Source organism: Opitutaceae bacterium TAV5, from assembly GCA_000242935.3.
Classification (GTDB): Bacteria; Verrucomicrobiota; Verrucomicrobiia; order Opitutales; family Opitutaceae; genus Geminisphaera.
Genome location: CP007053.1, coordinates 6,879,650 through 6,935,888, shown reverse-complemented (window position 1 = coordinate 6,935,888; position 56,239 = coordinate 6,879,650). Strand labels below are relative to the sequence as shown.

General features: G+C 64.3%; 50 protein-coding genes (1 of these 50 only partly in view). 15 read left to right on the top strand and 35 right to left on the bottom strand.

Features of this window, described 5'->3' with window-relative positions:
- From OPIT5_29215 to OPIT5_29205, 3 genes are all read right to left on the bottom strand, one after another.
- On the bottom strand, positions 1-893 hold the 5' portion of the coding sequence (locus tag OPIT5_29215) for a CRISPR-associated protein (protein AHF93673.1). It extends 706 nt beyond the left edge of the window; 893 of the gene's 1,599 nt are visible here — the first part of the coding sequence; its start codon is at positions 891-893; its stop codon lies off the left edge, out of view.
- Positions 894-896: 3 nt separating this feature from the next.
- Positions 897-2,186 carry a CRISPR-associated protein gene (locus OPIT5_29210; protein ID AHF93672.1) on the bottom strand — a complete coding sequence of 430 codons (1,290 nt, stop codon included), beginning with the start codon at positions 2,184-2,186 and terminating at the stop codon, positions 897-899.
- Between the two features lie 260 nt (positions 2,187-2,446).
- The gene (locus OPIT5_29205) at positions 2,447-3,541 is read right to left on the bottom strand and encodes a DNA-binding protein (GenBank protein ID AHF93671.1); all 1,095 of its coding nucleotides are present in this window, start codon (positions 3,539-3,541) and stop codon (positions 2,447-2,449) included.
- Positions 3,542-3,930: 389 nt separating this feature from the next.
- Between OPIT5_29205 and OPIT5_29200 the strand changes: the two genes are divergently transcribed.
- Positions 3,931-5,340: a peptidase M20 gene (locus tag OPIT5_29200; protein ID AHF93670.1), complete on the top strand. Its 1,410-nt coding sequence runs from the start codon at positions 3,931-3,933 to the stop codon at positions 5,338-5,340.
- Between the two features lie 238 nt (positions 5,341-5,578).
- Here the strand turns inward: OPIT5_29200 and OPIT5_29195 are convergent, their stop codons facing one another.
- From OPIT5_29195 to OPIT5_29170, 6 genes are all read right to left on the bottom strand, one after another.
- A complete protein-coding gene (locus OPIT5_29195) occupies positions 5,579-6,994 on the bottom strand; it encodes a biopolymer transporter Tol (protein AHF93669.1) in 1,416 nt (471 codons plus the stop codon).
- A 96-nt stretch (positions 6,995-7,090) separates the two neighbouring features.
- Complete coding sequence (locus OPIT5_29190) at positions 7,091-8,680, bottom strand: sodium solute transporter family protein (GenBank protein ID AHF93668.1); 1,590 nt, start codon at positions 8,678-8,680, stop codon at positions 7,091-7,093.
- Positions 8,677-8,895 (bottom strand): hypothetical protein, encoded by a 219-nt coding sequence (locus tag OPIT5_29185; GenBank protein AHF94873.1) that lies wholly within the window; start codon positions 8,893-8,895, stop codon positions 8,677-8,679. The genes OPIT5_29190 and OPIT5_29185 overlap by 4 nt, the downstream gene beginning before the upstream one ends.
- Positions 8,896-8,979: 84 nt before the next feature.
- Entirely contained in the window at positions 8,980-11,775 is a 2,796-nt protein-coding gene (locus tag OPIT5_29180; protein ID AHF94872.1) for a hypothetical protein, read from the bottom strand.
- Between the two features lie 67 nt (positions 11,776-11,842).
- On the bottom strand, positions 11,843-12,610 hold the full coding sequence (locus OPIT5_29175) for a hypothetical protein (protein AHF94871.1): 768 nt from the start codon (positions 12,608-12,610) through the stop codon (positions 11,843-11,845).
- Positions 12,611-12,689: 79 nt separating this feature from the next.
- A complete protein-coding gene (locus tag OPIT5_29170; protein AHF93667.1) occupies positions 12,690-13,994 on the bottom strand; it encodes a hypothetical protein in 1,305 nt (434 codons plus the stop codon).
- A gap of 127 nt (positions 13,995-14,121) precedes the next feature.
- On the opposite strand from OPIT5_29170, the gene OPIT5_29165 reads away from it, so the two are divergent.
- From OPIT5_29165 to OPIT5_29155, 3 genes are read left to right on the top strand one after another with little or no spacing between them, the layout of a single operon-like run.
- A complete protein-coding gene (locus OPIT5_29165; protein AHF93666.1) occupies positions 14,122-15,132 on the top strand; it encodes an AraC family transcriptional regulator in 1,011 nt (336 codons plus the stop codon).
- 30 nt (positions 15,133-15,162) lie between these two features.
- Positions 15,163-17,937 (top strand): DEAD/DEAH box helicase, encoded by a 2,775-nt coding sequence (locus OPIT5_29160; protein ID AHF93665.1) that lies wholly within the window; start codon positions 15,163-15,165, stop codon positions 17,935-17,937.
- A complete protein-coding gene (locus OPIT5_29155; protein AHF93664.1) occupies positions 17,934-19,094 on the top strand; it encodes a phosphofructokinase in 1,161 nt (386 codons plus the stop codon). Before OPIT5_29160 ends, OPIT5_29155 begins: the two co-directional genes overlap by 4 nt.
- A 74-nt stretch (positions 19,095-19,168) precedes the next feature.
- On the opposite strand, the gene OPIT5_29150 is transcribed toward OPIT5_29155, so the two are convergent.
- Both OPIT5_29150 and OPIT5_29145 read right to left on the bottom strand, forming a co-directional pair.
- A complete protein-coding gene (locus OPIT5_29150) occupies positions 19,169-20,164 on the bottom strand; it encodes an ABC transporter permease (protein ID AHF93663.1) in 996 nt (331 codons plus the stop codon).
- Positions 20,161-21,108 (bottom strand): ABC transporter permease, encoded by a 948-nt coding sequence (locus tag OPIT5_29145; protein AHF93662.1) that lies wholly within the window; start codon positions 21,106-21,108, stop codon positions 20,161-20,163. The genes OPIT5_29150 and OPIT5_29145 overlap by 4 nt, the downstream gene beginning before the upstream one ends.
- Positions 21,109-21,447: 339 nt before the next feature.
- Here OPIT5_29145 and OPIT5_29140 point away from each other — a divergent pair, with 339 nt between their 5' ends.
- Positions 21,448-22,167, top strand: coding sequence for a hypothetical protein (locus OPIT5_29140; GenBank protein ID AHF93661.1), 720 nt, complete (start codon positions 21,448-21,450; stop codon positions 22,165-22,167).
- A 281-nt stretch (positions 22,168-22,448) separates the two neighbouring features.
- Here OPIT5_29140 and OPIT5_29135 read toward each other — a convergent pair whose 3' ends face one another.
- A complete protein-coding gene (locus OPIT5_29135; protein ID AHF93660.1) occupies positions 22,449-24,263 on the bottom strand; it encodes a malate dehydrogenase in 1,815 nt (604 codons plus the stop codon).
- Positions 24,264-24,316: 53 nt separating this feature from the next.
- Positions 24,317-25,126: a 3-ketoacyl-ACP reductase gene (locus tag OPIT5_29130; protein AHF93659.1), complete on the bottom strand. Its 810-nt coding sequence runs from the start codon at positions 25,124-25,126 to the stop codon at positions 24,317-24,319.
- 74 nt (positions 25,127-25,200) lie between these two features.
- Between OPIT5_29130 and OPIT5_29125 the strand changes: the two genes are divergently transcribed.
- Positions 25,201-26,121: a LysR family transcriptional regulator gene (locus OPIT5_29125; protein ID AHF93658.1), complete on the top strand. Its 921-nt coding sequence runs from the start codon at positions 25,201-25,203 to the stop codon at positions 26,119-26,121.
- 177 nt (positions 26,122-26,298) lie between these two features.
- Here the strand turns inward: OPIT5_29125 and OPIT5_29120 are convergent, their stop codons facing one another.
- The 3 genes from OPIT5_29120 to OPIT5_29110 all read right to left on the bottom strand — a co-directional run bounded on the left by OPIT5_29120 (position 26,299) and on the right by OPIT5_29110 (position 28,568).
- Complete coding sequence (locus OPIT5_29120; protein ID AHF93657.1) at positions 26,299-26,682, bottom strand: RNHCP domain protein; 384 nt, start codon at positions 26,680-26,682, stop codon at positions 26,299-26,301.
- 324 nt (positions 26,683-27,006) lie between these two features.
- Complete coding sequence (locus OPIT5_29115; protein ID AHF93656.1) at positions 27,007-27,621, bottom strand: TetR family transcriptional regulator; 615 nt, start codon at positions 27,619-27,621, stop codon at positions 27,007-27,009.
- Positions 27,622-27,671: 50 nt separating this feature from the next.
- Positions 27,672-28,568, bottom strand: a complete 897-nt coding sequence (locus OPIT5_29110; GenBank protein ID AHF93655.1) for a short-chain dehydrogenase — start codon at positions 28,566-28,568, stop codon at positions 27,672-27,674.
- 281 nt (positions 28,569-28,849) lie between these two features.
- On the opposite strand from OPIT5_29110, the gene OPIT5_29105 reads away from it, so the two are divergent.
- Positions 28,850-30,034: a beta-lactamase gene (locus OPIT5_29105; protein AHF93654.1), complete on the top strand. Its 1,185-nt coding sequence runs from the start codon at positions 28,850-28,852 to the stop codon at positions 30,032-30,034.
- Between the two features lie 22 nt (positions 30,035-30,056).
- On the opposite strand, the gene OPIT5_29100 is transcribed toward OPIT5_29105, so the two are convergent.
- Complete coding sequence (locus OPIT5_29100) at positions 30,057-30,200, bottom strand: hypothetical protein (GenBank protein AHF94870.1); 144 nt, start codon at positions 30,198-30,200, stop codon at positions 30,057-30,059.
- 36 nt (positions 30,201-30,236) lie between these two features.
- On the opposite strand from OPIT5_29100, the gene OPIT5_29095 reads away from it, so the two are divergent.
- The 4 genes from OPIT5_29095 to OPIT5_29080 all read left to right on the top strand — a co-directional run bounded on the left by OPIT5_29095 (position 30,237) and on the right by OPIT5_29080 (position 33,345).
- Positions 30,237-30,638, top strand: a complete 402-nt coding sequence (locus tag OPIT5_29095) for a hypothetical protein (GenBank protein AHF93653.1) — start codon at positions 30,237-30,239, stop codon at positions 30,636-30,638.
- Positions 30,639-30,785: 147 nt separating this feature from the next.
- The gene (locus OPIT5_29090) at positions 30,786-31,166 is read left to right on the top strand and encodes a hypothetical protein (protein AHF93652.1); all 381 of its coding nucleotides are present in this window, start codon (positions 30,786-30,788) and stop codon (positions 31,164-31,166) included.
- Positions 31,167-31,441: 275 nt separating this feature from the next.
- On the top strand, positions 31,442-32,305 hold the full coding sequence (locus OPIT5_29085) for an oxidoreductase (GenBank protein ID AHF93651.1): 864 nt from the start codon (positions 31,442-31,444) through the stop codon (positions 32,303-32,305).
- Positions 32,306-32,337: 32 nt separating this feature from the next.
- The gene (locus OPIT5_29080) at positions 32,338-33,345 is read left to right on the top strand and encodes an AraC family transcriptional regulator (protein AHF93650.1); all 1,008 of its coding nucleotides are present in this window, start codon (positions 32,338-32,340) and stop codon (positions 33,343-33,345) included.
- A 52-nt stretch (positions 33,346-33,397) separates the two neighbouring features.
- Here OPIT5_29080 and OPIT5_29075 read toward each other — a convergent pair whose 3' ends face one another.
- On the bottom strand, positions 33,398-33,892 hold the full coding sequence (locus tag OPIT5_29075) for a carboxymuconolactone decarboxylase (GenBank protein AHF93649.1): 495 nt from the start codon (positions 33,890-33,892) through the stop codon (positions 33,398-33,400).
- 192 nt (positions 33,893-34,084) lie between these two features.
- Complete coding sequence (locus OPIT5_29070; GenBank protein AHF93648.1) at positions 34,085-35,044, bottom strand: AraC family transcriptional regulator; 960 nt, start codon at positions 35,042-35,044, stop codon at positions 34,085-34,087.
- A gap of 330 nt (positions 35,045-35,374) precedes the next feature.
- Between OPIT5_29070 and OPIT5_29065 the strand changes: the two genes are divergently transcribed.
- Complete coding sequence (locus OPIT5_29065; protein ID AHF93647.1) at positions 35,375-35,833, top strand: GCN5 family acetyltransferase; 459 nt, start codon at positions 35,375-35,377, stop codon at positions 35,831-35,833.
- Between the two features lie 90 nt (positions 35,834-35,923).
- Here the strand turns inward: OPIT5_29065 and OPIT5_29060 are convergent, their stop codons facing one another.
- The 7 genes from OPIT5_29060 to OPIT5_29030 form a co-directional block, all read right to left on the bottom strand.
- A complete protein-coding gene (locus tag OPIT5_29060) occupies positions 35,924-36,946 on the bottom strand; it encodes an aldo/keto reductase (GenBank protein AHF93646.1) in 1,023 nt (340 codons plus the stop codon).
- Positions 36,947-37,180: 234 nt separating this feature from the next.
- Positions 37,181-38,251: an alcohol dehydrogenase gene (locus OPIT5_29055; GenBank protein ID AHF93645.1), complete on the bottom strand. Its 1,071-nt coding sequence runs from the start codon at positions 38,249-38,251 to the stop codon at positions 37,181-37,183.
- A 175-nt stretch (positions 38,252-38,426) separates the two neighbouring features.
- Complete coding sequence (locus tag OPIT5_29050) at positions 38,427-40,454, bottom strand: TonB-denpendent receptor (protein ID AHF93644.1); 2,028 nt, start codon at positions 40,452-40,454, stop codon at positions 38,427-38,429.
- A gap of 92 nt (positions 40,455-40,546) precedes the next feature.
- Positions 40,547-42,265 carry a 4Fe-4S ferredoxin gene (locus OPIT5_29045; protein ID AHF93643.1) on the bottom strand — a complete coding sequence of 573 codons (1,719 nt, stop codon included), beginning with the start codon at positions 42,263-42,265 and terminating at the stop codon, positions 40,547-40,549.
- Positions 42,266-42,397: 132 nt separating this feature from the next.
- The gene (locus OPIT5_29040; GenBank protein AHF93642.1) at positions 42,398-43,360 is read right to left on the bottom strand and encodes a tat (twin-arginine translocation) pathway signal sequence; all 963 of its coding nucleotides are present in this window, start codon (positions 43,358-43,360) and stop codon (positions 42,398-42,400) included.
- Positions 43,361-43,388: 28 nt separating this feature from the next.
- The gene (locus OPIT5_29035; protein ID AHF93641.1) at positions 43,389-43,826 is read right to left on the bottom strand and encodes a phosphoribosyltransferase; all 438 of its coding nucleotides are present in this window, start codon (positions 43,824-43,826) and stop codon (positions 43,389-43,391) included.
- Positions 43,813-44,424 (bottom strand): hypothetical protein, encoded by a 612-nt coding sequence (locus OPIT5_29030; protein AHF93640.1) that lies wholly within the window; start codon positions 44,422-44,424, stop codon positions 43,813-43,815. Before OPIT5_29030 ends, OPIT5_29035 begins: the two co-directional genes overlap by 14 nt.
- A 188-nt stretch (positions 44,425-44,612) precedes the next feature.
- Between OPIT5_29030 and OPIT5_29025 the strand changes: the two genes are divergently transcribed.
- Entirely contained in the window at positions 44,613-45,536 is a 924-nt protein-coding gene (locus OPIT5_29025) for an AraC family transcriptional regulator (protein AHF93639.1), read from the top strand.
- A gap of 24 nt (positions 45,537-45,560) precedes the next feature.
- Here the strand turns inward: OPIT5_29025 and OPIT5_29020 are convergent, their stop codons facing one another.
- The 3 genes from OPIT5_29020 to OPIT5_29010 are packed head-to-tail and all read right to left on the bottom strand — an operon-like array spanning position 45,561 to position 48,686.
- On the bottom strand, positions 45,561-46,496 hold the full coding sequence (locus OPIT5_29020; protein AHF93638.1) for a hypothetical protein: 936 nt from the start codon (positions 46,494-46,496) through the stop codon (positions 45,561-45,563).
- 22 nt (positions 46,497-46,518) lie between these two features.
- The gene (locus OPIT5_29015; protein ID AHF93637.1) at positions 46,519-47,271 is read right to left on the bottom strand and encodes an N-terminal cleavage protein; all 753 of its coding nucleotides are present in this window, start codon (positions 47,269-47,271) and stop codon (positions 46,519-46,521) included.
- Positions 47,268-48,686, bottom strand: coding sequence for a hypothetical protein (locus OPIT5_29010; protein AHF93636.1), 1,419 nt, complete (start codon positions 48,684-48,686; stop codon positions 47,268-47,270). Before OPIT5_29010 ends, OPIT5_29015 begins: the two co-directional genes overlap by 4 nt.
- Positions 48,687-48,805: 119 nt before the next feature.
- On the opposite strand from OPIT5_29010, the gene OPIT5_29005 reads away from it, so the two are divergent.
- Positions 48,806-49,927, top strand: coding sequence for a LacI family transcriptional regulator (locus OPIT5_29005; protein ID AHF93635.1), 1,122 nt, complete (start codon positions 48,806-48,808; stop codon positions 49,925-49,927).
- Positions 49,928-49,945: 18 nt separating this feature from the next.
- Here the strand turns inward: OPIT5_29005 and OPIT5_29000 are convergent, their stop codons facing one another.
- From OPIT5_29000 to OPIT5_28980, 5 genes are all read right to left on the bottom strand, one after another.
- A complete protein-coding gene (locus OPIT5_29000) occupies positions 49,946-50,221 on the bottom strand; it encodes a cytotoxic translational repressor of toxin-antitoxin stability system (GenBank protein ID AHF93634.1) in 276 nt (91 codons plus the stop codon).
- Entirely contained in the window at positions 50,221-50,490 is a 270-nt protein-coding gene (locus tag OPIT5_28995; protein AHF93633.1) for an XRE family transcriptional regulator, read from the bottom strand. Before OPIT5_28995 ends, OPIT5_29000 begins: the two co-directional genes overlap by 1 nt.
- A gap of 155 nt (positions 50,491-50,645) precedes the next feature.
- The gene (locus OPIT5_28990) at positions 50,646-53,861 is read right to left on the bottom strand and encodes an ATPase AAA (protein AHF93632.1); all 3,216 of its coding nucleotides are present in this window, start codon (positions 53,859-53,861) and stop codon (positions 50,646-50,648) included.
- 56 nt (positions 53,862-53,917) lie between these two features.
- The gene (locus OPIT5_28985) at positions 53,918-54,553 is read right to left on the bottom strand and encodes an FMN-dependent NADH-azoreductase (protein ID AHF93631.1); all 636 of its coding nucleotides are present in this window, start codon (positions 54,551-54,553) and stop codon (positions 53,918-53,920) included.
- Between the two features lie 70 nt (positions 54,554-54,623).
- Entirely contained in the window at positions 54,624-55,058 is a 435-nt protein-coding gene (locus OPIT5_28980; protein AHF93630.1) for an Rrf2 family transcriptional regulator, read from the bottom strand.
- 252 nt (positions 55,059-55,310) lie between these two features.
- Here OPIT5_28980 and OPIT5_28975 point away from each other — a divergent pair, with 252 nt between their 5' ends.
- Complete coding sequence (locus OPIT5_28975; GenBank protein ID AHF93629.1) at positions 55,311-55,964, top strand: hypothetical protein; 654 nt, start codon at positions 55,311-55,313, stop codon at positions 55,962-55,964.
- Between the two features lie 84 nt (positions 55,965-56,048).
- Here the strand turns inward: OPIT5_28975 and OPIT5_28970 are convergent, their stop codons facing one another.
- Complete coding sequence (locus OPIT5_28970) at positions 56,049-56,225, bottom strand: hypothetical protein (GenBank protein ID AHF93628.1); 177 nt, start codon at positions 56,223-56,225, stop codon at positions 56,049-56,051.
- Positions 56,226-56,239: the final 14 nt, after the last annotated feature.

The following is a 56,239-nucleotide window of genomic DNA, read 5'->3' as shown; positions in this document are numbered from 1 at the left end:
CGGAGGGCGTCGGTCAGTGCCGCGGTGGATTCGAGCCCCAGATTGGGACCGTCTTGTTTGGCGAGAATCAGCAGATCGGAATCGAAGCAGCCGTGGCTGATCACGGCCGCGGCGGGACGCGACCGCACATAGGGACGGGTGATCGTGAGCATCGGACGCAGGCGCGTGGGCGGCGGGAGAGAGCGGGTCCACTTGGTGCCGAACTCGGCGGCGAATGTCGCCTCGGCTTCTCTTTTCGCCTTGCCCCTGGACGACGAAATACGGACGGAAAGATCGAAGAAACGGTCGATGGCGTCGCCGTTGAACTGTTGTTGCAGTTCGCGGAGGCAGCCGGCCGTGGGGATGCGCAGGTGGACGGCTTTGGAGCCGCGCGACGGAGTGGCGACCGGATGGAGGTCCGGGGCCGGCTCTTCACCTTCCGGCACTCGCCACATCTGAACAAGCGACGACGAATGCCCGATGCGAGTGACTTTGCCGCAAAGACGCTGGAGTGCGTTTTTGTGCGAATTGGAGGGCGTCGCGTCCGGCCAGACTAGGAACACATTCGGATCATGCGGGCGGACCTTGGGGAAGGTCCGGGGCTGCTTGTTCGCGGGGAGCGAGAGTTTGTCGTTTACCGGAACGTAGCTGGTGACGACGGCGCGTTTGTCGAAGTGTTCGCTGACTTTGAGCGATGGCGCCTCAAGCGCTTCGAGCCATTCCAAGGCGGTGTGTTCTTCCTGCCACAGGGACGCGGAATCGGTGTCGCCGGGATGCGGCTTGGTCTCGTAGAGGGCGGCGACAAGCGCCATGAAAACCCGTCCCGGATGAGGCGGCCACTCGGCCTCGTCGCGGCTTCCGACGCTCGTCGCCGTGGCGTAGCCAGTGAGGTAGTGAATGCCGAGAGCGAGCATGGATCACTCCTCGGTTTCGGCGGCTCCGGTAGCGGCGAGTTCCTGGCTGCGACGCAGGAGGGTGATGAGCTGCGGGGAGGGCGTGAGTTTGAGCGGCTCCTTGCGCCACTTGAGTCCGAGCGCTTCGGCGGCGGTGACCGCCTCAGCCAGCACCTTGATGGCGTTGTCGGCGTCAATGGTGAGCGGCGTCGGGGCGGCACCGGGTTTGTCGAGGAGTTCCCAGGTCAGGGAACCGGTGGGCCAGAGCAGGCAGCGCGAGCGCAGGTCAAAACCTGTTTCGGACGCGAGTGCGGCGGCGGTGAGAGCAAGTGCGGCAAGGACGGTCTGGCCGGCTGCGTCGATTTCTTGGCTGCGCGTGCCGTTGGCCAGCGGGAAATGCAGGCGGCGAAGCGCGGGGAGGGAAAGGACGGCGGTCTGCTCGGCGTAGTCGAGGGTGACGCCGCCTTCGGAGACGGATGGGACGATGTTTCCATGATTGGCAGCCGATGGCCTCCCTTCGTCGGGAAAGGTTGCGTCCTTCAGATTGTAGGTAACGTCCTTCCCTTTTCTTTTCCCAAAAAGGATGGGTTTGCCACTGGATTGGAGTGCCTGTGTCGCATCCAAGGTGATGGAGTGTTCTGGTGTCCGGAATACGGGACCGGCCTGTTTTTGAATTCCGAGTGGATCAATACGGCTGCTCGTCTTGGCTCCTTTAATCACATTAATGCCGACAACCTCGGAGACGAAGGCGCGCTGGAATTTTGCTCCGAGTCCGCCTTTCGGTCCGGTGGAATCCCAAATACCGAACACCAGTGCGGTCGGGCAAAGTTCGTAGAGCGCGGTCGCGTTTTGCAGGCTTACATGATCGAGCTTTTCGCCGGTCTCGGATTTACGAAATGGTTTATCGTCCAGCAGGCTGTCACGGAGGATGGCATCGGCGATGCGGTGGGGGGCTTGGAGGCTGGTGATTTTTCCGACGGCGTTGAGGAGGTTTTCGTTGGGAAAATCGACCTGAACCACGGGAATGGGCGAGGACGAGAAGCGGCCTGCGTCAATGGCTGCTTGGAGGGCGTCTTCCAATCGGTTGGCTTGGGCCTGCACGGAATCTAGGAGGACGCAGGGGATGGTCTTGATGGTGCCGTCGGGTTGCCGGACGCGGCGCTCTTCCGTGGCGTAAGCGGCTTTATCATAGGTTGGGGGAAAGACCTTCGTGCCGTCACCGGCGGCGGGTTGAAGGGTGCTGCGGGAGCGGAAGGCAGCGGCGGTGCCGCGAACGGCGGACTGGAGTGTGGCAAGGTCGAGTTTAGTGCTCATGATTTAGTCGGGTTGATGTTGAGATAAGTAAGTCGGACGATGATGGATACTTGCCGAGGCATCCGGCGTAGCGCGGGCAAGGCGGGCTTGATAATCGTAAGGGGGGTTGCCGGTGGCTGCCTGGAAAATGTCAGCGAAGGAGGGCATGAGGGCTATTGTTGCGAGCTGGTGAGTGGGATGAGCAAGGCTTTTGGATAAAAATCGACTGACAGAATATCAGCCGGGGAGGGACATAGGGTGGCACGGTCTCTGTTTTTTGATTATTTTTTAAGGAGTTCTTTTGTAGCGCCTTTGGCGGAGGGCGAAGCGGCATGGTTGGCAAGGAGCGCGGTGGCTTCGGTCTTTACGGCTCGGACAAGAGCGGCGGGAGCAAGGGCGCGGGCGTGGCGGCCCCAACCAAGGATGCGTCGGCGGACGTCGATCAGGTTGTTGAGGCGCAGCGTGGCCTCGATCGCGCCGTGCGGGGAGGCGAGTTCGGTGATCGTTTGCGAGGCGTGCCAGGGACGTTCGCGGATGTAGGGCGCTGCCGTCGCGTCGAATCGGATACGGACGGTGAAGAGTTTCTCCCCGGTAAAGAGACCCATGTTGCCGGTGAGGTGGGCGTGGGCGTCGAAGTTTTCGGGTGGAGTGAAGGTCGCGCCGGTCGGAGTGATCGTGCCGATGCGGGAGAGCAGGAAATTGCGCAGGGCGCGGCGTCGGGGGTCGTGGGCGACAAGCATCCAGCGGTGGTCGAGAATGGCGAGGTGGAGCGGATGAACGATACGCGGAGCGGGACGGCAGGCGCGGGGTTTTTTGTAGGTGAGGCGGAGTTCGCGGCGATGGCGGAGCGCATCGAGAAGCTCGACGAGGTGGCGTTGCTCGGCGGCCGTGGCGGCGTCGGTCTCGGGGTCGGAATCGGGTTCGTAGATGAGGCGGTTGAGTTCTTCGGGAGCCAGCGAGATGGCGGAGCCGAGGGCGGGGGCCATTTTTTCCAGAATGGCGGCGAGGGCACGGCCGAGGGCGGAACCGCGCCAGGCGGCGAAGGTGCGGCCGGCGAGGATCAGGGCGAGGGCTTCGTCGGCATCGATACGGGGGAGCGGAGTGAGTTGCAGCGACGTGTAGGGACCGGAGTAATGGTAGGTGCGCCGGGCGGGATCCCATTCCACGGGGGCGTTGTGGCGATCGCGGAGGTGATTGATGTCGCGTTTGATAGTGCGGGCGGAAATGCCTTCCCATTCGCTGGCGAAGGATTCGGCTGTGAAGCAGCGACCGGCGGAAAGGTATTCGTGAAGGCGACGAATGCGGGCAATGCAGGCAGGACCGCCGGAGTGCGCAGGGCGCGGGGAGAGGGACGGGAGGGAGCCGACAGGAGGCATGACACCATAATAAATGATTCCGCCAGATCGGCAGCAAGATCCGGTACGGACGTATCAGGAAGTTTTTTTGGGGAATTTTGATCACATGCACCCCTGTTGCTGGTGAATGGCGGGAACCGGAGGTTCACGGTTTGGGCACCGGTGGTTGGTTGCGCAACGTACACGCTCCCGTGAAACCCGATGTGCCTGTATTTCTGGTCGCCGCGGCCGTGGTTGCCGGTCGCGCAATGGTGTCGCATCCGCGGGAAGCCACGCCGCTCTTTCTGGCGTCGCCTTGACCGGGTGCGGAGTCGTTTCGGGATTACGTATCTTGTGAATGCCAATCGGGATAGTGGCGTTCACGGAAAAAGCGGCTGGAAGCGGCCCCGGGTTTCTTCACGGTAGGCGGCATGACTTTCGATCCTGTTGAAAAACTGAAGGAATTTGTCCGCCATGCCAGCATCTCCACCGACTCCACCGCGAAGGCGGGCATGCAGGGAGCGCAGGAGTTTCTGGCCGGGCTGCTCGGCTCGCTCGGATTTGCCGTCGAAGTCGTGCGGACCGACAAACATCCGCTCATCCTCGCCGAGCGCGAACCGGCGACCGGAGCGACCGCTGCCGGCGATGGCGGTCACGTGCCGCACGTCATCATCTACGGTCATTACGACGTGCAGCCGGCCGATCCGCTCGCTCTCTGGAAAACGCCGCCGTTCGACCCCGTCGTGAGCGACGGGCGCATCCGGGGGCGCGGCACCGCCGACAACAAGGGACCGCTCCTCACGCACATCGCAGGCGTGGCCCGGTTGCTGGCGCGCCGTCCGGACCTGCCGCTTCGCATCACTTTCATGATCGAAGGCGAGGAGGAGATGGGCAGCCCGAGCTTCCCGAAATTTCTCAACGACTATCGCGACCGGCTCAAAAAGGCCGACCTCGTGCTGTTGTCCGACACCGGCAGCCCGAGCGCGGAGCAGATCGTCATCACCTGCGGCCTGCGCGGACTCGTGCTGTGCGACGTCGAGGTGACGGGCCCGCAGACCGATCTGCACTCGGGCCTGCACGGCGGTGTCTTGCGCAATCCGATACAGGCCGTCGCCGAGCTCTGCGCCTCGCTGCACACGCCGGACGGGCGCGTCAACATTCCCGGGTTCTACGATGACGTGCTCGACGTGGAGCCCTGGGAGCGCGAGGAGCTGAAAAAACTCGGCGGCGACGAGGAGGCATACCGGAAGTTCCTCGGCATCCCGGCCTTTCATCCGACGGCCGGTTACACGCCGTTCGAATGCACGCGCTATCTGCCGACGCTGGAATTCAACGGCATCGGCGGCGGTTACCAGGGCGAGGGGACGAAGACGGTGATCCCGAGCAAGGCGTTCGTGAAAATCAGTTGCCGCCTCGTCGCCAACCAGCAGCCGGAACGCATCCGCGAGCTTTTGTACAAAACCATCCGCGAGCGCATGCCGGCCGATGTCACGTACCGGATCATCGACCAGCACGGCGGCACACCATATGTCGTGGTGCCGCCCGACCGCTCCAACACGCCGAAAAACCAGTCGCCGGTGCTGGCGCGCGCGTTCCGCTCGGCGGACAAGGCCATCGCCGAGGCCTTCGGCAAGCCGCCGCTCTACCTGCGCGAGGGCGGCAGCGTGCCGATCATCGCGGATATCAAGCGCGAACTCGGCCTCGACTCGGTGATGATGGGCCTGTTCCTCCCGCAGGACAACCTGCATGCGCCCAACGAGAGTTTCGACCTCGGTGTCATGGAAAAGGGAATACTCGCCTCCGAGCGCATCCTCGAAGGCATTGCCGATCAGGGCCGATAAGGCGGACTTCAGTGTCGTCGGAGCAGCGGAATGATGGCGTTGCTCGAAAATTCCTGCAGGGCCTTCCTTTGAGGAAGGCCGCGAAGGGCATTGGAGATTCGAATACCGATGCGACGCGCCGGCAAGCGGCAGACCTTACAATATCAATGGAGCGGCTGAATTTTTTCCAGAAGCATCCGTGTCACCCACAAAAATCGGGTGCGACTCGAAGTTGTGTCATGCGGAGCGGCGAGTGGAACTAGTCATGAGATTCCGTTTTCTCACCGGACAAAACCTGGGGCACCGTTACGAAGTAGACTTGTGGCCGGGAGGTGCCGCGGGGGCGCCGGCCAAAGGCGATCTTCGAGCCATCGGGGGAGATGACGCAGGCGCCGGGCATGGGGGCGTCGCTATCGGTTGTTTTGGCCGTCAATCGCCAGGCGTCGCCCGTTGCGGCTTCGGTGAGAAACACGCTCCCATCCATGACGTGCGCGATGAAGCGTCCGTCCCCGCTCCAGCTGAAGGCCGAGTCTATGTTCCAGGGATGCCGGCTGATTTGCCTCGGTAATCCCCCGTTGGGCGAAACTCCCCAAAGCTGAACGATGCCGCGCTCGTCCTTCATCAGGAAGGCAATCGTGGCGCCGTCCGGTGAACTCCGCAGCCAATGCCTGGGGCCCTGCAGGCCGGGAAAAGGGCGTTCGTCGGTGAACGTCAGCCGGCGCTGTGCGGTTCCTCTCGGCGGAGCCGGACGCCGCGTGGCCGTGCCTTCCAGCGGCGCATCGCCCGCCAGCGTGACATCCTCCGGGAGATCGACGATGAACACTTCCTGGTGCGTCCCACCCGGGCGGGACTTCACCGTCCCCTGGAAAGCGAGCGCCTTTTTCTGCCATTGCCCGTCTCCACGCCGATAGCCGGAGCGTCCGACCCAGCCCTCCTCGCAGGCCCGGCTGATCTCGTCGGAACCCGGAGCCGGGTCCGCCACCGTGCGGGTGACCAGCACGGAGAAAAAGTCGCCATCGTGGTTGCGCGGATGGTTGCGGTTCACGACGACCGGTCCTTGCGGGACGGCCACGCCGACGTTGCGCTGGTTGGCGTCGTGATCGATGCCGCTGCCTTCAAGGAGCCGAAGCACCTCGTCTTCATAAGTGAAGGACACCCAGCGCCCGTCGCCGCTGAAGACGTGCACGTGCGATCCGCCCCGCAACGCGCCGGGAACGAAGGGGGGCGCGTAGGCGTTCGCATCGAGAGGCCGGGACTCACCGGGGGAGGCGGCATGCACCCACACGCCCCGGCGGCGGGAAAATCCATACGACCACTCCGGGGTCGGATGGTCCGGTCCGGCGATGAACACCGCGCGGTCATCCACCGGGCTGTGCGTCACCACCCCGCAGGAACCGCCGCCGGCGGCTTCGTGGAGCGTTTCCGCGGCGCCTGTTTCAGCATGCACCCGCAAGATGCGGCGACTGGTCGTAAACTCGCTCGATTCGGTCCGCTCGTCGCAGACGATCCATTCGCCATCCGGGGACCAGACGCCGAAGTTGGTGATGTCATGCGAAAGCGGCCCGCTCGTGAGGCGCACTTCCCGGGTCCCGGATGAGAGATCCCGGATGGCGGCGGCCGGGCATTGCGGGAAAAAAACGGCTGCAAACGCGAGCGCGAGGATTCCCCGGTTCATCCCGCAGGCGAGAAACCCGGGCCGTCGGCGGACGCCGGGCGCCGCCGTCGGCCAAAGGGGTCTGCAAGCGAAAACGAAATCACCATTCATGGGACTTCAGGCCGATGAGGTTTCCCCGGCCGCCTCGTGCGTCTCCCTGGCTCCGGCGATGGTGAGGCCGGGACGGCGCTCGGGCCCGGTCCGCTGAAGCCATGCCAGCAGGAGGGCGAGGACGATCATCACCCAGATGACCAGCGTGGAAACCCAGTAGGGATGCACGTGGATGCGCAGGAAATTCGGGATGAATTTCCACTCCACCAGCGCGAGGTAGAGATTCAGCGAGATCGCCACCGTGAAGGATTGCCAGAGCACCTTGCGGTTCACTCGCGGGGCGAAAAAGCCGAGCATGAAGAAGCACACCGTCACCCCGCTGAGCAGGCCCGCCAGCTTGAGCGAGAGATCGAGGAAACTCTCCTTCTCCGCATACCAGAACCCGTAGCCGACGGCGAACATCACCAGCGTGCCCGCCACAGTCATGATGCGGCCGAGCCGGGCGTAAAACCGTTCGGAGCGGTCTTTGAATACGTGGGGCGCGAGGATGTCCACCGTCGAGACGGTGGCGAAAGCGTTGAGGCTGGAACTGAGCGACCCGACCGCCGCCGAGAGCACGCCGGCGATCACCAGTCCGCTCAACCCGGCGGGCAGGCGCGACATGATGAAGTGAGGGAACACCGAGTCGGGAGGCAGCGCCGCCACCTCCGCGCTGGGCAGCACCGTGTAGTAAACGAACAGGCAGGTGCCGAGGAAGAAGAAGAACAGCCACGTGGGCAGGCTCATCAGCGCGCAGAGCAGAGTGGCGCTGCGCGCCTCGCGCGTGCTCTTCGCGGCGAGGTAGCGCTGCACCACGTTCTGGTCGGCCACGAAGCCGCTCACCCAGGTCGTCAGGCCGATGATGAGCATGGTCCAGAACGTGCGCTCCGAGAGATCCCAGTTCATCGGCCCGAGGCTTAATTTCCCATGCTCTCCAGCGACGCGGAAGACGTCGGAGAAGCCTCCGGGCAAGTCGAAGATGATCACCGCCACCGTGACGGCGCCGCCGAGATAGAGGATGAAGGCCTGCACCACGTCGGTCCATACCGACGCCGACATGCCGCCCATGGTGGTGTAAATCGCCGCTCCGATGCCGGTGCTGAAAATGATCCAGAAGGGCGAGATGCCCGTGATCATGTGGATGGGGATGACGAGCAGGTAGAGGATGGACCCGAGCCGGAGCGACTGCATCACCAGGAACATGCCCGCGACGTAGAGCCGGGCGCCCTCGCCGTATCGCTTTTTCAAATACTCGAACGCCGTGGTCTTCGCAGTATTGCGGAAGAAGGGCACGAACAGCCAGATCGCCAGCGCCGCGAGAACCGGATTGGCGAGGTTCGGCACCACCTGCCGCCAGTCGAGCGCGAAGGCCGCCGCCGGGAAGGCGAGAAACGTCACCGAGCTGATCGAGGTCGACAGCATGGAGAGGCCGATGGCCCAGGCCGGCAGGTTGTTGCCGAGAAAGTAGGTCTTGCTGGTCCTGGTCTTGCGCGAGAAATGCGCTCCCATGAGGGCCATCGTGACGAAGAAGGCCGCCATGATGGCGAGGTCGAGCGGGTGGAGTGCGGCGGCAAAAAAAAGCATGGTGAAGAAGCGGATGAGCGAGGGGTCAGTCAATACACGAGGTCCCGGAAGTTTTTCACGCGATGGAACGTGACCAGGTTGCCGTCGTGGGCGGACCGGACGTTTTTGTCCCCGCTGCGGGAGAAGATCACTCCCTCCTGGCGCACCAGCGACGAGCCCGGAGAATAGTCGGGCGGCTTCCCGGCTACGATCCCGGCGGAGGAGGGCAGGGCCGCGCCGCAGACGGCTGCCCCAAGCAGGGCCGGCATCCGCCCTCGGCAGAGAAAGATCCGGAGGAAGGGCGGGCGCCTGATTGTTGTATTCACAATTTGGATACTCACGGGTTGCCGGGTTCAGGGCGAAAGCGGATGAAAGCGCAGTCCCTCGGCATCCTTGCTGGCGATGGTCCCCCACTTGTCTGCAAGCGATTCGAGCCGGATCGCCCGTACCGAGAAATCGGCCATCAGCAGGTTGACCGGCCCGCCGCCGTGGGCCTTTCCGGTAGTTGAAATCGCGACGTTGGACGCGAGCCCCTGAGGCCGGTCGGGGTAGGGTCCGGCGCGGTCGACATTGTAACCCTGCGTCTCCGCGGTGGCGCCGTCGCCCAGCACGCCGGCATAGCGCTCCCCCAGCAGGATTGTTTGTGTGGGATAGGCGATGTCGGCCGCCCGAATGCCCCAATCGCCCTTCAGCCCGCCGGGCGAGACTGCCCATGATTCGTTGGTGACGATGAGGCCGTTGGTGCCATAGGTGCCCATGGATTCATGCAGGGCGGAGCTCATGTCGTAAAGCTCCGGGGGCGTGAACGGGCTGTGGAACTCGGCGCGCCGGTAGGCCTCGCTCAAGAGCGACACGCTTTCCCCCCGCTGGAGCGTCCCGGTCGTCACCGGCTCCAGTCCCATGTAGGGTCCGATGCGGAACATCCAGCGTTTGGCCCGGCTGATGCCCGGCCCGGGATAGACGTCTTTGTTATCGGCCAGGAACAGCGCGAAGCCTACACCGATGCTTCGTAGCTGGGACTTGCAGACGACATGCTTCGCACTGATCCGCGCGCGGCCGATGCCGAAGACCGCCAGCGAGGCGAGGATGGTGAGGATCGCCATCGCCACCAGCAATTCGATCAGCGTAAATCCCCGCCGGGCGGACGGGCTGCGACGGGCGGGGCGTGAGCATGCTTCATGGCGGAAATCGGCCGGGGCAAGGCAGCCGTCTCTCTTCGGTGAATACCGGAAGCGCCGCCGCCTCAGCGCGGAGAACGCCAGCAGGAGGCCGCCCGCGACCGCCGCGCAGGCGGAGGGCTCGGGCACGGCGGCGGCGGTGAGGAAGCCCTGTTCGTCGATGCCCACCGACAAGCCGTTGACCGTGATCGCCGCCAGTTGCTCCGCGGTCAGGCCGCTCGTGTCGGTGCCGAAGCGGATCGACGATCCGCTCACGAAGCTGCCGGTGATCGACAGCGCGTAGTCGCCCCAGTCCAGCGCGCTGCTGTCGGCGAAGACGATCTGGTTGGTGCCGGCGGAGCCGAGCAGGATGAAGGAGCCGGAGGTCAGGCTCAGCGTGCCCAGCGTCTCGCTGAAGCCGTTGAAATCGAATGTGCCTCCTCCCAGCACCACGTTGCTCGCGTGGGTGAAGCGGTGGTTGGCCCCCAGGCGAAACGTGCCCTCGTTCACGGTGGTGCTGCCGGTGTAACCGGCCTCGCCCGTGAGGGTGAAGATGCCGCTGTTGGTTTTGACCAGGCTGCCTCCGCCCGTGATTTCCCCCTCCCACTCGAAGCTGGAGGAAAGGTTGAAGCTCACGTTGCCGCTGGTGAGCGTGAGCGTCCGGCCTGCGCCCGCGGTGAAGTCGTCCTGGATTCGGAACACGGTGCCGCTCGCGAAGGTCACGCTGTTGCCCGCCGCGCCGAAGGCTCCGTCCGCATACCGGACCCGCAGGATGCCGGCATTCACCTGGATGCCGCCCGAGTGGGTGCTGTTCACGTTGTTGAGCGACAGGGTGCTGCTGCCGGTCTTGGTCAGCCGCCCCGTTCCGGAGACGGCGCCGTACCAGTTGGTGAACCCGTCGGTCTGGACGGTGGCGTTGTTATTCAGGATCAGCGCGCGCGGGGAGGCGGGGGTGTTGAACTCCTCGGTGATGCGGAGGGTGCCGCCGTTCATGGTGACGCTCGTTCCCGCCGCGCCCAGATTCGCATCCACCCCCACGGAGAGGACGCCCGCGCTGACCACCGTGCCGCCCTCCCAGGTGTTGGCGCCGGCCAGCACCAGGGTGCCGGCGCCGGCTTTGGTCAGGGCTCCCTCGCCGTCGATGGTCCCCTGCCAAGTGATCGTGTGCCCGGAGTTCGGCTCGATCGTGCCGCCTCCGGCCAGCAGGGTGGTGGCACGATTCACGGTTCCATTCTCCGCGATAAAGGTGCCCGCAAAGTTCAGTTTGCCGCCGTTGAACGTGATCGCGCCGCCGGCCCCGCCCAGCGCCTTGTCGCCGATGCCGTTCGCGGTGGACACATTGCCATTGATGAACAGGCCGCCGGTAAACGTGTTTTCGCCGTAGAGGTTGACGGACTGGCTCGTCAGGTCGGGATTATACAGGTCCACCACCACCGCGACCTGTCCCGCCCCATCCTGGATGGAGCTGTAGACATTGATCCGCTTCGTGGACTCGTCGGTGAAGGTGATCGTCTTGAGCCCCGCCGTGGAAGACTGGATCACGAAGCTGCCGCCTTCACCGATGGAGAAGTAGCCGTTTGTGCCACTGGCCGTGTTGGCGTTGACGATTTCCAGGTCGGAGGCGAGGTGGATGTCCACCGTGAAGTTGGTATTCAGGGCGCCGCTGGTCGCCGCCAGGCGGGAGGCACCCGAGCCCCCGGTGTTGTCGAAGGTGATGGAACCGGACCCGCTGAACGTATACGAGTGGCTGTTGTTCGTATCGCCGATGAGGATACTCCCCACCGTGAAGTCATCGTCCACGGTCACGGTTCGGTTCGCGGTGATATTCACCTGGCTGAAGTCCGCGATGACGCCGGCGGCGTCGGGATAACCGCCGGGGGAGGCCCCCCAGTTGCTGGCGCTGCTCCAGCTGCCGGCGGCGTTGGGAATCCAGGTAAACGTCGTCTGGCCCAAAACCTGGGAGCCGGCAAGGACGACAGCGGCAAACGTCATGAGGCGGAGGGGGAATGTTATCGGTGTTGCAGTTTTCATGGGAGGTGGTGATCGGGTGGGGGCGCACTCAGAGGGGGCTTCCCGCTGCGTCGGCGGCGCGAAGGGCCTCCAGCGCCTGGAGGGAGAGCGGTCCGTCGTAGAACCGGACGTTGTCGAGCCATCCGTCCAGACCGCGGTTGGCCTGAATGTGGTTGCCCAGGATGGGCGATCCGGGGACATGGGTCAGCGGACCGGAGAAGCGGCCATGGCCGGCCTTCTTCACGCCGGAGTCCCGGTCTCCGGCATAAAACATCACATCGGAGCCATCCCAGGTGATGGCGGCAAAGGTCCAGGTGTCGGTCTGGTTGTAGCGGTGGGCCTCGGAAGTTGCCCGCACACTGGACGCCCCCGTCCCGAAAAACATCTCCAGGCCGCCCCGGAATGTCCGCAGAACCATCCCCCGCTGGGTGTGCGAGATCCCGCCGGTCGGGGAGATGCTCAGGCAAAAGAGACGCAGGCCGTCGTCGGTCGCCTGCTCCGTCTTGAACCAGAACGCCAGGGTGAACCCCTTCAGGTCCGACAAGTTGAAGCCACTCACGTCGACCTGCACCCGCGATGTATTGACCGGCACGCCCGCGCCCTGGGAGGTGTTCGCCGAAGCGTCCCACGCCCGGTCCCCCGTCAGGCCCGACACGCCCGATCCGGGTTTCCCGTGGCGCTGGTTCGGCCCCATCGGCCTCAGCACGGCGGGCAGGCTGCCCTTGCTGGCATAGTCGCCGCTGGCGGCGTTGAAATCCGACGAGAACAGGAGCACGGGAGCGTTCCCCTGCGCAACCAGACCCGCGGACAAAACCATCAGCGACCCCGCGAGGGCGACTGCGGACCGGAAAGAGAATATCGATTTAAGATACGTCATGACAGCATGTTGTTGAATCTCAATAAACGAGTTTCCTGAAGTCCTTGACCCGGTGGAAGGTGATGAGATTGCCATCGTGCGCGGTCCGGGCCTCGGCGTCGCCGCTGCGGGAAAGGATCACGAGATCATCCCCGTCGACGGCCATGCTCGCGTAGTGCCGGGACTCCTTGTTGCCTCCCCCTTTCGCCACCAACCCCGCGAAGCACCAATCCACCATGTTCTTCGAGAAATGCAGCACCAGACGGTTGCGCTCGTTGAGCGGCAGGTCGTAGCGATCCGCCGGCAGCTGCTCGATGCGCGTCATGGAGTCGGTCGCCTGGGAACCCACCATCCAGTAAAGCCGGGTTGGTTCGTCATGGAGCACGTGGAAACGCATATGCCCGCCAGGAAACGGCAGGAAGAGGGCCGTCTTGCCCGACGGCACTTTCTCCAGCGAAGTCGTCATGCTCCCGTCGGCGTTCTCGATCACCTTGGCCAAGGCCGCATAGCCGGTGCCTCCGGTGTGCGCACGCAGGAAGAGGTGAAACGTCCTCCCGTTCGGATCGTGCCAGTAGTGTTCCGGATCCAGAATCTGCACCACATTCGCCTCCAGCCAGCCCATGGGGGCCATGGAGCGCCTGTTGGCGAGGGAGTGCCGGCCCGGATAACTCTGCGGGAAAAAAGGGAGTCCGGTAAAATCGATCTCCAGATCGTTTTCCCGGTAGCCGGGGATGATGTCTTGAAAGGCCAGCTCGTCGGCCAGGGTCCACGACTCCCAATTGGTCAGATCGTCGTCCACGCTGGCGCGCATCAGCACCGGCGCCGCCGCCCCCACCGGCCACGACCTGATCCTGTCGTCCACGATGCGTTCCATCACCAGATAGACGTTGCCGCGCGCATACCACACGTTGCACGCGCTCTGGTGCCACCGCTGGCCGCGGGTCAGTTGAAATATCTGCGACCACGTCTCGCCGGTGTCATCCGAGCGCATGATGCGCAGATCCCGCTCATGCCCGAGGTAGTAGAGGCTCTTGCCGGCCTCGAACAAACGCCCGTGATTGATCCTGGCCGACCCGCGCCGCGTCCAGTTCTTTCCGCCGTCATCCGAGGTGAGCACAAAGGCATACGGGGCGTCCTTGGGTGTCCTGCGATCCCCGATCTCGTAGGCGGCGACAAGCCTGCCCGTATCCATCCTGATGATACTCGGGGTATACAGCGAGCTGTGCGCCGGCTCTTCGGACCGCACGAGGATGGATTCGGTGCCGACCGGAACGGCCGCTTGGGAAAATGCGGCCGGAGACAGCAGCAGGGAAACGAGGCAAAGCAGGGATTTCTTCACGGGCATGGTGTTCGGGGATTCAGGGACAAGGAGAGGAGTGGCTTGCGCTGGACAAGAGATAGGAATTTTCGGGCGGGGCGGCCAACAGGCGAAAATTGCACTTTGCCTGATATGATGCTACAAATCCGACATCATGAAATCCGACCTGCTGCCCCATCAGGACTACAAACGGGACCTGACCGCGGTCCTGGCCCGGCTGCGGGCGGGACGACTGGGAATCCACATCCCCCCCGCGGAAGACCTTTACCGGAGATACCCCGAGGCCCATTTCCATCCCACGCCGGAGTTCTTCGTTCAGGTCGGCGGCGGCACGGATTTCAAATGCCCCGGCGGCAAGTTCCGGATGGGCACCGGTCAGGTCTGCGTGATGCCTCGCGGCGTGGCTCACCATGAGACGCCGCTGGACCTCCGGTCATCCTACGGCATCGTCGTGTGCATGCAGGCGCGCAACGGCTTCTTCCTGCACCGGGCGCGCATGCATCCGGTGTCCGGAGCACAGGAGGGCCACGGCACGATCCTCCTGCCCGGCGCGTGGGGCCGCGACAGTTTCCTGCACCTCGACAGGATCGCCGAGAGCAAGACCGTGCCGAAGACATACCGGAAGGCCTACATCCATTCGCAGCTGGAGTCGTTTCTGCTCAGCGTGCTCTCGTCGCTTCAGTTGGAGGAACGGAAATCGCCCGTCCCGGACACCTCCGATGTCGCTGGTTCCCCGCTGGTGCTGGAAGCCGAGAAGATCATCCGCAAGCAGCTGTCCGACCCCGAGCTGTCCATCGCCAGGCTGGCCAGGTCCCTGGGCTGTTCGACGGACCACCTGTCACGGCAGTTCCACCGGGAGCGCGGACTCCGGCCATCCGTATGGATCACCTGCGAGCGCATCCGCCTCGCCAAGGATCTGCTGAAGGATGCCCGCCACAATGTGACCGAGGTCGGCTGGGCCTGCGGCTTCAACAAGCCCTCCTATTTCATCCGCATCTTTCGCCGCCACACCGGGCAGACGCCCCGGGAGTGGCAACTCACCCCGGGCCTGCCGGAATCCTCCTACATTTTTCCGCTGGCGAGAATCCTGGAAGAACGGGCGAAAACGGACGTTTCGTCGCCGGAACCGTTGGTGGCGCCGAAGCGGAGGAGGGCAGGGACATGAGACACGCCTGAGATAATCCAGCGGACGCGCATGCGTGTTGGTGGTCAAAAAAACGTCAGCCAGGGGTATTGCTTCCAACTCGAAGCCCGCGCCATCCTCCTGATCCTGATGTCATCCGGTATTTCCATTTCCTCTCCCGCATTTTCGCCCTCCCCGCCGCCCGCTCCGCTCGCGCCGTTGCCGCCGGGCGCGTCCACCGATGCCGTGCTCGACCGGTTTCTCGCCGTGATGCGCGAGCGCGGGCTCGAACTGTACGCGGAGCAGGAGGAGGCGATCCTTGAGCTGTTCGATGGCAAGAACGTCATCCTCAACACGCCGACCGGCTCCGGCAAATCCCTCGTCGCGGCGGCGTTTCACTTCAAGGCGCTCTGCGCGGGCGAACGTTCCGTCTACACCTGCCCGATCAAGGCGCTGGTGAACGAAAAATTCCTCTCGCTCTGCCGCGATTTCGGTCCGGCGAATGTGGGCATGATGACCGGCGACGCCAGCGTGAACCCCGGCGCGCCGATCCTCTGTTGCACCGCGGAAATCCTGGCCAACATCGCTTTCGCGCGTGGCGAGCTCGCGCCGATCCGCGCCGTCATCATGGACGAGTTTCACTACTACTCCGATGTGCAGCGCGGCTACGCCTGGCAGGCGCCGCTGCTGACGATGCCGCAGAGCCGTTTCCTGCTCATGTCGGGCACGCTCGGGGCGACGGAGTTTTTCGAAAAGGACCTGCTCCGCCTCACCGGTGTCGAGTGCGTCACCGTGCGCAGCGACACACGGCCCGTGCCATTGGAATTTGAATACTCCGAGACGCCGCTGACCGAGCGGGTTGCCGACCTCGTGCTCAACAAACGCGCGCCCGTTTACCTCGTCTATTTCACACAGCGGGCCGCATCCGAGGCCGCGCAGAGCTGGATGAGCCTCAACCTCCTCTCGAAAGAGGAAAAGGCGGCCATCGCCGACGATCTCGTCGGCGTGAAGTTCAACAGTCCCTACGGCAAGGATCTGAAGCGCTGGCTGCGCCACGGCATCGGCGTGCATCACGCGGGGCTTCTGCCGCGCTATCGCATCCTGGTCGAACAACTGGCGCAGAAGGGGCGGCTCAAGCTCATCTGCGGAACGGATACGCTTGGTGTCGGTGTCAACGTGCCGATCCGCACGGTGCTTTTCACGCAGCTCTGGAAATACGACGGGCAAAAGGCGGCGATCCTCAGCGTGCGCGATTTCAAGCAGGTGGCCGGGCGAGCCGGCCGTCGCGGGTATGACGACAAGGGATACGTCGTCGTGCAGGCGCCGGAGCATATCATCGAGAACAAACGCCTCGCCGAAAAGGCGGCGCGTGATCCGAAGAAGAAAAAAGCGCAGAAACGCTCCGCCCCCGAGGGCGAGGTGGGCTGGGATGCGCGCACCTTCGAGCGGCTGATGACTTCGCCGTCGGAGCCGCTGCAATCGCGGTTCGATGTGTCGCACGGCATGTTGCTGCTCGTGCTCGGCCGCGACGCGGACGGGTGTCGCGCGATGCAGAAAATCATCCGCGACTGCCACGAGACGCTGCACAAGAAACGGCTGCTGCGCCGTCGCGCCTGGCAGCTTTTCCGGGCGCTGCTGGAGCGCAAGATCGTGGAGTGGCTTCCTGTCAACGAACGCCCGCCGTGCGGCCGCAAGCTGCGCGTCAACGTCGATCTGCAGGAGGACTTTTCGCTGCATCAGGCGCTTTCGCTCTATCTTATCGACACGGTGCCGCTGCTCGATCGCGCCTCGCCGGATTATCCGTTCGATGTGCTCACGCTGTGCGAATCGATCGTCGAGGACCCGGACCAGATCCTGCGCCGCCAGCTCGACAAGCTGAAGACGCAAAAGCTCATCGAACTGAAAGAGGCTGGCGTCGAATACGAGGAGCGGATGGAAAAGCTCGACGAGCTCGAATACCCGAAGCCGTTGCGCGAATTTGTTTACGAGACGTTCAACGCGTTCGCCGCCAGGCATCCGTGGGTGGAGAACGAGAACGTGCGCCCCAAGTCGATCGCGCGCGAGATGTTCGAGCGTTACCTGTCGTTCTCCGACTACATCAAGGAGTATGGTCTGGAGCGCAGCGAAGGGCTGCTGCTGCGCCATCTTTCGCAAGTCTGGAAGGTGCTCGTACAGACGGTGCCCGATGCGGCGAAGACCGAGGACGTGATCGAGATGGAGGAGTATTTCCGCGAGCTGATCCGCGGCATCGATTCCAGTCTGCTCGAGGAATGGGAGCGCATGCGCAATCCCGACTACGTGGCGCCGGGGACGGCGGGTGCGGAGGCCGACGGTGGCGCGGATCGCAAACCGGCGCGGCCGGCTTCGTACGACATCACGCGCGACGCGGCCGGTTTCCGGCGGGCGGTGCGGGCGGCGATTCTGGGCTTCTTGCAGGAGGTGGCCGCGCACGATTACGAAGCCGCGGCGGCGCGTCTCGGTGCGGGGGCGGACGGCAATGACGCGGCGGAGGGAGCCGGCGAAGGCGGCGGAGCGGGATCGTTTGTGCCGCGTTCGCCGGAGGCGCGGCGGATCGAGGAGGCATTCGCACCGTATTTCGACAGCCGCGGCCGTTTCCGGCTCGATCCGGAAGGCCGTTCGGCGAAACACACGCACTGGGGCGATTACGACGAGGCCGGCGCGCGCGGCGGCACCGGCGACTGGCCCGTGGCGCAGGTGCTGGTCGATGCGGAAGGGCATAACGACTACGAGGCGCGCTTCGTCGTGTCGCTGCCGGCCTCGCGCGCGGCAGCGGCCGTGGTGGTGCGGTTTGCGGGCGCGGGCGAGATCGGGGGGGCGGAATCATGAGCGACGAACGGGAGAGGCAGGACGGAGCGGGCGGGACGCCCGCGCCACTCAATCCGGCGGTTTCGCCGTCACACGGGCCGGAAGCCCGTGCCACGCCGGAATCATGGGCGGAACGCCCATGCCACACGGGAGCGGGCGTTCGGGAAAAAAAGCTCGCGCCGCATCGGGCAGGGCAGGCGCCCGAGGTCATCACCGTCACGCTCAACCCGGCGATCGACCGCACGGTGACGGTGCCGGAGTTTGCGGCGGGTGAGGTCAACCGCGCCGTCGGCAGTCATGACGAACCGGGCGGCAAGGGTGTCAATGTGGCGGCGGCGCTGGCCCGCTACGGTCGCAACGTCGCGGCAACCGGGTTTCTCGGACGGAGGAACCTCGGCATCTTCCGGGAGTTTTTCGACGAACTGGATATCGCCGGCCGGTTCGTGCTGCTGGAGGGCGAAACGCGCACCGGAATCAAGATCGTGGACCCGGAGAGCGGCAGCACGACCGACGTCAATCTTCCCGGCCTCGCGCCTTCACGCGAAGAGCTGGCGGAGCTTTCACGGCGACTGGTTCCCGGCGCAAGCGAGACGCCCGTCGCGCCCTGGTATGTCCTGGCCGGCAGTCTGCCGCCCGGTGTGCCGGTGACGATCTATGCGGACTGGATCCGGGCGCTCCGCGAGCGCGGCGCCGCCGTGGCGCTGGATACGAGCGGCGAGGCGTTGAGGCATGCGGTCGAGGCAGGGCCGACGTTTGTAAAACCCAACATTGCCGAACTCGAGACCCTGCTCGGCCCGGGCCGCCATTTGCCGGATGTGGCTGCGGTGATCGCCGCGGCCCGCGAGCTGATCGCCCGTTACGGCATCGGACTGGTGACGGTTTCGATGGGAGCGGCCGGCGCCTGTTTTGTCACGGCGGACGAGGCGCTGCTGGCGAAACCGCCGCCGATCCGGGTGCAGAGCACCGTGGGGGCGGGGGACGCGATGGTGGCCGGCGTGGTGCATGCGCTCGGCGAGGGAACGCGCCCGGCGAAACGGCCGCTGGCCGAGGTGGCGCGGCTGGCGACGGCCTTTTCGTTGTCCGCACTCACGCTCGGGCAACCGACGGACTCCGCCGGATTTCGCAACGGTGTCGCCGCATGGGCACCGCGCGTGGAGATCGTGCCGGCGGGTCTTTAGATCTGGCCCGTAGCCGCGAACGTAAGTTCGCAGCGACGGGCATATGGTCGCCACCGGGGGAGGGGAGGGCGGGTTCAGCCCTTGACGGCGCCGGCGGAAAGGCCGCGGACGAAGAGCTTCATGCAGAAAAGGAAGATCACGATCAGGGGGATCGAGGCGATGAAGTAGGCCGACATGATCTGGCCCCACTGTTTCACATACTCGCCGTCGAGATAGATCAGGCCCACGCCGAGCGGGAAAATCTCCTTGTCGCGCAGGACGATCAGCGGGAGCAGGAAGTCGTTCCACGAGCCGAGGAAGGCGAGGATGCCGAGTGTGCCGATGATCGGGCCCGACATGGGAATCACCACATTGAGAATCTGCTGGAAATGCGTGGCTCCGTCGATCTCCGCCGCTTCGAAGAGATCCTTCGGCAGGTCTTCGATGAAGTTGCGCAGCACAAAAATGTTGAACACCTGCGCGCCGGCGATGCCCACGATGATGAGCGCCCAGAGCGTGTTGAGGAGGCCGAGCGTCTTGAGCAGGTTGAACAGCGGCACGATGTTGGCCACGCCGGGCAGGAGCATCAGCACCATGAAGGCCGACCAGAGCACGGGGCTGAACGGCATCTTGTAACGGGCGAAGAAATACGCCCCCATGATCGCAATGGTGAGCGCGATGCAGGTGACGGAAACGGAAATGAACACGCTGTTGGCGATGTAGGGGCCGATCAGCTTGAGCCCGAATTCCCAGTTGCGCACCTTGTAGACGGAGGCGTCGAACTGCATCGTGCTTTTCTCCAGCTCCACGGCGGGGTCCGATGCCTTCAGGCTGCCGAACACTTCCGACCACGCGGCGACGCGGGTCTTCTGTTCCTCGCTGCCATCGGCGCCGCGGAAGGTTTCCGTGACGCTCCAGGGAGCGGCGGGAATCCAGGGGTTCTGGATGAAGATGGTGTTATCCTTGAAACTCACCTGCATCATCATGTAGAGCGGGAACAGCTCGATGCAGATGAAGAACAGGATGACGATGTGTTTGGGCCAGTCCTTCTGTTTGTGGGAACCGACGGCGTCTTTCAGGGCGGCGCTCATTTTTCAACCCTCACGTATTTGTTGTTGATGTAGGTCAGGGCCAGGATGAACACGAACAGGATCATGCCGACGGCGCAGGCGTAGCCGAACTCGCCGGCGATGAAGGCGCGGTTGTACATCCAGAGTCCGGGCACCATGCCCTTGCCGCCGGGACCGCCCGACTCGCCGAGGAGCAGCAGTTGCAGGCCGTAGCCCTGGAGTGTGCCGATGATGAGGAGGACGAGCGAGAGGCGCACCTGCGTGAGGATGAGGGGCAGTTCGATGTAGAGGAATTTCTTGAAGGGGCCGACGCCGTCGAGTTCGGCGGCTTCGTAAACCTCCTGGCCGATGCTCTGGAGGCCGGCGAGGTAGATGAGCACGCCGACGGCGCCGATCCACGGGAAGCCCCAGATGAAGAGCGAGGGGAGGATCAGCTCGGGCTGGGAGAGCCAGCCGATGGGCACGTTGTCGAAAAACACGCCCCAGCCGAAAAGGCCGTCGATCTTGACGAGGAGCGTCTTGATGCCGGTGAAGTTGAGGACGTTGTTGAGGACGCCGAGATTGGGATCGAGAAAGAACTTCCAGATGAAGAGCGTGACGAGGCTGGGCACGATCATCGGCACGACGAGAAAGACGCGGTACAGGTATTGCCAGCGGTCGCTCTTCAGGCGGTGGATCATGACCGCCATGAGGATCGACGGGATCATCTTGAAGAGATTGAAAACGATCAGGATGGAAACGGTCTTGAAGGACCCCCAGAGCACGTCGTCACCGAAGGCGCGGCGGAAATTGTCGAAGCCGATGAGCTGCTTGGTGTCACCGCCCGACCACTCGAAAAAACTGTGATAGATGGCGCTGGCGGCCGGGAAATAGGAGAAGGTGCAGACGAGAACCAGCGAGGGAATGATGAACAGGTAGAGTTTCCACTCGCGAAGTGCTTTTTGAGGACTGATGGGTAGCGCCATGGTTGGCCGGTTGTTGGAGACGGAAGCGGGTTGTGTGGCCCGGACATCCTTGAGGGATACCGGGAGGGAGAGTGTAAAGGGGTGTTTCTTGTGGCGGCGGCGGGCCTTGCCAAGTGAAATGTTGGAGTTTCCGGCACCGAAACCGGGCGAGGTGCTGATAACGTTTGCAGCCGGACGGGGAGGTGGCGCAAGTGCGTGGCGGTGGCGAGGGCGGGAGGGCGGAAAAAGAACAACAACGCGCTCGACTGGCGGAGCCGGGCGATCCATCTCCGGTGCATGAAACCCGGGACCGCCAGCGTGTTGTCAGGCCAGTCGTTCGGAGTCAGGCCGGTGGCGCGACTGAGGACGCCGTTTGCCGACAAGTTTGGCGTCCCCCGGCAGAGCGGCCTGGTCGAGGAGGCGGAAGGGCGGGTGGAGTTTTTGCCGGAGTTCGCCCGCGAGGATTTCGTGCGCGGGCTCGACGCGTTTTCCCATGTGTGGCTGGTGACGTGGTTTCACCGGTCGGCGGAGTGGACGGGCGCGGCGACGGTGCGGCCTCCGCGGCTTGGCGGCAACGATCGCGTGGGGGTGTTCGCCTCGCGTTCGCCCAACCGGCCCAACCCGCTCGGGCTCAGTCTGGTGCGGCTGCTCGCGATCGAGACGGCCCCCGCCCTGACCTTGCGCGTGGCCGGGATCGATGCGGTGGACGGCACGCCCGTGCTCGACGTGAAGCCGTACCTGCCATGGTGCGAGGCGTTGCCGACGGCCCGGGCGGACTGGGCCGGGGGAGCGCCCTGTGTGCGCGCTGCGGAGGCGGTGTCGATCCCGCCGCCAATCGCGGAGCGGCTGGTGCACGGATCGGGGCCGGAAGGCATCCGGACCCTGGAACTGGTGCGGCACCTGTTGCGGCTGGATCTGCAGCCGGCTTACCAGCGCAGCGACGCGGGGGTGGATGCCGGAGGGCGGCGCACCTGGGGCATGACGGTCGCCGGGTGGAACATCCGCTGGCGGGCCACGGAAGACGGGCGCGGCGTCGAGGTGGTGGAGGCGGATCAATTACGAATGACGAATGACAAATGACGAATGCAGAATGCTCTGCGTCCGGATCATTGGTCACTGATGTTACGCGACGGAGGGGAAGTGGCGCGGGCGTCCCGCCCGCAGACGGCGCGGAGCGCCGCCCTGAAAACAAGGTTGAGAGGCACCTCCAGCAGGTGCGGGCGAGACGCCCGCAGAACACGGGCTGGAAGCCCGTGCCACGCGATCCGGCGGCTTCGCCGTCAGCGGGCGGGAAGCCCGCGCCACGACGCTCCGCGTCACATCAGTTTGTCATTCGTAATTTGTCATTCGTCATTGATTGGCTACACGGTGCCGGGCGTCTTGATCTCCACGACGTCGTGCGGCGCGGCCTCTTTCAGGCCGGCGGGCGAAACGCGGATATAGCGCGCCTTTTTCCGGAGCGTCGACAGGTCTTTCGAACCGAGATAACCCATGCCGCTCTGCACGCCGCCGACGAGGGTGGCGAGGACGTCGTCGACGGAGCCGGACACTTCCTTCAGCGCCTCGATGCCCTCGGCGGTGAGCTTGCGCGTGGTGTCGTTCTTGTCGTGCCCGTAGCGGGCGGCGCTGCCGGCTTTCATGGCGCTGACCGAGCCCATGCCGCGGTACTGTTTGTAGAGTTTGCCGTTGATCTCGATGATCTCGCCGGGGGCCTCGCGGCAGCCGGCGAGCAGGCCGCCGAGGATGACGGCGTCGGCGAGGGTGAGCGCCTTGACGATATCGCCCGACTTGGTGATGCCGCCGTCGGCGATGATTTTTATGTTCTTGCCACGGCCGGCGGCAGCGGCGGCGCCGCGCGCGGCGACGTAGAGGGCGGTGAGCTGCGGGATGCCCACGCCGGCGACGACGCGCGTGGTGCAGATCGAGCCGGGCCCCTGGCCGACCTTGATGGCATCGGCGCCGCAGCCGGCGAGGTATTCCACGCCGGCACCGCTGGTGACGTTGCCGGCGATGATGGTGAGATCGGGGAAGGCGTCGCGAACGAGTTTCACCATGTCGCCGACGCCGGCGGTGTGGCCGTGGGCGGTGGAGACGGCGACGGCGTCGATGGCCTCGTCGACGAGGTGGCCGACGTGGGAGATGATCTTGTCGCGGTCGAGCGAGCCGTCGGGCAGGCGGACGGGCGCGATGGCCGCGCCGACGACGAGGCGGAAGGCGTGGTCGCGGGCGGGTTTGCGGCGGGAACGGGATTCCTGGAGGATGCTTTCGATGTCGGAAAAGGTGACGAGGCCGCGGAGGCGGTCGTCGTCGTCCACGACGAGCATCTTGTGGATGCCGATGTTTTCCGTGAAAAAGGCGTCGGCGGCGGTGATCGGGTCGGGCTGGAGCTGGCGCTCGTGGATGGTCTGGATCTCGTGGCGCGGGACCATCGCGTCGGCGACGGTGCGCGACTTGTAACGTTCGCGGACGGTGCTGCCGGAGAGCAGGCCGACGAGCTTGCCCTGCGTGTCGACGACCGGGAAGGTGCGGAATTCGTAGCGTTTGGCCTCGATGAGGGCGAGGACGTCGCCGACGTGTTGCGAGGGGGTGACGGTGATCGGGTCCTGGATGAGGCCGTGGATGTGGCGCTTCACGCGGGCGACGGCCTTGACCTGGTCGCGCGCCGGCATGTTGTAATGGATGAGGCCGAGGCCGCCGTTGAGGGCCATGGCGATGGCCATGCGCTCTTCGGTGACGGTGTCCATGTCGGACGAGATGATCGGGACGGAGAGCCGGAGCGCCTCGGAAAGGCTGGTGGAGGTATCCGCATCTTTCGGGAGGATATCCGAATAGAGCGTCGCGAGCGAGACGTCGTCGAAGGTGAGTCCGGTGGGCTGGTTGGAGCGGAAGAACGCTTCGGCCGGCTGGTAATATTCGCTGTCGAGCGTGCCGGTGTCCGCGGTGACGATGGACTCTGGTGTGATGATCGGTGCAACCTTTGGCATGATTGCCATGCAGGTGGTAGGAGCATGGCGAAAAAGCGCAACGGGTTTTTTTCGGCGAAAGCGGCGGCGGGGCGGCCGGCGGGATCGCGCGCGCATGCCGGCATAAACGGTGTGCCCCGCCCGGGCGAGCGCGCGGGCGCTCAGGTTGCCGATGCCGCTGGAGGCGCCGGTGACAAGAATGATGGATTTCATGACGGAGAGGAACGGAGGTGAAAGGTGAACGCGGGATGCGGTGCGGCCCTCGCTCAGACCATGCCGCCGTTGGCGCGAAGAGTCTGGCCGTTGACCCAGCCGCCGTCGGGACCGACGAGGAACGAGACGACTCCGGCGATATCCTCGGGCTGGCCGAGACGTTCGAGCGGGGCGATCCTGGCGAGGTGTTCGATCTGTTCGGGCGTCTTGCCGTTGAGGAACAGATCGGTCGCGGTCGGGCCGGGCGCGACGGCGTTGACGGAGATGCTCCGTCCGCGGAGTTCTTTCGCGAAGATGCGGGTCAGCGTCTCGACCGCCGACTTGGTCGCCGCGTAGGCCGCATAGCCGGGCGGCGCGAGGCCGACCACGCTGGTGGAAAAGTTCACGATGCGTCCGCCGGCGCGCAGGTGCTTCGCGGCGAGGCGCAGGGTGTTGAACGTGCCTTTCACATTGATGGCGAACAGGCGGTCGAAGAGCGCGTCGTCGGTATCGGCAAGAGGAACGAGCCCGGGCTGCATGATGCCGGCGTTGTTGACAACGACATCGACGCCGCCGAACGCCTCCCCGGCCCGGGCGAAGAGCGTCCCGGCTTCGGCCGGGGAGGAAACATCGGCGCGGACGGCGAGGGCGCGCCCGCCTGCGGCCCGGATGGCCTCGACGATTTTTTCGGCGTCGGCGGCGCGGCCGGCGTAGTTGACGATCACGGCGAGACCATCGGCGGCGAGTCGCCGGGCGATGGCGGCGCCGATGCCGCGCGAGGAGCCGGTGACGATGGCCACGCGGGCGCCGGAGGCGACGGACGTCGCCTGCGACGCAGACGAGGGGGTTGGTTGAGTGGCAGCGGATGAGTCGGTGTTTTTCATGAGGCCGTCATTATGCACCCGCGGCGGTTTTTCTGGTAGCCATCGGGTCTGGCTGGCGCTTATTCGGAAAGTGAATGACGCCGTTCGAAGACCTGTCGCTGCTCCGCGCTTTCGTGCGCATTGTGGAAAGCGGCAGCATTTCCGCCGCCGCGCGCACGCTGAAGATCCCGCAACCCTCGCTCAGCCGTCACCTGCGCACGCTGGAGGAACGTTGCGGCGCGGCGCTGCTCCGGCGCGACACGCACCGCATGAGCCTGACGGAAGCCGGCAGCCGGCTGCTGGCGGATGCGCAGGCGATGCTGGCGCTGGCCGACGAGGCCGCGCAGCGGTTGCACGAGGATCAGGCCGCGCTGCGCGGGCACCTGCGGCTGTTTGCGACGATCGATTTCGGGCAATTTACGGGCACCCGGCTCATCACCCGTTTTTTGCTGGCGAATCCCGGCGTCACGGCGGAGCTGGGTTATACGAACCGCCCGCTGCACATGATCCAGGACGGCTACGACGCCGGCGTGATCGTGGGCAGCATCACCGACGACAGCGTGGAGGCGCGGCCGGCGGGCAAGGTGGTGCGTTACCTCGTGGCCGCGCCCGGCCTGGTCGAGAAACACCCTGCGCCGAAGGCGCCGGCGGACCTCGGGACGTGGCCTTGGCTGGCGCTGGGCGGCGCGCAGTTTGGCGGAGCGGACCAGGTGACCCTTTCCGCGCCGAAACACGCGGAGCAGACGCTCCGCATCGCGCCGGTGCTGGTGTCTGAAGGGGTGACCAGCTTGCGCGAAGCGGCGCGGGCGGGTCTCGGCGTGGCGGTGCTGGCGGACTGGCTGGCGCGGGAGGACCTCGTTGCCGGGCGGCTCGTGCGCGTGCTGCCGCAATGGAACGCGCCGGCCTTTCCGGTCCATGTCATTTATCCGGGACTACGCAAGCTGCCGGCGCGCGTGCGGGCGTTCACGGATTTTGCGGTCACGTACCTGACGACGGAGATGCATGTGAACACGTGAACGGCCGGCATCCGGCATCACGCTTGCGCGCCGGCGCCGGATAAGGGTGACGTGGGCGGTATTTGTGCGTATTGAAGAAATATGACCGGGCGGCGACTCCCGGCGCGCTTCGGGGGTTTTGCTCCCCCGTCCCGCGCCGGGTCCGGCAGTGCCCGAACCGGGGCAGGCTGGCCCGCCTCAGATCGGAAACGGCGCCAGACGCAGGGGGCGGACCGCCAGCCCGAGCAACTCGCGTTCGCTGTCGTCGCCGGCGATGCGGTTGACGTGCACCGCAAAGCAGCTTTTGCACTGGTGCACGATCAGCCACTCGCCGTCGGGACGCGCACTGACGGCGATCGGCTCCATGCCGCCGCCACAGTCGGCCTGGCGATCGCCTGGCGAATTGTCGAGATGCAGGCTCCAGAGGCACCACGGACAGTGGTTGCGATGGCGCGTGCCGGGAGCGTCGAGCGAAAACTCACCGCCACAATGGCGGCATTTCAACCAGGCCGCCGGACGTGACGAACGGCGCCCGTGAATTGCAGGATGCGATTGATCGGAAAAATCGGAAGGATGGGACATCGGGATGCGGAAAACGCCCCGGCACCAGGGACAACCCGGACACGACGCACATGTGCGTTCCGGGACCGCACTCTGCACACATCAACCGCACACCACGGGCTGGCGGAAACCGGGCTGCCGGGGCACAAAAAGGCCCCGCCTTGAAATCCGGCGGGTCCGGTCGATGTGTGATTTATACCGAATCAGATTGTGACATCCACCTGGCACCCTGCCGGAGCCGCTCCGGCCAGTCAAGACGGCCTCGGGAATTTTTGATGTGCGCTGTCGGAGAGCACCGACTGGAAACGGCGGATGCGGACAAACGCCGCCGTAGTGGTTATCCGGTTACTTCCGTTTTTTCAGCCCGCCGAATGCGGTGGCGATCATGGTCCCGGCGATCGCGTCGTTCAGGGGAGCGTGGCCGGCGACGAGCCGGTAGATCATCGGTCCGTAGATCAGATCGAGAACGATCTCTTCGTCGAGGTTGCCGGGCACTTCGCCGCGGGCGACGCCGCGCTGCCACATGACCCGGACGGTATCGCGCCGGGATTTCAGGAACTGCCGGTGGAACTGCTCCAGAAAAGCGGGATCACTCTGCCCCTCGGCGATGAACTGGCGGAACAACCGGCCGGCCGGGCTGGTGTAGAAGCGGATCACCGACTTGAGCTGTTCGGTGAAATCCCGCTCCACCGAACCCGTGTCGGGGATGGCCACGTTCGTTTGCATGCGGGAGAGGAAGGCCGCGAGCGCCACGTGCGCCTTGCTCGGCCACCACTTGTAGAGGGTGGCCTTGCTCACGCCGGCGCGCGCGGCGATGGCCTCCGCCGTGACGTCGCGGAGCGGCTTTTTTTCGAGCAGCCTGATCGCCGCCGTGAGGATGGCCTTTTCGGCGGCGAGGCTGCGCTGGCGGCCGCGGCGTTTGGGCAGGGACGACGGGGGGGCGGGTTCGGGTGCGGGCATGGCGGGAAGGGAAGCGGCCGCCGGGCCGGCGCGCAACCGGGGTTTTGTTTTCATTCCGGGAAATCGGCGCCGAGCGAGACGTCGCGCCACTCGGCGAATTCGCGGAGCATCGTGTCGACTTTCCGGTGAGCGCGCTCCCAGGCACTGGCACCGAGCAGCAGGCGCAGCGGCGGATGTTCGCTCGTGACCACGCGGACGATCGCCTCGACGGCGCGCACGGGATCTCCTTTCTGGACACCGTCATTGGCCAGGCTCCATGCGCGGGTGCCGCCCGCCGTGGATGCGTAGTCGTCGATCGTGCGGGCGGTCCGGGCGAGGGAGTCGCCGAGGAATTCGGTGCGAAAAGGGCCGGGTTCGATCAGGGTGACCCGGATGCCCAGCGGCGCGACCTCCTGGGCGAGCGCTTCGGACAGGCCTTCGACCGCGAATTTGGTCGCGCTGTACACACCCCAGCCGGGCCCGGCGGTGAGGCCGGCGATCGAGGACAGGTTGACGATGTGGCCGCTCTTTTGCGCACGCATCGACGGCAAGACGGCGCGAGTGAGGCGGTGCAGGCCGAAAACGTTGATCCCGAAAACGGACGCGGCCTCGGAGTCGGAAACTTCCTCGACGGCGCCGAGCAGACCGTGCCCGGCGTTGTTGACGAGCACATCGATCCGCCCGAAGCGGGCGAGCGCCGAGGCGACAGCAGCCTCGACCGCGGCCGGCGAATGCAGGTCGAGCGAAATCGCCAGCAGGCGGTCGCCCGCCTCGGGAAACGCGGCGGCGACGGCGGCAGGCTGGCGGGAAGTGGCGACGACCGAATCGCCGCGTTGCAGGGCGGCACGAACCAGTTCGAGGCCAAAGCCTCTGGATGTGCCGGTGATGAACCAGGTTTTTGTTTTCATAGTGGTTTTTCGAATACCGGTGCTCCCGAGTCGGAAATAGACGGAGAAGACAGGGATCATTTAATGAACCAAACGTTCAGTTTATCAAGTGAAATCTCTGCGGATGTTCAATTTTGCCGGAGGAACGAAAGGGAAGGGACTGGGGAAAGGGCTCAATGGCCCGGAGCCGGTGCCCGATTTCGTCCGCGGTCCTGCCTGGCGCGATTTGCAAGTCGATTGGCGGATGTTGCCAGTGTTCTGGCGTCATGGAATGATTAAGGTAATGTCTGCCGGGACCAAAACCGGGGAGCGCAGGCGCTTCCCCGGGGTCAGGTTCGGGCATCGGCACACGACGGGGCACCATGAAAACGGGCAAAACGAAACGAATTCTCAGGCGAATGATTATCAGCGGATTTATTCTCACCGGCATCCTCATGTTCACGGTGGTCATCTATGTGCAGCAGCCCAAATTCGGGAGATTGCCGCGAGGCGAGCGGCTGGAGAAAATCCGGAAGTCGCCGCATTACCGCGACGGCCGGTTTCAGAACCTCGTCCGCACCTCGATCCTCACGGAGGGCGTGAGCTATTTTGCGCTCTACCGGGAGTTTTTGTTCGGCGACAAGCGGGTGCGCCGTCCGGCCAATCCCGTGCCGTCCGTGAAGCGGGATCTGGCGAACCTGGACGCGGCGCAGGATGTCCTGGTGTGGTTCGGGCACTCCTCGTATTTTCTCCAGACTGGCGGAAAGAAAATTCTGGTCGATCCCGTGTTCAGCGGCGCGGCCTCGCCGGTCACCTTCACCACCCGGGCCTTCACGGGCGCCGACGCCTACACCGTGGACGACCTGCCGGCGATCGACTACCTTTTCATCACGCACGATCACTGGGATCACCTGGACTACGAGACGGTGCTGAAACTCAGGCCGAAGGTCGGCAAGATCGTCTGCGGCCTCGGCGTCGGGGAGCACCTCGAATACTGGGGTTTCGAGCGCGGCCGGATCATCGAGATGGACTGGGGCGAGAACTGCGCGCCGGAGACCGGGGTGAGCGTGCAGTGTCTGCCGGCACGCCATTTTTCCGGACGGGGATTTTTCGGCAACCGGTCGCTGTGGGCTTCGTTTCTGGTGCGGACGCCGACGTTCAGCTTCTATGTCGGCGGTGACAGCGGATACGGCGCGCATTTCGCGGAGATCGGGCAAAAATTCGGTCCGCTCGATCTGGCGATTCTGGAAAACGGCCAGTACGATCCGAGCTGGAAGAGCATTCATATGATGCCGGAGGAGGTCTGGCAGGCAGCGCGGGAACTGAACGCGAAGCGGCTGTTGCCGGTGCATTCCGCCAAGTTCAGCATTTCCAACCATGCCTGGAACGAGCCGCTGCGGCGAATCACCGCCGCCGCCGCGAATGACGCCGACGGAACCGCGCCGGTTTTGCTCACCCCGATTATCGGTGAGATCGTGGACCTGCGGGACGACGCGCATGCGTTTTCTCCGTGGTGGGAAAACGTCGATCCGAAGCCGACTCCCGGGGCGCTGGCTCTTTCCGAGTGAAGGTCGTAGTTGTTTTTCGGATTCAGGTGGTAGACGGCGCGAGGTGATATTTGCGCCACTCGCATGGCCGGGATGGCGGCCGGAACAGCCGGGGAGGGACGCCGGCGGAAAAAATCTTTTGCGAGGGTTTGGGGAGGCCGCGGCGTTTCATTCTGTGCGAGCGCATTCAACGCGCCGCATTCCGACAACATTCCGAAATCCCATGAATACATCAAACAAGGTATCAAAATTTCCCGGACGAAGCCTGCTTCTGGCTTTGTTCGTTACGGTCGCTCTTTCCGGAGCGAATGCCGGCCCCGGTCCCGATTACTGGCGGCGGACGGAACAGGGCGGAGCGACCCGCTACGCGTCGCAGACCAACGCTCCGGCTTCAGCCGACAAGGTATGCGCCACCGCCCGGACGGAAACCCTTACGGAACTCCGGCCGACGTTGCCCAATGGCAAGGGCGCGCTGCAACGTGTCACGGTCGGTTCCTGGCAGGTCTGTGAATCCTGCGCCACCACCACGGTGATGAGGCCCGGCCTGCCCAACGGCAAAGGCGCCCTCCGCTCCGTGAAGGTGGCAACCACTCACACCTGTGATGCGTCCTGCGACAAAGGGTAATGCCGGATAGAGGCCGGAAGGGATGCGACGACGTTAAAGGCCGCCGCGTCCACTCCTTTGATCTTGCGGTTTTTTTTGAAAAAAATGCTTCCGGTCACAAGGGTTTGGCGTGGCCGTGGCATATTACCGGACGTGCCTTCATCCACTATGAACAAACTGTTGAAATTTGCTTTCATTTCCCTGTTCGCTGCCGGCCTCCCGGCAGGCGCGCTTTTCGCCCACAACGGCGAAGACCATGGAAAAACCGGAACCCCGTCCGCCGGTCAGGGTTCGGCGACCGTCTCCCGGGCCGACTATCCGCTGGAGACCTGCGTTGTCTCCGGTGACAAGCTGGAGGGCGGCGATATGGGCGAACCCATCGACTACATCCACAAGGAAAAGGGAAAACCTGACCGCCTGGTGCGCCTTTGTTGCAAAAGCTGTATCCGGGATTTCCGGAAAGATCCGGACAAATACCTGAAGCAGATTGATGAAGCCGCTGCCGCCAAGGCGCAGAGCGCCGGTGGCCACGACGCACATCATCACTGAATTTCCGGAGCCCGTTATGTGCATGCTCCGGATGCAGGACAGAGGGAGACGGGCAGCAGGTTGCCTTTGCTGCCCGTCTTTCTGGACGATGAACCTGCCTCAACTGGTTGGGTCGTTGCATCCGCTCGTCGTGCATTTTTTCCCGAAAAGAGTTGGCGCGGTTTGCGAGTCGATTGGCAGATGCGGCCAGTGCGCTGGCGGCACCGGGCGAGTAAAGTGAAGACATTACGGGACGCGACGAATCGCGTTCCGGACAAACTCATCCATTATTCGCCATGTCCAAAATCTGGTTCATCACCGGCAGTTCGCGCGGCCTCGGTCGCGCTTTCGCTGAAGTCATTCTCGCCGCGGGCCACCGCGTCGTCGCCACCGCCCGCGATCCCGGGCAGCTTTCCGATCTCGCCGCCGCGCATGGCGACCGTTTCCGCGCCGTGAGGCTCGACGTCAATTCTCCGGAAGAGTCGTCGCAGGCGGTCGCGGCGGCGCTCGACGCCTTCGGGCGCATCGACGTGCTCATCAACAACGCCGGCTTCGGTTTCATCGGCGCCTTCGAGGAGATGACCCCGGAGGATTTCCGGCGGCAGATCGACACCAACTTCCGGGGCACGGTGAACGTGACCCGGGCCGCATTGCCGCACCTGCGCCGCCAGGGTGCGGGGCATATTTTCCAGATCACGTCCATCGGCGGACGGCTCGCCACCGCCGGCTTCTCGGGCTATCACGCGGCCAAGTTCGCGGTGGAGGGGTTCAGCGAGGCCCTCGCGAAAGAAATCAAACCGCTCGGCCTCAGGCTGACCATCGTCGAGCCGGGCGGTTTCCGGACCGACTGGGCGGGGGCGTCGATGGCGTTTGCCGAGCCGATCGAGGCGTACAACCCCACTGTCGGGCAGATGCGGACGCTGCTCGCCAACTTCACGGGCAACGAGCCGGGCGATCCGCGCAAGGCCGCGGAAGTTCTCCTTCAGGTCGCCGAAATGGAGGAGCCGCCGCTGCGCCTGCCGCTTGGCAGCGATGCGCTGCTTTTCCTGCGCAACAGCTACGAGCAATCGCTGGCGGAGCTGGAGCGCTGGTCCTCATTCACGCGCTCGACGGATTATCCCGGATCGGTACTGTCGGAGGAGGTCAAGTCGCTGGCTTGAGTTCGAGTTGATTCCATTCTGTTCGTTTTCGCATGAGCACACCCACTTTTCGTTTTCCCGACATCCGGCCCACGTTGCGCGAGCTGGGCGTCGATGCCGTCCGGGTGCTGCGCGCGGCCGGGTTGCCGCTTGCGGTGGGCGGCGAGTCCGGGGTGCAGTTGACCACGGAGCAGATGTTCGCCTTCTGGCGGGCGCTGGAAACGGTGAGCGACGATCCGCTGACCGGCATCGAACTGGCCCGCCGGGTTCCGCTGGAGCAACATCATCCGGCCTGCATCGCGGCGCAGCATGCGCGGACATTTCGTGATGCGTTGCAGCGATTCGCCCGCTACAAGTATCTTTGTTGCGCGGAGGAACTGGGGCTGGCCGAAGGCAACGGGGAATGCCGTGTCGGGTTTTCCTGGTTACAGACGACGGAGCCGGTGCCTCCCCGGTTGATCGACGCGGCGTTTGCCGGCACGGTGGAACTGGGCCGGCGCGGCACCCGGCGTCCGCTGAATCCGTTGCGCGTGGAACTGGCCCGCCCGCCGACGGCGGTGGAGCGGTTCGAGGCATACTTCGGCTGTCGCGTGCATTTCCGGGCGCGGCGCAGTGTCATCGTCTTCCGGCTTTCCGATCTCGATCTGCCGTTCGTCACCTACAATGCGGAGTTGCTGGAAATGCTGAGTCCGTCGCTCGACCGGGAACTGGCGCGGCGCAAGGCGACCTCGACGCTGGCGGGTCAGGCGAAGTGGGTGATGCAACGGCTGGTCGGCGCCCGCCTGCCGCAGATCGGCGAGGTGGCGAAGGAACTGGCGGTGAGCCCGCGCACGCTCCAGCGCCGCATCGCGGAGGAGGGTTCGAATTTCCGGCAACTGCTGGCCGACGCGCGCCGGGAGCTCGCGCACCGGTATCTGCGTGAACCGGCGATGACGCTGACGGAGACGGCATGCCTGCTCGGCTTCGAGGATCCGAATTCGTTTTACCGTGCCTTCCGCGAATGGGAAGGCGTGACGCCCGGCGAGTGGCGGCGACGGCAGACCGTGGCCGGGGCGGCATGATGCCCGGACGGATACGCCTGGGGCTGTCGGCCGGTTCGGATTCCGGTTCCGTTCACGATTTTGCTGCCGGTTCGTGCGTGCGGAAAACTTCCTCGGCGGCGAAGGCGGCGTTCAGGGCCGCGGGAAAACCGGCGTAAACCGCCATCTGGATGATGATCTCGACCAGTTCCTCGCGGGTGCAGCCGACATTCAGCGCGGCATGAAGATGCACCTTGAGCTGCGGCTGCGCATGGCCGAGCGCGGCCAGCGCCGCGACGGTGGCGATCTCGCGCTCCTTCAGCGTCAGTCCCGGACGGCTGTAGATGTCGCCGAAGGGAAACTCGATGGTGTAGCGGGCAAGATCGGGCGCGACCGCGCGCAGCGCGTCGATGACACGCTGGCCGGCTTCGCCGTCGATTTCCTTCAGTTTTTCCCAGCCGCGCGTGAAACGGTCGGAGTCATTGGCGGCAGGGACAGGAGCCGCGGTGGCGGTGCCCGGGATCAGGGTCGAGCCGGCGGCGACCGCGGCGAGCCCGACGAAACGTTTGCGGGAGATTTTTGTATCCATGGGCAAAGGATGCCACGGAGGGCGCGACGTGTCTTTTGGGGTTTCGACCGGACTGTGGGAATCTTGCGCAAAAGTGAGGGGAGGATGCCCGTGCCACATGCAGGGGCTTCGCTTGCGAAGCCCGCCGCATGCCGTTTGATGCCCCGTCCTGCATGCGCGGGCGTCGCAAGCGAAGCCCCTACGTGCGGGCAGCTACCGCTGGCGGCGGTAGTCGCGGGGCGCGCAGCCGGTCTCGCGCCGGAAGATTTGGGAGAAATGACTCGGGTTGGAGTAGCCCGAGTCCATGCCGATCCGGATGACGGAGCGGGTGGTCTCGCGAAGCAACCGCCGCGCGTGTTCCATGCGCAGATCGAGCAGGTGACGGCTCGGCGACATGCCTGTCGCCCGCTTGAAGAGCCGGCTGAAGTGGCATCCGCTCATGCCCGCGTGCGCGGCGAGGGTTCGCAGATCAAGAGGCCGTGCGAGATCGGCGGCCATGAGATCGAGGCAGCGGCGCAGCTTGAAGCCGGGCAGGCCGCTGCCGCCGGCAGGCGGCCGCGAGACGGCTCCGGTCACGGCGAAGCGGCGCACCACCTGCACTGCGATCACATGGGCGAGGCTCGCCACGACGGTCTCGCGACCGTTGCGGCCCAGTTCCAGTTCGGAGCGCACTACCCGGAGCAAGGCATCGAGCGAGGGATCGGCGAAACCGGAGGCGTCGCGCAGGACGCGGTTGTTTTCTTCTTCGCGCCGGGTCTCCCCGATCGCCCGCCGGATGACCGGCAGCGGCAGGAACACCTGCAATGTCTCGAACGGTCCGCCATCGAGGACGCGCCAGCGCAATTCGTAGGGACCGCCCGCGACCGTCAGAAAAAACATGCCGGGACGCGCCTCGGTGCGGCTCCACGTGCCACCGGGTTCGCGTTCTTCCACGAGTACGCTGCCCGATACGATCCACACGAGATGCGGCTCGGTGACGGCGGGCATCGCGAACGCGGCCTGTTCAGGCGGCTGACAATAGAGGCGCGCGGGCAGTTCCCGCCACGCCGGCACCGTGCTTGCGGACAAAATCCTTCCCGGGATGTAGCGCCCCAGCGCATCGACGGAAGTAAGTTCCGGATGTGTGGAAGAAGGCCGTGGTTTGCCGGCATTTGAGTCGCAGGGAATTTTCATGGGCAGGACCGCTGCGGTTTGCGGACAGGAAAGTCCATAATGTCCCGGTGTCGGCGAGCAATGCTTGAGGCAAATCAACCTGGTCCCGTCCATGTTTACAATTTTCCGGACAAACCGAAGACGATGAATGTCGCACCATGCGCAAGACAACCTCCCCACACCCAAAATGCGGCATGAGCTATTCAAATAAATTGCATAAAACAGGCGAATATTTTGCGAATCCGGAGTGGTTGACATTGATCATGTCAGAGATGGTCGTGTGCTATAAAAGTATGTCATGAAAAATTCATGACATATTCCAATTTCCGGTAAATTTGACCTCAGACAAATATGAAGATTACAAAAGCGAACGCGGAAGATCTGCCGAAGCTTCTCGAAATTCAGAAAGCGGCCTACCGGGCGGAGGCTGATATTTATGGTGACTATGCGATTCCTCCTTTAACGGAGTCCCTTGCCGATCTTGAAAGAGCATTATCCGGGAGCGTTGTTCTCAAGGCGGAAATGGATGGCGTCCCGGTGGGTTCTGTTCGCGCCACGCTCAAAGAAGAAATCTGCGAAGTGGGACGCCTGAGCGTAAGTCCGAGCTATCAAAAGCAGGGAATCGGCAGGTCACTGCTCCAAGCCTGCGAAGCACTTTTCCCCTCATCGCGTTATTGTGAGCTATTCACCGGATCGAGAAGCGAGGCAAATCTGAGATTGTATGAAAAAACGGGTTATCGTCGCGTCAGGACACACGTGCTGTCCCCCAAAGTCACATTGATTTATTTGAGAAAGACGAGAGACGCCTGACCAAGCTCCGGCAACGTCCCTGCCTCATCTTCAAGGGAACTCCAACTCCTCCAAAATCATTTTGTGGAAGTTCCCCTGCCGGCCTTGCGGTCAGTTCGTCCGGCGGTAGGCACCTTGGCGTTCGAGCATCCAGCCGGGATACTCGGGCGGGAGGGCGCTGACCTGATCGAGCTGCTTCAACTCCTCGTCGGTGAGTTCGATTTCGGTCGCGGCGATGTTGTCGTCGAGTTGTTCGATGTTTTTCGCGCCGATGATGACCGACATGACGAAGCGCTGGTGCAACACCCACGCGAGCGCGATGCGCGCCACCGACACGCCACGGGCATCGGCGATGCCGCGCATGACGTCGATGCAGGCGAAGGCGCGGTCCTTGTTGACCGGCGGGAAATCGAAAGACGCACGGCGGGAGCCGGCGGGGCCGTTGCCGTCGCGGTCGAACTTGCCCGAGAGCAGGCCGCCGGCGAGCGGACTCCAGACCATCAGGCCGAGTTTTTCGGCTTCGAGCAGCGAGACGATTTCGCGTTCCAGGTCGCGGCCGGCGATGGTGTAGTAGGCCTGGAGCGTGGCGAGGCGCATCCAGCCGTGACGGTCGGCGATGCCGAGCGCCTTCATGATCGTCCAGGCGGACCAGTTGGAAACGCCGACGTAGCGCACGTGGCCCTGGCGGACGAGGTCGTCGAGCGCGCGCACGGTTTCCTCAATGGGCGTGAGCGTGTCGAGGCCGTGAATCTGGTAGAGGTCGATGTAGTCGGTGCCGAGGCGTTTCAGACTGGCCTTGACTGCATCCATGAGGTGGCCGCGGGAGGCGCCGCGATCGTTGGGACCGGGGCCGACCTGGCCGAAGGCCTTGGTGGCGAGGACGACATCGGAGCGCTTGCGTCCGGAGTTTTTGATGGCGCGGCCGGTGATTTCCTCGGAAAGGCCCTCCGAATAAACGTTGGCCGTGTCGATGAAGTTGATACCGGAGTCGAGCGCACGGGCGACGATGCCGTCCGCGACCGACTGGTCAAGGGTGCCGATAGCGGTCCAGAAGCCGCGTCCGCCGAAGGTCATGGTGCCGAGGCAGATTTCCGAGACGAGAAGGCCGGTGTTGCCGAGTGGTTTGTATTTCATGGTGGATTACGGGTGGGGATGTGGACGGAATATATCAGTGAACAGGAGTCCGGACGATAAGGGGTAATCTGAAGGGTTAATGATTTTGAACAGAAGAGAACGAAGGAAACGAAGATGCGAACGAAGGATTAGTTATGTTTGGCCGGTGGCTCCCTCAGTTGCTCTTCGTTCTCTTTGTTGCCTTCTGTTCAAAATGCCGGGCCAAAAGTATGTCTCTTCATCTCCGGGCGCACCTCATTCCTTCAGCGAGGCCATGTCGATGACGAAGCGGTAGCGGACGTCGCTCTTCAGGAGGCGTTCGTAGGCCTCGTTGATCTGCTGGATGCGGATCAGTTCGATGTCGCTCACGATGTTGTGCTCGGCGCAAAAATCGAGCATCTCCTGCGTCTCCGCGATGCCGCCGATGCCGGAGCCGGCGAAGTTGCGGCGGGGGAGGATCAGGTTGAAAACCGCCACACCGAGAGGCGAGGCCGGCACGCCGACCTGCGTCAGCGTGGCATCGAGCTTGAGGAGGCTGAACAGGGCGTTGATGTCGTGATTGGCGGATACGGTATCGAGAATGAAATCGAAGCTGCGCGCGTGTTTTTTCATCTGCTCGGGGTCGGTCGAGATGATGACCTCGTCGGCACCGAGGCGGATGGCGTCGGCGACTTTCCCCGGCGAGGTGGTCAGCACCACGGTATGCGCGCCGAGGGCGTGGGCGAATTTTACGCCCATGTGACCGAGCCCGCCGATGCCGACAATGCCCACCTTCTGGCCGGGACCGACTTTCCAGTGGCGCAGCGGCGAATACGTGGTGATGCCGGCGCAGAGCAGCGGAGCGGTGGCGGCGAGATCGAGATTGGCCGGCACGCGCAGGACAAACGCCTGATCGACCGTGACGCTTTCGGAATAACCGCCGTAGGTCGCGCCGCCGAGGTGCTTGTCCTCGCCGTTGTAGGTGAAGGTGCAACCGTTCTCGCAATATTGCTCAAGTCCGCGCTGGCAGCTCGGGCAGGTGCGGCATGAATCCACCATACAACCGACGGCGGCGAGGTCGCCTTCCTTGAATTTCGTGACCTTGGGGCCGACGCGGGTGACGCGCCCGACGATCTCGTGGCCGGGCACGCAGGGATAGACCGTGTTGCCCCATTCGCCGCGGGCTTGGTGCAGGTCGGAGTGGCAGACGCCGCAGTAGAGGATTTCGATGACGACGTCGTCGGGCAGCGGATCGCGGCGCTGGATGGAAAACGGGGCGAGGGGAGAGGTGGTGGCTTGGGCGGCATAGGCCCGTTTGGGGACGGCGGTGACGGTTGGTTTGGACATGGCACAGATCATAGCATGCGGTCGCGGGATTTGCTCTCGCAGCCTTGCTTTCTCTGTCGGGATTTTGCTCCAAAGTGGGTATCCGGCTTGTTGCCGCTGACACCGGATGCATCGCTCCCGCAGCTCCATTGCGTTGTCCGGCGGCACTCCGGGGGCCTGTCCGGAAGATACGCGCTCAAAACCCCAGCCGCATACCCAGCATGGCGCCGATGCCGGGCATGGGGTAGCCGGGGCGGTAATACCAGGTGCGGTCGGTCAGGTTATCCACGGCGAGATACACCTCGCCTTGTTTCACGTGCAGTGCCGGAGCCGCGAAACGATAACCGAGTCGGGCATTCACGACCAGTGAGGACGGCACCTGCGGGTTGGTCGCCGGATCGGCGCCGGAAGCGTCGCTTCGCGCCCAGGCGTTGGTCGGGTTTACATACATGCGGTCCTGGTAAAGTACATCGACGCTGAGCCGGAAGTTCCGGAGAAACGTCCAGTTGAAGCCGGCGCTCGCCGTCCACTCGGGCGCATAGGGCATGCCTTTCACCGAAGGTTGCAGCCAGGTGGCGCCGATAAAAAAACTCAGGTCTGCCATTGGCGTCCAGGTGGCGCTGCTCTCCACGCCGTAATTGTGCCAGTCGCCGATGTTGGCAAAACCCTGCGGCACGGGGGCGCCCGTGGCCGGGAAGGTGAGCACGTAGCGGTTGTCGCCCCGGTCGTAAAATGCCGTGACGTCGGCCTTGAACCTCGGGTTGAAGCGGTGACTCACGCCCGCCTCGAAATGGTCGAGCGTCTCCGCGTCGAGGCCGCGCCAGGCGTTGCGTTTTGCCGGATCGTTGTAGAGCGGCGGCAACACCGCTTGCGAAAATGCGGCGACGTTGAGGCCGGGATAACTGACGCCGCGCGCGTAGCCGGCGTGCGCTTCGGTGGCCTTGTAACCGGCTACCACGCCGGCATGCGGCGCGACTTCGGAGCCGAAAATGTTGTGATCGTAAAAACGGACGCCGGCGGAGGGTTGGGCATAATAACCGTCGCGGGTGCCGAACAGGTGACTGACCGCAGCGTGAGGGGAAACGATCCGGAAGTCCTCGCGCCCGAACCGTGTCGTCAGCGCGGGGTTGTAACGCTCGAATTCGCCCCGGCCGCTCATCACATCCACGTCCAGCCCGGCGAGCACCTCGCCGCCTTCCCATGCCGTGATTTTTTCGCCGGCGCGTATTCCGTAGAGATCCCAGTCCATGATCGTGTTGTCCGTATCACCGGGGGCGACCGGTGCGCCGGTGTCCCGCATGCCCTGGTCATACCAGGCGGCGTGGCCGGAATTCCAGTACGCCTTGATCCAGCCCTCGGCGCGCCGGTAGCGGTTGGCCAGCGTGAGGACAGAGAGCCAGTCGTCGGTTTGGTAATCCCCCATGTGATACGGAGCGTTTTCGGCGCCGGGGTCTTCCGCGTGGTTGTCGGTGCGGTCGCCGAAAAACGAGAGCGACCAGTTTTCGTTCAGCGCGTAACCCAGGCGCAGAAAATAATCCTGGAGTTCGCCGCCGGAGTTGGTCCGGTCACCGTCGGCGCGGCGGTAGCTCTGGCCGGCGTAAAAATCAAAGGGGCCGGTTTTCCCGCCCGCCGACATTTTTTCGACTCGCGTGCGGTCGGAGCCGACGGCGACGTTGATGTCCGCGGCGAGCCCTTCGGTGCGTTTTTGCCGGGGCGTGATGTTCACGGCGGTGAAGGCATTGCCGAAGATCTGCGGCTGCACGCTCTTGTAAACCTCGATCGATGCCGCCGCGTCGATCGAGAGGATGTCGAGCAGCGGGTGGCTGAACACGGCATTGTAGCGCGGCGCGCCGTCATAGAGCGCGACGAGTTCGCCGCCGGGGCGGCTGGCGCCCATGCCGCGGATGAAGATCGCGCCGCCACCCGAGCCACCGTAGGAGCCGACCTTGTTGTTACGCGAGATGTTGACGCCGGGCGTGGTGCGCAGCGCCGAGGCAATGTCGGTGGCGCCGAGGTCTTCGATTTGCCGCGCTCCCACCACGCTGTAGCCGCCCGCCCACGGGCTGACGTTGTTGTCCTGAATAAGGGGAGGCGCGGTGACGATCATCTCCGGCAATACTTGCGGCGCGGGCCCGGCGGCGGAGGACTGGCCGCGGGCCGGGGCGAACGCGAGGGCGAGTGCAGGACCGAGAACGACGGCGGATAGCGCGAGTTGCTTGAGCATCGGTTGGGAATGAGACTGGAATCGACGGGAGGGATGGGGACAGGGGCTGGAAGCCCGGGCCACTTCATGGGCAGGATGCCCATGCCACATGTTCAGAACGCGAAGTCATCGGAGCCGGCGGGGGCGACGGCTTTTTCCTGCACGAGGACTTCGGCCGTCTCGTGAGTGGCGAGTCCGCGTACGATCACCGCTTTTTTCGGGAGCGCGGGGCACGCGAACTGGCATGCGCCGCAGCCGATGCAATAGCGCTCATCCACGACCGGCTCGGCGTGGCGCGCGCCGCGTTGTTTCATTTGCAGGGCGGCGGTCGGGCAGTGCTCGGCGCAGGCGCCGCAGGCGGTGTCGTCCGTGATGACGATACACCGCGAGCGTGTCACTTCGGCCACGCCGATCCGCGTCCGCTGTTTTTCGCCAAGCGCGAGCGGCAGGAGGGCATGGTCGGGGCAGACGCCGCCGCAGGTCGTGCAGTTGATGTTGCAAAAACTCCGGTCGAAATTGAGCCGGGGTTTCATGATGCCTTCGAGGCTGCCGTAGCCAAATACAGCAGGTTCCAGCACATGGCTGGGGCAGGCGCTGACGCAGAGCTGACAGGCCGTGCATCGGGCGACAAAGCGGTCGATGCTCTGCGCGCCGGGCGGGGCCACGGTCTGGCGTCGCGGGATACTGCCGGTGTCGGCGGCATGTGCATTGCCGGAAGCAGGGATGTTGTCAGGGGAGTCGTCCTTTCCGGCACGGACGGAGACGAGCGCGACGGTGCCCGTCGCGAGCGTGGCCAGAAAGGCGCGGCGTGCGGGCGACTGCGCCGTTGAGTTTGGGGTTTCGGGTTTGGAGCTCAGGGTTCGGGATGGGGAGCCGGGAGGGGGAGGGGGGTCGGAGTTTTTTTTGGGCTCCGTTTTCGAAAACTCTGAACTCTGAACCCCAAACTCCAAACCTCCCGCCTTTGGCGGACGTCCGAGCCAGCGGTAGTTGAGGCCGTTTTCGTCGCAGACGGAGACGCAGTCGAAGCAGCCGACGCAGCGCGAGAAGTCGATCTCCTGCTTGCGCAGGTCGATGCATTGCGCCTTGCAGGTGCGCAGGCAATCGCCGCAGCGCACGCAGGCGCTGCGGTCGATGGTGAGCCGGAAGAGGGCTTTGCGGGAGAAGATGCCCAGCAGTGCGCCGACCGGACAGACCGTGTTGCACCAGAGGCGGCCCCGCCAGGCCGACATGAGGACGACCGCGCTGAAAATGACCGCCACCGGGAGGAACACGCCGATGCCGGTCCAGGGCAGCGCGACATGCGGCAGGGCGTTGGACCCGAAGTGTTGCGCGACGGGGGCGGCAAGGTTGTTGGCGCCGATCACCAGGGGTCGAAAGAGTGTGCCGGTGAAGCGTCCGAAGTGGCTGTAAGGATCGAGCCACGCGAGGGCAAAGCCACCCCAGCCGGTGAGCACGGCGACGATGACGAGCGCGAGGATGCCGTATCGGATCTTGTTATACGCTGGGCGATGGGGCAGGAGCTTCGGTTTTTTGCGGCGGAGTTTTTTTACGATGCGCGCCACGACATCCTGAAGTACGCCGAGCGGACAGATCGTGGAGCAATAGACGCGGCCTGCAATCAGGGTGATGCCGAGCACCGCGATGCATGCGAGCGACAGCACCGCGCCGCTGGCGAGCGCGATGGCCGAGGGCAGGAACTGGATGGAGGTCGCCGCATGCTTGAACGAAGCGGGGATGGCGTCGCGGAAATCGAGGAATGCAGCGGACACTGCCAGCAGGCAGAGCGCGGCGGCAACGATGCGCAGGAGGCGGAGAGTGTGGCGGCGACGCATGCTTTCAGTCCAGAGTTCAGGGTTTGGAGTTCAGGGTCAGAGAATCGAGATTCGGAGTTCGCAGGGCCGCACCGGAAATCAGAGGCTGCTGGTACCCACTCCAGACGCTGAACCCTGAACTGTCCGGCCGCGTCATGCGGCCAGGCGCACACGTTCGATTTTGAGGGTGTCGAGTTGATAGGTGCCGAGGCCGGCGTTGCCGGCGATCTTGACATGTTCGATGCCGTCCTGCGCGTGGCCGAGCATGCGGGCGCCGGCGGCGTCGATGGCCACGATGTCGGTGGAGGCGAGGAGGGACCTGGTGTGGATCAGGTCATCGACGCTCTTGCCGCGCGGACCGTTGCGCATCATGGGGGCGTAGGCGTCGAGGACATTGAGGGCAGGCCGCTTGAAGCGGATGAAATCGGCAATGCACTGGTGCAGGTTGTTCTGGTGATAGAAGCGGCGGTCCCAGATGGCGCCCATGAGGTTTTTCATGCACGCGGTCATGGTGGCGCCGCCGTGGTGCTTGAGCACGGGGGCGTTGATGAAGACGTCGCTGTCGAGGATGAGCGAGTGGACTTTGGTCGTTTTCAGGGCGACTCCGCCGGGGATTTCCACTTCGCGGTACCAGGACTCGTCGTGGCCGGGAACCACCTTGCCGCCGGCCTCCTCGACGGCGGCAACGATGCCGCTGTTTTTGTAGGCGCGTTCCCAGGCGTCGCAGGTGTGGTCAAACACGGACACCTGGCTGGCGCCGGCGGCGAGACACATCTCGACGAGGCGGCGGACGACATCGGGATGGGTGTTGGCGGAGCGTTCGGGGACGACGTCCCAGCCGATGTTGGGCTTGATGACGACGGTCTGGCCTTTTTTGACGAAGCGTTCCATGCCGCCGAGTTCGGTCATGGCGCGATTGAGCATCGAGACGCGGTCGCCATCGCGCACGGCGACGAGCGCGGGCGCGGTGGAACCGGAGGCGTCGGAGGTCGCGGTGTTTTTCTTGTCCGCGGAGGCGGTGTCGGTGGCGGCGGCAAAGAGACCGCCGAGATCGACGAGCGAGAAGGCGGCGCCGACGGCGAAGCCTTTTTTGAGGAAGTCACGGCGAGTGTGCATGGCGGGAGACGGGTCCGGAGTTTAGAGTTCAGCGTTTGGAGTCTGGAGTTGGCAGGGAGGGAATGCGCCAGGGCATGGGGAAGCAGTCTTCGTCGAAAAGGGCGTAATCGGCGTTTCCGTTGATCGCGAAGGTGCGGATGAGCGCGGCCGTGGAGAGGATGTTTTTGGCGAAGGCGATGGTCGTTCCGGTTTTGATACGGTCGTCGGCGAGGAGGATGCGTTTGCCGGAGAAGTCGAAATCGGGCTGGCGCAGGAGACGCGGGGTCTCGCCGCGGGGGACGTTGGCGAGGTCGCGCCAGTTGATGCGCAGGATGTTGACCTCGAGCCGGGTGCGTTCGTGCAGCAGGGCGGCCGGAAGGAGGCCGCCGTTGGCAATGGCAACGATCATATCGAACGGCTCCCTGATTTCGAGAGCCCGCAGGCGCGCGACGATCCGCTCGAAGGATTTTGCGTTATTCGATTCCATCGGCGGCGTGCGCGGCGGTCTTGATCGAAGACGGTGCGGACGGGAATCGTTTTTCGAGGCTGCGCAAGATGAGCCATCCGCCGACGATCTGGAAAATCATGCCGGGCCAGCCGAGGCGCGCATCCTGAAGGGCGGCGGCGAGGCTGCCGGTCCAGGCCCACTCGAAAAGCCCGCCAAGCGTCTGATAACCGATGACAATGAGCAGAAGGGCGAGCGGCAGGAGCCGGCGGCGATATCCGCAGGCGCGGAGGGCGAAGGGCGCGAGCACGGCGATGAACAGGGATTTGGCCAGAATCACGGGCAGTGCCCCGGAGGGAGGCATGCCGAAGAGGGCGCTGTTGAGGAGCGGCGAGGCGAGCGCGGTGAGCACCCCCACGCGCCAGCCGCAGCGACAGGCGGCGACGAGGGTGAAAAAGTAGAGGGGCAGCGCGATTTTCCCGCCGAGAGCGAGGAGGTGGCAGAGTTGCGGGAGGGCAAGGTTTCCGACGATGAAGGCGGCGCCCCACAAATAAAATGCCCGGTCACGAAGACCGGGCGTGGCGGACGGATGAAAGGCAGGCACAGACGAGGCAGGGAGGGCAGCTTGGGACGCGTGCATGGCGAGGATCTTGTTATTTGGTCGAGGGCGTTAAGGATCGCGAGAGGCGTTGGTAGCAGAATTATGGAAGGGCGTCTCTCGCGGTCTTGCTCATTCTGTCGGGATTTTGCTGAAAAATGGTAATTTTTAATATCAGGATACTCTTTCTATAAGACGGGGTTTCCGGTATTTTACGGTTCGACCTTACGATGACTGCCCGACCGAACAACCTGCCCGTAGCGGAATTGTGCCGCCAGATGCCGGGAAAACTGATTTTTGGCAGTTGCGATCGTCCGTGGCGCGATCTGCTGGTGAAAATCTACACGCTGCAACAAATCGAGGATGGCGTGATCATCCCGTCGGTGGCGGAGCCGTTCATCGTGTGGGTATTGTCGGGCGACGCCGTGGTCGAAGAGCGGGAACTGGACGGCGAATGGACCGCCAACCATGTGCGGGCGGGCGACTTTTATCTGACCACGTCGCCGACGCCTTACGAACTGCGCTGGAAAGCGGTCGGCAGCGAGCGGCTGGAGGTCATGCACCTGTATCTCGGGTTGCCGTTATTCCGGCAGGCGGCGCGCGAGGTGCTGGGCAAGGCGGGACGGCGGGCGAGCCTGCGCGAGGTTTCCGGCCGGCATGATCCGGTGCTGTCGGCGTTTTTCGGGCAACTGCACCGCGAGATCACGGCGCCGGCGGGCCGGCCGAGCATGCTTTTCGTGCAGGGTATCGCGCAGAGCGTGGCCGTGCATCTGGTGCGGCACTACGCGGACACGAAGACCGCCGGTGCGCGCGGAGGACTGCGCGGCGGCCGCCTGCCGGCATCCAGCCTGCGCCGGATCACGGAGTACATGGAGGCGCATCTGGACGAGGAGTTCCGGCTCGACGAGCTGGCGCGCGAGGCGGGGATGAGCAAGTTCCACTTCTGTCGTCTGTTTAGCAAGACAACGGGGTTCAGTCCGTCGCGCTATTTTATCCGGCTGCGCATGGAGAAGGCGCGGCGGTTGTTGCGGGAGACGCGCCGGAGCGTGATCGATGTCGGCCTCGAAGTCGGCTACACCAGCCCGAGTCATTTCGCGCAGGTGTTTCAGCGCGAGACCGGCGCGTCGCCGAGCGAGTACCGGCGGGAGGAGTGAGGGGGCGGTATTAACAATCGGTCGTTATTTTTTGCCGGCTCGCAGACGGCGCAACACGGGGATCAGCGCGAACGCAAGAAGGCCGAGAAAGCACGCCGTGGCGGTCGGCTCCGGAATGCTGGAGGTTTCGATGCGCACGTCGTCCAGGATGAAGCCCGAATCGGTGGCATAGGCATTTGAGAGGAACCCGATGGCAAAAGTGTCGAATTGCCAAGTGGAGGGGTTGGTGTCCACACCAGTGAGGGTGAGGGCACCATAGGTAAAGGAATACTGGATACCTGTTGCCGTCCGGGTTAGCGAGAGGGAGAAATTGCAGGTGCCATTGGCCTCAAGCGTGTTGGCGACGTAGCTGATGGAATCGACGCTCGTGCCGCTCGCGAAAAGGTCATTATTGCCGGTGGATCGGCCCTGGATGGCCACAGAGCCAGAGACGTTTCCCACTGGTCCCCGCACGGCGTAGCCTTCGTAGGAGGAGACTGCGCCGTCGGTCGAGGACCACGTGCCTCGGTCTCCGTCCAGCCGGCTGTCATTCGAGTCATAAAAACCAAACCGGAGTGCATCAGGCCAGCCACCCCCGGGAAAAGAGGCGGGGGTTTTGAGCGTGAAACTGACGGTGAGGCTGTCACCCACGCTCTGGAGGCTGACGGGGGTAAAGTATGTTATCAGGGCGGGGTTGCCCGTATTGCGCGTAAAGGTTACGTGGAGCGCGCCGTCCTGCACGGCGATGGTGTTGTTTCCGTCGTTATTGCCATGCACCCAATACCAGGCGGCGGAATCGGGAAGGGCCTGGTTGGTCAGGTCATTGTCGGAGAAGGATTCATTGAGAATGAGGGCGGCATGCGCCTGGGCGCAGAAGGCGATGATTCCGGTCAGTATCTTTGTTGTGGATACGATTGTTTTCATTGAATGCGGTGTGTGGTGGTTGATGGTGCAGGGGAGATCGGCTCCGGCATCGGACATCCGGCGGAGGAGAGAGGGAAATTCAGTAAGGCCAGTAGTAGTTCCGGTTGCGCATCTCGCCGGGCTTGAAAGCGCGCACGCTGCCGTCGAGAAACACGGCATGGCTCAGGCCGTTGTGGCGGTAGCGGAAATAGCCGTTTTGGGAATCGTCATCGACATCGGGGTCGGAGGCTGAGGAGAGAATGCCTTCCGGATCGGAGGGGATGGGGCGAAGATTCCATCTGAACGCGTAGGCGGAGCCGCCCGACCATTTGGGCACCTGGCCGCTGTCGCCGAAAAAGATGACGTGCTGGCGGTCGGTGATGGCGTCAAGGCGCGGCTCGGGAGCATCCGCATCGGGTGCGACCAGGGTATTGTTGATGGCGTAGGTGTAGCGTGGATAATGGATCTGGGGTTTCACTTCAACCGGCTGCACGGGGCAGAGAAAGACCGGAAGCAGCGCGGTCGTGCCATGACTGTCCGCGGCTCCGGCCCAGGGCATGAGGAGCCAGTTCCAGCCTTTGTCCTGGTTGTTGCCGTCGCGGTAGGGAAACAGCTTGCCGCGATTGTCTTCGGCGTAGAGCAGGCCGGCGACTCCGAGTTGACGGAGATTGCTGCGGCAGGTGGCGGCGCGGGCGGAAGAGCGGACCTGGGAGACGGTGGGAATGAGGATCGCCGCGAGAATGCCGATGATGGCAATGACCGTGAGGAGTTCGATGAGAGTGAATCCCCGTTTGGCGGCGACGCGTGGCGGGAGATTGCGGAAAGGATGGGGAAGGGTGTGTTGACAGATCATGGTGTTGGCGGGGTTCGGGAAGAGGTGGTCGATGCAGGTGGCGGAGGTGGCGGATTCTCCGTCGTGGCCGGCACCGCCAGGAGCGGCGGTGGAACGTGGGCCAGTTGCCAGAGCGCCTTGCGGAGCGCCCAGGCGCTGGAGGTGGCATTCAGGTCGCCTTGTGGCCCGGCGCGCGCGGGGAGGTGGTAGAGGTCATTGGGGGAAATGGTGTAGCGTCCGACGCGGCGGGAGAAGGCGCCGTCAGGGCATTGGAAACGGGTCAACTCGATCCGCGAGGTGTCGATGATGGCGCAGAGTTCAAAGGGAGAGAGCGTGTACCCGGTTTCCTTCACGAGAACGGAGAGCATTTCGGAGGCATTGCGGATGAAAAAGATGACGTCTGTTTCGGGTTGGCCGCGATACCAGTCGAGGGTGGTCTGGAGGAGACGGTCGGCGAGGGGGACGGGCTGCCCGACGGAGCGGCAGAACGCGACGAGCTTGAAAGCGCCGGAGAGCCGGATGTTGATGCGTCCGCCGCCGGCGAGGCCGGTAGCGGGGTCCTGGCGCGCGCGGACGTTGCGGAGGGCTTCGGCGATGAGGGCGTTTTTCCGGACGGGTTCCTGGGCGCGAATGAGGCGGGCTTGCGAGGAGAGCTTGTCGAGGGAGGTCCATGCATTGTCCCAAGGGAGGGCATCAAGCCACTCGCGGAAGGCGGAGTCGGTGGCGAGGTGAGCGGGGATCGGGCTGGAGGCTGTCTTGCGTGCAAGCGACGGCTGCGAAGTTTTCGGGAAGATGAAGGAGAGACCGATCCCGGCGGTGCGGAGAGCCGGTCTTTCCCCGATCCGGGCGCTCCGTTCCCCGGGTAATGGATGGAGCGGTTGGGCTCCGAGATAGCGGAGTGCGGAGACAGAGAACATGAGCGCGCGGCCCATCGTCCGCGTATCGTCTTTCATCTCCGGATACGAAGGGTCGGAGAAAAATCCGGTGGCCGGGTCCTGGCGCGACTGGAAGAATCGCACGATTGCCTGCTTCCGGCTGGCCGGCAACCGGGCCAGTTGCCCGGAGTCATGCAGAATCTGGACGGCGAAAAAGCTGGACTGGATATCGGGCGCCCAGGGGCGGTCTTCGAGTCCGTTTTTCAGGCCGGCTGACTCGAAGAAGCCGCCGCTGTCTTCATCGGCCAGGCTGAGCACCCAGGGGATAACGCCAGCGAACGCACCTTCCAGGCGCTCCAGGGCGCCGGCTACGGCCGGGTCGGTTGCAAGGGTCTGCGATGCGGTCGCCTTGGCCGGAGGCGTGGCGGTGGCGAATGCCACCGGAAGGGCGGACGCAAGCGCGGCACACGAGATGGCGACGAGGAAAAATGCGGCCCGAAGAGAGTCTGCCCGCCGGAGAAGGAGGGGAAAAGGGTGTGGGCGGGTAAAACCGGGTTTCATGATGCAGGAGTGCTTGCGGACTGGCTCAAACAGGAGGGCGCACCCACCAAGCCGGAAACCTGCCGGTTTGGAAAGGGAGAGCTTGCGTTACATAACACACCCGGCGTTGCATGGATATTATGAAGGGGTCGCCCAAACCGGTCAGTTTGAAGAAGATTGCGGAGGAGACAGGGGTTTCGTGCATGACGGTTTCGCGGGCGTTGCGCTCTGCTCCGAGAGTGAGTGCCGGCACGGCCGCGCGTGTTCGCAAGGCGGCGGTCAGGCTGGGTTATGTGCCGGACGTGCGGATCGCGTCTGTCATGGCGAGCGTGCGTGCGGCCAAGGTTCGCGTTCCCGAACCCGTCGCGTGGCTCAATGCCGCGCCCGAACGCTGGTGCTGGCGGGACCTCAAGTGGCTGACGCCCTATCGCGAGGGGGCGCAGGAGCAGTGTGCGGCGCTTGGCTACAGGCTCGACGATTTCTGGCTGGCCGAGCCGGGGATGACCGAGCAGCGGATGTCGAGGATCCTGACCAGCCGCGGGATTCGCGGGGTGATCATCACGCCGGCGCCCACGGTGCTCGGTGTTTCACATCTGGCTTTCGACTGGAAAAAGTTTTGCGGGATTTCGTTTGAAAACGCGCTGCTCGCTCCCCGCCTGCATCGGGTGGCGCAGGCGTATCACTACAATCTGATGCTCGCGCTCAAGGTGCTCCGGCGCACCGGCTACCGGCGTATCGGACTTTTCATGCAGACGCTGGAACACCGCCGTTCGCAGCACACCTATCTGGCCGCGCTGCATTACTTCCAGAAAAATATCCCGGAGGAGGAGAGGGTGGAGCCTTTGCTCTACAGGAGCATTTACGGACTGCCGGATGCGGTTCCGTTTGCCGAATGGGTTGCCAGCGAGAGCCGGAAACCGAATCAGGGCGACTACCAGGCCAAACCGCAGGCGATGTTGCGCGACTGGATCGAGCGTGAACGGCCGGATGTGATCATCGGCCAGCGCCGCAACCTGCTCGAGTGGCTGGCAGGTCTCGGCCTGCGGGTGCCGGAGGACATCGGTGTGGCGCATCTTGCGCTCGACGACGACTGCGCGGACTGGGCGGGCATCTGGCAAAACAAGCGCCACATCGGGGCGCAGGCCGTGCAGCAACTGGTGGCGATGATGCAGACGAACCAGCCCGGCATCCCGGAAATCGCCCACGAAACCCTCATCCGCGGCACCTGGCGCTACGGGAAAACGATACGGGATCGGAGATGACCGGGGGGGGATGGTCAATTAGCCCGGTGGAATAAAGGCATCGTAAACCGTAGCGCGCGGGCCGGCATAAACACATTCGATGACGCGCCCGGAACAATAACGGTAAATGATACGGTGCGAACCGACACGCAGGCGGTAAAAACCGTCGAGTTCTCCGGTAAATGCATGGGTGTCTCCGTCTTTGCCTTGTGCCAGCCGGGAAATGGCGATCCTGAATTGCTTTTTTATGTCAGGGCCGCAGGAGTCGATGTAGCCCTTTGCCGCGCCAAGTACCGCGACCGTGCAGGGTGTCATCAGTCAAACACTTCTTCCATCGTGTAGCGACGTCCCCCTTTGCTGCTTTTGGCAGCCCGAATCGCAGCCAGCGCCTTGGGGTCGGCCATCAATTCCTCCGTTTCGGGATCGGTCTGTTCCACCTTGAACGGCAGCCCTTTTCGCAGCTCGATTTGGGCGAAAAGCATATTGATGGTAGTAGTGGTGTCGGTACCCAGCCGCTCCAGGATGCGGCGAACTTTTTTGGCACGGGCGGCAGGAACCCGGATGCGGAGCTGTGTCGTGGTCATGCCCCAATATGCCTCATTGTGTTCCTGGCTGTCAAATCACGGTTACGGAGACGAGAGAGGCGAAGGTGGTTTGGCCGCATTCCCTTGATCCCCAAATAGCCACAGCCAGTCGGCGTTCATCAGATCCTGCATTTGCCGATAGCCTCCTGATCGACTCAGAACAGATCCAGTTGCCGGGCGCGTGGCGCGGCGGGCGGCTCCTCGCGGTGGCGGTCGAGGTGGGTATCGCGGATGTCGCGCAGGAAGAGCGACGGATAACGGTCGCGCAACGCGCCCTGCCAGTGGCGGCGGCGGGCGTGCGTGAGGAAGAGGCGCTCCTTCGCGCGGGTGAGGCCCACAAAAAACAGGCGGCGCTCTTCGGCGATGTCGGCTTCGGCGTCGCTGTCGGTATCGCTGAAGCCGAATCGGTGAGGCAGCAGGCCGTCTTCGCAGCCGACGAGAAAGACGACGCGGAACTCAAGACCCTTGGCGGCGTGTAGCGTGAGCAGCGATACACGCTCGGCACGGGCATCGTGCAGGTCCACATCCACGCCGAGCGCGAGTTCGCTCCGGAAGGCGTCGAGGTCGGCACCGTGTTTTTCGGCGAGCGGACGCAGCGCGTCGGTGATGGCGCGCAGGTCGGCGTCGGGTTGGTCGGCGAGCGCGAGCGCGGTCGAGGCCTGCGCGAGGCGTTCGGCCAACGGGGCGTCGGGCGGGAGGGTCTTGATTCGGGTGACGAGTGCCTGCACGGTGGCGTGCGCGGAGAGCGGGCCGTGGGCGCGTTTCTGGAAGGGAATGCCGGAGCGGGCGAGCGCCTCGACGAGCGACGGGGTTTGTGCGTCGGTGCGGTAGAGGATGGCGATATCGTTGAAGGCGTAGTGCGTCGGCGCGACGGTGCCGCTGGCGCGGCCGGTGTCGAAGGAGGTGAGGCTGGTGCCGCCGAGGAGGCGTTCGATGGTTTCGACGACAAATTCGGCCTCGGCGCGGTCGGTGCCGCACTCGCGCAGCGTGAGACGGGTGGCGTCGGCGTTCTGCGCGTGCAGGGCGCGGTCGCGCACGAGCGTGGTGGGCGCGACGGCCTGCAAGGCGGCTTCGACGATGAGGCGGGCGGAGCGGTAGTTACGCGTGAGCTGCACGACGTGCGCGCCGGGATGATCGGTCCGGAATTGCTGGAAAAAGCGGACATCGGTGCCGCGGAAGCCGTAGATCGCCTGGTCGGGGTCGCCGATGGCGCAGAGGCTGGAGGCGGGTGATGTGGCGCGGGCGTCCGGTGCGCTTTCTCCTTCCGAATGCGGGCGGGACGCCCGCGCCACGTCTGTCAGGTAGTTGACTAACTGATACTGGCGTTCGTCCACGTCCTGATACTCGTCGATGGAGAGGTGCGGCCAGCGGGCGCGGTAATGTGCGGCGAGTTCGGGATCGGCGGCGAGGAGATCGACCGTGAGCGCGATGAGGTCGTCGAAATCCACGAGCCCGCGGGCGCGCATGGCCTGCGTCCAGGCGGCGGGAATGGCGGCGCGGTCGGCAAGCAGGCGGCGGGCGTCGGCGGCGGAGACACCGAGGATTTCGCGGGCGAGGTCGAGTGCCTCGCGTTCGCCGGCGACGCGGAGCGGGGCGCCGAGACCGAGTCTGGCCTGTTGCTCGCGGAGAATGGTGAGGCCGAGGGCGTGGAAAGTCGTCACCGGGACGCGGGCGCCGCGTCCGTCGGGGAGGAGGTGTTGGAGGCGTTCGCGCATTTCGCCGGCGGCGCGGCGGGTGAAGGTGATGGCGAGGCAGGATTCGGGTGGCACGTCATGGTCGGCGATCAGGTGCGCGATGCGATGGGTGAGCGTGCGGGTCTTGCCGGTGCCGGGACCGGCGATGATGAGAAGGGGGCCGGAGACGATGGAGGCGGCGGCGCGCTGGTCGGGGTCGAGGCCGGCGAGAAGGGGGTGGGGGGACGGGGAATGTGCGATGGGTATCCCTGCCTCTGATGGGGCACAGGCCTCCCGATCATGGGGCACGGGCGTCCCGCCCGCTTCGGAATCGCGGGCTGGAAGCCCGGGCCACGGAGTTGCGGGCGAGACGCCCGCGCCACTTTTTCTCGGTTTCACCGGCTCGGGCAGGTCGAAGAGCACGCCGACAGATTGGGTGGCTTCGACTTCTCCGGGTTTGAAGACGCGGATGACGCCGTACTCGCCGTCGAAGCCGCCTTCGCGGATGACCTCGCCGGCGCGCATGCGGCGGATCGCCTCCGCCAGGAGCGGCGAGGTGGCGCGGCCGATTTCGTCAACGGGCAGGTCGCCGAGCACGTCGAGTTCGGGACCGAGACGGGCGATGGCTTGCTCCCAGGCGGTGCGCACGGTTTTGCTTTTGGAGCCGGTTCCGTGGATTTCCCCCAGCACTTCGGGCAGCGGGATGAAACTGCGGAAGGGCGCGGCCCCGGCGGGTTTTTGCGGTTCGGCGCGATCGGCGAGTTCGAGCACGCGGTAGTGCACGCCGAGCGTGAGCGGCGCACCGCAGACGGGGCATTTGCCGCCGAGGCGGCGCGATTCCTCCGGCTCGCAGCGAAAGTTGCAGGCGCGGTGGCCGTCCATGTGGTACTTGCCTTCCTCGGGGAAAAATTCGACCGAGCCGGCGTAGCCGCGGCCGGTGGCGAGGGCGTCGCGGATGGCGAAATAATCCATCGCACAGTCGAAACGGCTGGCTTCGCGTCCGAGGTTGCCGGGCGAGTGTGCGTCGGAACTGGATACGAGTTGATAACCGTCGAGCATCGAGAGCTGCCAGTTCATGGCCGGATCGGAGGAAAGGCCGGTTTCGAGCGCGAAGATGTGGGAGGAGAGGTCGCCATAGCATTCCTCCAGGCGGTCGAAACCGGACTTGGAACCGAAGACGCTGAACCACGGCGTCCAGATGTGGGCCGGGATGAGGTAACAGCCTTCGCCGGCGCTCAGGCAGATTTCGAGCAGGTCGCGGGAGTTGAGGCCGAGGATGGGGCGGCCGTCGGAGGCGAGGTTGCCGATGCGAGCGAGGCGGCCCGTCATGCGTTCGGCGCTGGCGATGTCGGGCGCGTAGAGGAGGTGGTGAACCTTGCGGACCTTGTCGCCCTGTTTGTAGATGGTGGAGATTTCCACCTCGAGGAGGAAGCGGACCGGCGCGGCTGCGGCGGCGCACGGGCCGATTCCGGCGTTGACGGCGGCTTCGAGATCGTCGCGCAGGCGGAAGAGGCCGGGTTCGGCGGGCACGAGTTCGTCCTTGATCGCGGCCATCCAGGCGGGATGGGTGAAATCACCGGTGCCGACGACGCGGATGCCCTTTTTCTTTGCCCAGAGCGCGAGGTGGTAGAAATCGAGGTCCCCGCTGGTGGCGCGGGAGTATTTGGAGTGGATGTGCAGATCGGCGTAGAACGACATCGCCCGCCAGCGGATGACATCTGGCGGGCGAGGGCAAGCGTGCGACGTTTCCGCAATCAGGCTGCGGCAAGCTGTTGCACGGCGGCCTGCGCCTCGGCCAGCGAGGCTTCGCGCTGCGGATTGCCGTCGTTGAGGCTGTGCGCGTAGATGAACTGCACATCGGTGAGCCCGATGAAGCCAAGGACGCCGCGCAGGTAGGGCTCGATGAAATTGTACGAGCCGTTCGGTCCGTCGGGACGGAAGTCGCTGCCGCTGGCGACGATGATGGTAACGCGCCGGGCTTTGGCGTGGCCCTTGTAGCCATCGGACCCCATCGAAAAGGTACGGCCGACGCGCACGATCTGGTCGATCCATGCCTTGAGGACGGCGGGGAGGGAAAGATTATAGATCGGCGTGGTGATCACGATTTCGGAGGCGGCGAGCAGTTCGTCGACCAGCGCGTCGGATTTGAGGATCGCCTCGCGTGCGCCGGGCGAATGTCCAGCGGGAGCGGTGAAGGCGCCTTCGACCCAGGCTTCGGTTACAAAAGGCGGCGGCTCGTGGCCGAGATCGCGGTTGACGATGCGGCCTTCGGGATGGGCCGATTGCCATGCGGCGTTGAAGTCGCGGCCGAGCCGGCGGCTGTGCGAGCGCTCGCCACGCGGGCTGGCGTCGATGTGGAGGAGGACGGGAGTGGTGGTGTTGGTATTCATGATGACGATGGATGGATGTTGGTTGGGTTTTAATGAAACAGAAATGGTTACATTTCTGCTCAAAAAAATGTCAGTGCTTGCCTGTGCAGACGGATTTGAGCTGCTGGAGAATGTCGTCGAGCGAGATGCGGGCGAGTTCGGCTTCCATGCCGGCCTGCGCCTTGAAGAAGGCGGTGCGAAGGATGGTTTCGATGCGCGCGCCGACGGGGCACTTGTGGTTGGGAGCAAAGCGCGCGAGGCTGTGGTCGGGTTGCGGTTCAACGGCGCGATGAATATCGAGCAAGGTGATGTTGGCCGGTGCGCTGGTCAGGCTGAAACCGCCCGAAGCGCCTTTGTGCGCGACCACCAGACGAGCCTTTGCCAGGGCGGAGAGCAGCCGGCGGATGACGACCGGATTGGTGTCGACACTCGACGCGATCTCGGCGGATGTGACCGACGGGCCCGCCTTGTAGGCGAGGTAGGCGAGCACATGCACGCTGACGGCGAATCTGGAATTGCCACTCATCTTTAATGTAACCGAGATTGTTACTTTATTGTCGGGCTGTCAAGCGCCGGTTCACGTCTGTGTGCCGGGCGGAGGGCCGGCGAGGGCTCCTGCGGACGACGTTTCGCACCGTCAGGGCCGGGAGTTTCCCTGTCCCCGGATATGGCAGAGATCATTCCGGCGGGGAGGGCAGGCCTTCGCCAACTCCCCCCCCGGGGGCAAGCGGTGGATAGGCCTCGTGTTGGCCGGCGGAGTCGGTCATAAGACGGCATCATGCTTCCCTCACCTCTGGCCCAAATGGATAATACCGTCCTTGAACTGATCGAGCACAGCCCCGTGGGCGCGGTGCCGCATACGCCGGCCTGGCAGGACGCGCTGGCCCGCCTGTGCGCCTCGCACCAGGTGTACGCGTCGGCCGATCACAAGGGGGGTTATGTGACGGTGCGATCCCTGGCGGGGCTGCCTTCGTTTTATGCCCATAATCTTGAGGCGTTCCTGGCGGGAACGGTGGAGGAGGGCGCGCTGGAGCCCGACGCGGAGATTTTTGGCCGCTATGTGGTGTCGTTGCCGGAGGCTTTGCGGGAAAAGGCGGAGGAGTGCCGGGCGCTGGTCGTGGCTCGCCGGATCCATCACCGGGCCAGGCATGGAGCCGAAGCGGTGCACGATCCGGTGCATTCCCTGTTCCTGGTGCCGGGAGCCGGTCCGAATCCCGGCCTGCCGGGCAATTACCTGCACGGTTCGGTGTTTCAGACTGCCGATGACGTTTCTACCGGCGTGTGGAGAGTGTACCTGCATGATCGCGACGACGGAGCAGCCTTGTGCGAGGCGCCGTCCCGGGCGGAGGCATTGACCCTGGTGCACGACGTGCTGGAGAGCGCGCCATTTCAGCTGGACGAACTGGAGGCGCTGGGTTTCCGGTCCGGTTGAGCAAGGATGTGTATCCGGGTTTCATGACAATCCGGGGCGGCGCCCGGCCGGTGTGTCCGGCTCTGTCGCCGGTGATGCCCGGCATTACTTTTTCTTGCGCTTCTTGGCGGGCGGGTTGCCGGTCGCCTTTTTGAGCTTGGGCAGCTGGCTTTGTTTCAGCTGAAAACGTCGGTCGGCTTTCCGGTCTTTGGCGGATGGTATGTATTTGGCTCCCATGTGAACAAGACCGCCGATAATCCGGAGACGGGCAACCGGAATCACACCGACCGGGCAGG

What these genes read in the sequence shown, in the direction of transcription:
- OPIT5_29155 (AHF93664.1), top strand. Translation starts at nt 17,934, where the DNA reads ATGAGCGACGAACGGGAGAGGCAGGACGGAGCGGGCGGGACGCCCGCG.
- OPIT5_29205 (AHF93671.1), bottom strand. Translation starts at nt 3,541, where the DNA reads ATGCCTCCTGTCGGCTCCCTCCCGTCCCTCTCCCCGCGCCCTGCGCAC.
- OPIT5_29130 (AHF93659.1), bottom strand. Translation starts at nt 25,126, where the DNA reads ATGAAAAACACCGACTCATCCGCTGCCACTCAACCAACCCCCTCGTCT.
- OPIT5_29030 (AHF93640.1), bottom strand. Translation starts at nt 44,424, where the DNA reads ATGCACGCGTCCCAAGCTGCCCTCCCTGCCTCGTCTGTGCCTGCCTTT.
- OPIT5_29145 (AHF93662.1), bottom strand. Translation starts at nt 21,108, where the DNA reads ATGGCGCTACCCATCAGTCCTCAAAAAGCACTTCGCGAGTGGAAACTC.
- OPIT5_28980 (AHF93630.1), bottom strand. Translation starts at nt 55,058, where the DNA reads ATGAGTGGCAATTCCAGATTCGCCGTCAGCGTGCATGTGCTCGCCTAC.
- OPIT5_29195 (AHF93669.1), bottom strand. Translation starts at nt 6,994, where the DNA reads ATGAACCGGGGAATCCTCGCGCTCGCGTTTGCAGCCGTTTTTTTCCCG.
- OPIT5_29095 (AHF93653.1), top strand. Translation starts at nt 30,237, where the DNA reads ATGAATACATCAAACAAGGTATCAAAATTTCCCGGACGAAGCCTGCTT.
- OPIT5_29055 (AHF93645.1), bottom strand. Translation starts at nt 38,251, where the DNA reads ATGTCCAAACCAACCGTCACCGCCGTCCCCAAACGGGCCTATGCCGCC.
- OPIT5_29045 (AHF93643.1), bottom strand. Translation starts at nt 42,265, where the DNA reads ATGCGTCGCCGCCACACTCTCCGCCTCCTGCGCATCGTTGCCGCCGCG.
- OPIT5_29120 (AHF93657.1), bottom strand. Translation starts at nt 26,682, where the DNA reads ATGTCCCATCCTTCCGATTTTTCCGATCAATCGCATCCTGCAATTCAC.
- OPIT5_29100 (AHF94870.1), bottom strand. Translation starts at nt 30,200, where the DNA reads ATGCGCTCGCACAGAATGAAACGCCGCGGCCTCCCCAAACCCTCGCAA.
- OPIT5_29035 (AHF93641.1), bottom strand. Translation starts at nt 43,826, where the DNA reads ATGGAATCGAATAACGCAAAATCCTTCGAGCGGATCGTCGCGCGCCTG.
- OPIT5_29180 (AHF94872.1), bottom strand. Translation starts at nt 11,775, where the DNA reads ATGACGTTTGCCGCTGTCGTCCTTGCCGGCTCCCAGGTTTTGGGCCAG.
- OPIT5_28985 (AHF93631.1), bottom strand. Translation starts at nt 54,553, where the DNA reads ATGAATACCAACACCACCACTCCCGTCCTCCTCCACATCGACGCCAGC.
- OPIT5_28995 (AHF93633.1), bottom strand. Translation starts at nt 50,490, where the DNA reads ATGACCACGACACAGCTCCGCATCCGGGTTCCTGCCGCCCGTGCCAAA.
- OPIT5_29050 (AHF93644.1), bottom strand. Translation starts at nt 40,454, where the DNA reads ATGCTCAAGCAACTCGCGCTATCCGCCGTCGTTCTCGGTCCTGCACTC.
- OPIT5_28990 (AHF93632.1), bottom strand. Translation starts at nt 53,861, where the DNA reads ATGTCGTTCTACGCCGATCTGCACATCCACTCCAAATACTCCCGCGCC.
- OPIT5_29020 (AHF93638.1), bottom strand. Translation starts at nt 46,496, where the DNA reads ATGTCCGATGCCGGAGCCGATCTCCCCTGCACCATCAACCACCACACA.
- OPIT5_29005 (AHF93635.1), top strand. Translation starts at nt 48,806, where the DNA reads ATGAAGGGGTCGCCCAAACCGGTCAGTTTGAAGAAGATTGCGGAGGAG.
- OPIT5_29000 (AHF93634.1), bottom strand. Translation starts at nt 50,221, where the DNA reads ATGACACCCTGCACGGTCGCGGTACTTGGCGCGGCAAAGGGCTACATC.
- OPIT5_29110 (AHF93655.1), bottom strand. Translation starts at nt 28,568, where the DNA reads ATGATCCCTGTCTTCTCCGTCTATTTCCGACTCGGGAGCACCGGTATT.
- OPIT5_29175 (AHF94871.1), bottom strand. Translation starts at nt 12,610, where the DNA reads ATGGTTTTGTCCGCGGGTCTGGTTGCGCAGGGGAACGCTCCCGTGCTC.
- OPIT5_29115 (AHF93656.1), bottom strand. Translation starts at nt 27,621, where the DNA reads ATGCCCGCACCCGAACCCGCCCCCCCGTCGTCCCTGCCCAAACGCCGC.
- OPIT5_29065 (AHF93647.1), top strand. Translation starts at nt 35,375, where the DNA reads ATGAAGATTACAAAAGCGAACGCGGAAGATCTGCCGAAGCTTCTCGAA.
- OPIT5_29025 (AHF93639.1), top strand. Translation starts at nt 44,613, where the DNA reads ATGACTGCCCGACCGAACAACCTGCCCGTAGCGGAATTGTGCCGCCAG.
- OPIT5_29070 (AHF93648.1), bottom strand. Translation starts at nt 35,044, where the DNA reads ATGAAAATTCCCTGCGACTCAAATGCCGGCAAACCACGGCCTTCTTCC.
- OPIT5_29075 (AHF93649.1), bottom strand. Translation starts at nt 33,892, where the DNA reads ATGGATACAAAAATCTCCCGCAAACGTTTCGTCGGGCTCGCCGCGGTC.
- OPIT5_29015 (AHF93637.1), bottom strand. Translation starts at nt 47,271, where the DNA reads ATGATCTGTCAACACACCCTTCCCCATCCTTTCCGCAATCTCCCGCCA.
- OPIT5_29135 (AHF93660.1), bottom strand. Translation starts at nt 24,263, where the DNA reads ATGAAATCCATCATTCTTGTCACCGGCGCCTCCAGCGGCATCGGCAAC.
- OPIT5_29200 (AHF93670.1), top strand. Translation starts at nt 3,931, where the DNA reads ATGACTTTCGATCCTGTTGAAAAACTGAAGGAATTTGTCCGCCATGCC.
- OPIT5_29090 (AHF93652.1), top strand. Translation starts at nt 30,786, where the DNA reads ATGAACAAACTGTTGAAATTTGCTTTCATTTCCCTGTTCGCTGCCGGC.
- OPIT5_29080 (AHF93650.1), top strand. Translation starts at nt 32,338, where the DNA reads ATGAGCACACCCACTTTTCGTTTTCCCGACATCCGGCCCACGTTGCGC.
- OPIT5_29210 (AHF93672.1), bottom strand. Translation starts at nt 2,186, where the DNA reads ATGAGCACTAAACTCGACCTTGCCACACTCCAGTCCGCCGTTCGCGGC.
- OPIT5_29010 (AHF93636.1), bottom strand. Translation starts at nt 48,686, where the DNA reads ATGAAACCCGGTTTTACCCGCCCACACCCTTTTCCCCTCCTTCTCCGG.
- OPIT5_29160 (AHF93665.1), top strand. Translation starts at nt 15,163, where the DNA reads ATGCGTGTTGGTGGTCAAAAAAACGTCAGCCAGGGGTATTGCTTCCAA.
- OPIT5_29170 (AHF93667.1), bottom strand. Translation starts at nt 13,994, where the DNA reads ATGCCCGTGAAGAAATCCCTGCTTTGCCTCGTTTCCCTGCTGCTGTCT.
- OPIT5_29185 (AHF94873.1), bottom strand. Translation starts at nt 8,895, where the DNA reads ATGCCGGCCCTGCTTGGGGCAGCCGTCTGCGGCGCGGCCCTGCCCTCC.
- OPIT5_29060 (AHF93646.1), bottom strand. Translation starts at nt 36,946, where the DNA reads ATGAAATACAAACCACTCGGCAACACCGGCCTTCTCGTCTCGGAAATC.
- OPIT5_29085 (AHF93651.1), top strand. Translation starts at nt 31,442, where the DNA reads ATGTCCAAAATCTGGTTCATCACCGGCAGTTCGCGCGGCCTCGGTCGC.
- OPIT5_29125 (AHF93658.1), top strand. Translation starts at nt 25,201, where the DNA reads ATGACGCCGTTCGAAGACCTGTCGCTGCTCCGCGCTTTCGTGCGCATT.
- OPIT5_29150 (AHF93663.1), bottom strand. Translation starts at nt 20,164, where the DNA reads ATGAGCGCCGCCCTGAAAGACGCCGTCGGTTCCCACAAACAGAAGGAC.
- OPIT5_28975 (AHF93629.1), top strand. Translation starts at nt 55,311, where the DNA reads ATGCTTCCCTCACCTCTGGCCCAAATGGATAATACCGTCCTTGAACTG.
- OPIT5_29165 (AHF93666.1), top strand. Translation starts at nt 14,122, where the DNA reads ATGAAATCCGACCTGCTGCCCCATCAGGACTACAAACGGGACCTGACC.
- OPIT5_29105 (AHF93654.1), top strand. Translation starts at nt 28,850, where the DNA reads ATGAAAACGGGCAAAACGAAACGAATTCTCAGGCGAATGATTATCAGC.
- OPIT5_29040 (AHF93642.1), bottom strand. Translation starts at nt 43,360, where the DNA reads ATGCACACTCGCCGTGACTTCCTCAAAAAAGGCTTCGCCGTCGGCGCC.